The organism is Candidatus Lernaella stagnicola, from assembly GCA_030765525.1.
Taxonomy (GTDB): domain Bacteria; phylum Lernaellota; class Lernaellaia; order Lernaellales; family Lernaellaceae; genus Lernaella; species Lernaella stagnicola.
In genome coordinates this window covers 1-57,671 of record JAVCCK010000015.1, presented here as the reverse complement: position 1 = coordinate 57,671, position 57,671 = coordinate 1, and the positions used below count along the sequence as shown (strand labels likewise).

Annotated in this window: 44 protein-coding genes (1 of these 44 running past the window's edge); 27 read left to right on the top strand and 17 right to left on the bottom strand. The window is 60.3% G+C overall.

All coding sequences use genetic code 11. The features are described 5' to 3' along the window. Positions 1-666 carry the 3' portion of an ion transporter gene (locus P9L99_07235; GenBank protein MDP8223135.1) on the top strand. 201 nt of this gene lie to the left of the window's left edge, so only the last 666 of its 867 coding nucleotides appear in the window; its start codon lies off the left edge, out of view; the stop codon is at positions 664-666. Here P9L99_07235 and P9L99_07230 read toward each other — a convergent pair. From P9L99_07230 to P9L99_07215, 4 genes are read right to left on the bottom strand one after another with little or no spacing between them, the layout of a single operon-like run. Beyond that, entirely contained in the window at positions 636-2,324 is a 1,689-nt protein-coding gene (locus P9L99_07230; protein ID MDP8223134.1) for a hypothetical protein, read from the bottom strand. The two genes, P9L99_07235 and P9L99_07230, sit on opposite strands and share 31 nt — an antisense overlap. Positions 2,325-2,375: 51 nt before the next feature. Further along, entirely contained in the window at positions 2,376-3,431 is a 1,056-nt protein-coding gene (locus P9L99_07225) for a 3-oxoacyl-[acyl-carrier-protein] synthase III C-terminal domain-containing protein (protein MDP8223133.1), read from the bottom strand. A gap of 51 nt (positions 3,432-3,482) precedes the next feature. Then, positions 3,483-5,039, bottom strand: coding sequence for a sulfatase-like hydrolase/transferase (locus P9L99_07220; GenBank protein MDP8223132.1), 1,557 nt, complete (start codon positions 5,037-5,039; stop codon positions 3,483-3,485). Between the two features lie 10 nt (positions 5,040-5,049). Then, positions 5,050-6,630, bottom strand: a complete 1,581-nt coding sequence (locus tag P9L99_07215) for an aryl-sulfate sulfotransferase (protein MDP8223131.1) — start codon at positions 6,628-6,630, stop codon at positions 5,050-5,052. Between the two features lie 172 nt (positions 6,631-6,802). On the opposite strand from P9L99_07215, the gene P9L99_07210 reads away from it, so the two are divergent. Then, on the top strand, positions 6,803-7,555 hold the full coding sequence (locus P9L99_07210; GenBank protein ID MDP8223130.1) for a DUF169 domain-containing protein: 753 nt from the start codon (positions 6,803-6,805) through the stop codon (positions 7,553-7,555). On the opposite strand, the gene argH is transcribed toward P9L99_07210, so the two are convergent. The 3 genes from argH to P9L99_07195 are packed head-to-tail and all read right to left on the bottom strand — an operon-like array spanning position 7,552 to position 10,677. Continuing rightward, positions 7,552-8,937 (bottom strand): argininosuccinate lyase, encoded by a 1,386-nt coding sequence (gene argH, locus P9L99_07205; protein MDP8223129.1) that lies wholly within the window; start codon positions 8,935-8,937, stop codon positions 7,552-7,554. The two genes, P9L99_07210 and argH, sit on opposite strands and share 4 nt — an antisense overlap. Before the next feature lies 1 nt (position 8,938). Further along, positions 8,939-10,210, bottom strand: coding sequence for an argininosuccinate synthase (locus tag P9L99_07200; GenBank protein MDP8223128.1), 1,272 nt, complete (start codon positions 10,208-10,210; stop codon positions 8,939-8,941). 11 nt (positions 10,211-10,221) lie between these two features. Then, complete coding sequence (locus tag P9L99_07195) at positions 10,222-10,677, bottom strand: hypothetical protein (GenBank protein ID MDP8223127.1); 456 nt, start codon at positions 10,675-10,677, stop codon at positions 10,222-10,224. A gap of 286 nt (positions 10,678-10,963) precedes the next feature. On the opposite strand from P9L99_07195, the gene P9L99_07190 reads away from it, so the two are divergent. From P9L99_07190 to P9L99_07155, 8 genes are all read left to right on the top strand, one after another. Next, positions 10,964-14,170 (top strand): hypothetical protein, encoded by a 3,207-nt coding sequence (locus P9L99_07190; GenBank protein MDP8223126.1) that lies wholly within the window; start codon positions 10,964-10,966, stop codon positions 14,168-14,170. Positions 14,171-14,234: 64 nt separating this feature from the next. Beyond that, positions 14,235-15,176: a hypothetical protein gene (locus P9L99_07185; GenBank protein MDP8223125.1), complete on the top strand. Its 942-nt coding sequence runs from the start codon at positions 14,235-14,237 to the stop codon at positions 15,174-15,176. Continuing rightward, positions 15,163-16,059: a hypothetical protein gene (locus P9L99_07180; GenBank protein ID MDP8223124.1), complete on the top strand. Its 897-nt coding sequence runs from the start codon at positions 15,163-15,165 to the stop codon at positions 16,057-16,059. The genes P9L99_07185 and P9L99_07180 overlap by 14 nt, the downstream gene beginning before the upstream one ends. 21 nt (positions 16,060-16,080) lie before the next feature. Then, complete coding sequence (locus P9L99_07175) at positions 16,081-17,052, top strand: hypothetical protein (GenBank protein ID MDP8223123.1); 972 nt, start codon at positions 16,081-16,083, stop codon at positions 17,050-17,052. Between the two features lie 40 nt (positions 17,053-17,092). Then, positions 17,093-18,532, top strand: coding sequence for a hypothetical protein (locus P9L99_07170; GenBank protein MDP8223122.1), 1,440 nt, complete (start codon positions 17,093-17,095; stop codon positions 18,530-18,532). Positions 18,533-18,542: 10 nt separating this feature from the next. Then, on the top strand, positions 18,543-19,544 hold the full coding sequence (locus P9L99_07165; protein ID MDP8223121.1) for a hypothetical protein: 1,002 nt from the start codon (positions 18,543-18,545) through the stop codon (positions 19,542-19,544). Between the two features lie 23 nt (positions 19,545-19,567). Further along, positions 19,568-20,347, top strand: a complete 780-nt coding sequence (locus tag P9L99_07160; GenBank protein MDP8223120.1) for a MotA/TolQ/ExbB proton channel family protein — start codon at positions 19,568-19,570, stop codon at positions 20,345-20,347. 20 nt (positions 20,348-20,367) lie between these two features. After that, a complete protein-coding gene (locus tag P9L99_07155; GenBank protein MDP8223119.1) occupies positions 20,368-20,955 on the top strand; it encodes a biopolymer transporter ExbD in 588 nt (195 codons plus the stop codon). Positions 20,956-20,989: 34 nt separating this feature from the next. On the opposite strand, the gene P9L99_07150 is transcribed toward P9L99_07155, so the two are convergent. Beyond that, complete coding sequence (locus tag P9L99_07150; GenBank protein MDP8223118.1) at positions 20,990-21,982, bottom strand: WYL domain-containing protein; 993 nt, start codon at positions 21,980-21,982, stop codon at positions 20,990-20,992. Positions 21,983-22,085: 103 nt separating this feature from the next. Between P9L99_07150 and P9L99_07145 the strand changes: the two genes are divergently transcribed. Then, complete coding sequence (locus tag P9L99_07145; GenBank protein MDP8223117.1) at positions 22,086-22,640, top strand: hypothetical protein; 555 nt, start codon at positions 22,086-22,088, stop codon at positions 22,638-22,640. Here the strand turns inward: P9L99_07145 and P9L99_07140 are convergent. Beyond that, the gene (locus tag P9L99_07140; protein MDP8223116.1) at positions 22,637-24,409 is read right to left on the bottom strand and encodes a long-chain fatty acid--CoA ligase; all 1,773 of its coding nucleotides are present in this window, start codon (positions 24,407-24,409) and stop codon (positions 22,637-22,639) included. The two genes, P9L99_07145 and P9L99_07140, sit on opposite strands and share 4 nt — an antisense overlap. Before the next feature lie 118 nt (positions 24,410-24,527). On the opposite strand from P9L99_07140, the gene P9L99_07135 reads away from it, so the two are divergent. The 3 genes from P9L99_07135 (at position 24,528) to P9L99_07125 (ending at position 27,339) form a co-directional block, all read left to right on the top strand. After that, positions 24,528-25,424, top strand: a complete 897-nt coding sequence (locus P9L99_07135) for an alpha/beta fold hydrolase (GenBank protein MDP8223115.1) — start codon at positions 24,528-24,530, stop codon at positions 25,422-25,424. A gap of 219 nt (positions 25,425-25,643) precedes the next feature. Continuing rightward, positions 25,644-25,847, top strand: a complete 204-nt coding sequence (locus P9L99_07130) for a dodecin family protein (protein MDP8223114.1) — start codon at positions 25,644-25,646, stop codon at positions 25,845-25,847. 79 nt (positions 25,848-25,926) lie between these two features. Next, positions 25,927-27,339: a hypothetical protein gene (locus tag P9L99_07125; protein MDP8223113.1), complete on the top strand. Its 1,413-nt coding sequence runs from the start codon at positions 25,927-25,929 to the stop codon at positions 27,337-27,339. Between the two features lie 176 nt (positions 27,340-27,515). On the opposite strand, the gene serC is transcribed toward P9L99_07125, so the two are convergent. The 3 genes from serC to asnA form a co-directional block, all read right to left on the bottom strand. Next, the gene (gene serC, locus P9L99_07120) at positions 27,516-28,595 is read right to left on the bottom strand and encodes a 3-phosphoserine/phosphohydroxythreonine transaminase (protein ID MDP8223112.1); all 1,080 of its coding nucleotides are present in this window, start codon (positions 28,593-28,595) and stop codon (positions 27,516-27,518) included. A gap of 424 nt (positions 28,596-29,019) precedes the next feature. Beyond that, entirely contained in the window at positions 29,020-30,081 is a 1,062-nt protein-coding gene (locus P9L99_07115) for a hypothetical protein (GenBank protein ID MDP8223111.1), read from the bottom strand. Positions 30,082-30,241: 160 nt separating this feature from the next. Then, positions 30,242-31,372, bottom strand: coding sequence for an aspartate--ammonia ligase (gene asnA / locus P9L99_07110; GenBank protein MDP8223110.1), 1,131 nt, complete (start codon positions 31,370-31,372; stop codon positions 30,242-30,244). 251 nt (positions 31,373-31,623) lie between these two features. On the opposite strand from asnA, the gene P9L99_07105 reads away from it, so the two are divergent. Beyond that, positions 31,624-32,454, top strand: a complete 831-nt coding sequence (locus tag P9L99_07105) for an SDR family NAD(P)-dependent oxidoreductase (GenBank protein ID MDP8223109.1) — start codon at positions 31,624-31,626, stop codon at positions 32,452-32,454. A 120-nt stretch (positions 32,455-32,574) separates the two neighbouring features. Continuing rightward, the gene (locus P9L99_07100) at positions 32,575-34,761 is read left to right on the top strand and encodes a hypothetical protein (GenBank protein ID MDP8223108.1); all 2,187 of its coding nucleotides are present in this window, start codon (positions 32,575-32,577) and stop codon (positions 34,759-34,761) included. 15 nt (positions 34,762-34,776) lie between these two features. On the opposite strand, the gene P9L99_07095 is transcribed toward P9L99_07100, so the two are convergent. After that, positions 34,777-35,679, bottom strand: a complete 903-nt coding sequence (locus tag P9L99_07095; GenBank protein ID MDP8223107.1) for a formylglycine-generating enzyme family protein — start codon at positions 35,677-35,679, stop codon at positions 34,777-34,779. A 338-nt stretch (positions 35,680-36,017) separates the two neighbouring features. On the opposite strand from P9L99_07095, the gene P9L99_07090 reads away from it, so the two are divergent. The 7 genes from P9L99_07090 to P9L99_07060 all read left to right on the top strand — a co-directional run bounded on the left by P9L99_07090 (position 36,018) and on the right by P9L99_07060 (position 45,202). Further along, positions 36,018-36,266, top strand: a complete 249-nt coding sequence (locus tag P9L99_07090) for an Os1348 family NHLP clan protein (protein MDP8223106.1) — start codon at positions 36,018-36,020, stop codon at positions 36,264-36,266. Between the two features lie 93 nt (positions 36,267-36,359). Further along, the gene (locus P9L99_07085) at positions 36,360-37,451 is read left to right on the top strand and encodes a radical SAM protein (protein ID MDP8223105.1); all 1,092 of its coding nucleotides are present in this window, start codon (positions 36,360-36,362) and stop codon (positions 37,449-37,451) included. Further along, positions 37,448-39,274 (top strand): radical SAM protein, encoded by a 1,827-nt coding sequence (locus tag P9L99_07080; GenBank protein MDP8223104.1) that lies wholly within the window; start codon positions 37,448-37,450, stop codon positions 39,272-39,274. Before P9L99_07085 ends, P9L99_07080 begins: the two co-directional genes overlap by 4 nt. A 91-nt stretch (positions 39,275-39,365) precedes the next feature. Further along, positions 39,366-40,001, top strand: coding sequence for a transcriptional repressor LexA (gene lexA, locus P9L99_07075; GenBank protein MDP8223103.1), 636 nt, complete (start codon positions 39,366-39,368; stop codon positions 39,999-40,001). Then, the gene (locus P9L99_07070) at positions 39,998-40,645 is read left to right on the top strand and encodes a hypothetical protein (protein MDP8223102.1); all 648 of its coding nucleotides are present in this window, start codon (positions 39,998-40,000) and stop codon (positions 40,643-40,645) included. Before lexA ends, P9L99_07070 begins: the two co-directional genes overlap by 4 nt. Then, entirely contained in the window at positions 40,608-42,107 is a 1,500-nt protein-coding gene (locus P9L99_07065; protein MDP8223101.1) for a DNA polymerase Y family protein, read from the top strand. The genes P9L99_07070 and P9L99_07065 overlap by 38 nt, the downstream gene beginning before the upstream one ends. Next, positions 42,104-45,202 carry an error-prone DNA polymerase gene (locus tag P9L99_07060; GenBank protein ID MDP8223100.1) on the top strand — a complete coding sequence of 1,033 codons (3,099 nt, stop codon included), beginning with the start codon at positions 42,104-42,106 and terminating at the stop codon, positions 45,200-45,202. Before P9L99_07065 ends, P9L99_07060 begins: the two co-directional genes overlap by 4 nt. 100 nt (positions 45,203-45,302) lie before the next feature. Here the strand turns inward: P9L99_07060 and P9L99_07055 are convergent, their stop codons facing one another. Together P9L99_07055 and P9L99_07050 are read right to left on the bottom strand one after the other, a co-directional pair. After that, complete coding sequence (locus P9L99_07055) at positions 45,303-46,943, bottom strand: M14 family metallopeptidase (GenBank protein MDP8223099.1); 1,641 nt, start codon at positions 46,941-46,943, stop codon at positions 45,303-45,305. A gap of 144 nt (positions 46,944-47,087) precedes the next feature. Next, the gene (locus P9L99_07050) at positions 47,088-48,839 is read right to left on the bottom strand and encodes a M14 family metallopeptidase (protein ID MDP8223098.1); all 1,752 of its coding nucleotides are present in this window, start codon (positions 48,837-48,839) and stop codon (positions 47,088-47,090) included. A gap of 441 nt (positions 48,840-49,280) precedes the next feature. Between P9L99_07050 and P9L99_07045 the strand changes: the two genes are divergently transcribed. After that, a complete protein-coding gene (locus P9L99_07045; protein MDP8223097.1) occupies positions 49,281-50,471 on the top strand; it encodes a glycosyltransferase family 9 protein in 1,191 nt (396 codons plus the stop codon). Continuing rightward, entirely contained in the window at positions 50,468-51,337 is an 870-nt protein-coding gene (locus P9L99_07040) for a class I SAM-dependent methyltransferase (GenBank protein MDP8223096.1), read from the top strand. The genes P9L99_07045 and P9L99_07040 overlap by 4 nt, the downstream gene beginning before the upstream one ends. On the opposite strand, the gene P9L99_07035 is transcribed toward P9L99_07040, so the two are convergent. Together P9L99_07035 and P9L99_07030 are read right to left on the bottom strand one after the other, a co-directional pair. Next, positions 51,334-53,145 (bottom strand): hypothetical protein, encoded by a 1,812-nt coding sequence (locus tag P9L99_07035; GenBank protein MDP8223095.1) that lies wholly within the window; start codon positions 53,143-53,145, stop codon positions 51,334-51,336. The two genes, P9L99_07040 and P9L99_07035, sit on opposite strands and share 4 nt — an antisense overlap. Before the next feature lie 40 nt (positions 53,146-53,185). Continuing rightward, positions 53,186-53,905 carry an SDR family NAD(P)-dependent oxidoreductase gene (locus P9L99_07030; protein ID MDP8223094.1) on the bottom strand — a complete coding sequence of 240 codons (720 nt, stop codon included), beginning with the start codon at positions 53,903-53,905 and terminating at the stop codon, positions 53,186-53,188. 286 nt (positions 53,906-54,191) lie between these two features. Between P9L99_07030 and P9L99_07025 the strand changes: the two genes are divergently transcribed. Further along, positions 54,192-54,809, top strand: a complete 618-nt coding sequence (locus tag P9L99_07025) for a YbhB/YbcL family Raf kinase inhibitor-like protein (GenBank protein ID MDP8223093.1) — start codon at positions 54,192-54,194, stop codon at positions 54,807-54,809. Positions 54,810-54,947: 138 nt separating this feature from the next. Further along, on the top strand, positions 54,948-57,671 hold a 2,724-nt coding region (locus P9L99_07020), incomplete at its 3' end, for a S8 family serine peptidase (protein ID MDP8223092.1).

Here is a 57,671-nt window from a genome sequence, read left to right as displayed (position 1 = left end):
CTGCGGGCCGATTACGGCCGCATTCTCTACCTGATTGAATGGGCATTTACGATCCTGTTCACGATCGAATTCATCTTGCGGTTGATTTGCGTCCGGCGACCGTCGGCCTACGCGACGAGTTTTTTCGGCGTCGTCGACCTTCTCGCGGTGCTGCCGACCTACCTGAGCCTCGTGATCGCCGGTACCCAGACCTTGTTGATTATCAGGGTATTGCGCCTCCTGCGTGTCTTTCGCGTCTTCAAGCTGACACGATATCTTGGCGAGGCGCGTCTGCTGACCACGGCGCTCAAAGCCAGTCGCCACAAGATCGTCGTCTTTTTATGGACCGTATTGACGGCCGTGATCATCATGGGCTCGCTGATGTACCTTGTCGAAGGCGAGGCGAGCGGCTTCACCAGCATTCCGCGCGGCGTGTATTGGGCGGTCGTCACGATGACCACGGTCGGCTACGGCGACATCGCGCCCCAAACCATCCTCGGGCAAACCATCGCGGCGTTCATCATGATCTTGGGTTATGCGATCATCGCCGTGCCCACGGGCATCGTATCGGCCGAGTTGATCCAACACGTCAAAACCCAGACCAATACCCAGGCCTGCCCCAACTGCAGTGCCGAAGGCCACGACGACGACGCCGACTACTGCAAATTCTGCGGCTCTAAATTGTGACCAACCGGCACGAACCGCGCCGCCAACTCGCGCCCGCGCCCGATCGCCGCTTGCTGCCACGCGGGACCTCTCGGCCATAACTCACCACTATCCTTTAGACGCGTAGCCGGTACCGAAACGCTCGCCGCTCCAACACCGACGATAAACGCCTCCGCGGCTTCCCGCTCGCGTTCTCGGCCTTGCGCGAGGTACCACTCGACCTCGTACTCACCCGACCAGTGGGCAACACCGATACAGAAACCTTCCAGAAAGTCCGGCCGGCGGTCGCCGTACGCCTCTTGGGCAGTCTCCGCATACTTGTCGAAGTCCAGATCGAATTGGTAATGGTGGCCGAGTACTTCGTGAAAGTAGCGGTAATCGTAGCCGGGAGTGTCGGTGGCGAAGCCGTGTTTCGAGGATTGGTAAACGCCGAGTTGCCCGCCAAGGCCGCCCAACGCAAAAAGCCCGAGAACGATTCCGGCCGCCCATCTTCTTTTTGCCTGCCAGAGCAAGTGGACGCCCGCGGCGATCAACAGAAAAATGATTGGATACAAAGAAAACAAGTATCGGCGGGGCGGAATCGGCAAGTAACTCGGGTGCAGCGCGTACACGATCAAATAGGCGGGCACGAACGCCGCGAGCACCGCCCCGAATAGCTGCCATGACCATTCTACCGGAACTCCGCGCAGCCTCGCAGCCAGCTTGCGCCACGCGCCCCGGGTAGACCAAGCCACGATGATCCAAGCGGCGGCGAAACCGGCATAAGTAAGAATATTGAAAAATACAACCGGAATCGCCACTCCCTGATGGAGAAACAGATCCCGGTCGCCGAATAGCTGCAGGAAATGGACGGTGACCGCCTTGAGGAAAAGTGTTGCGTCGTTGTAGGAACCGATTTCCACGCTCGGCCCGCCGCCGAGACCCGAGAAAAAGCCCGCCATGTACTTGATGAAACTACGACCGCCATGAAAGGAATACCAAGGCTGTAAACCGACGCGAAGACCCGCTAGCAGGGCAAGGGCTTCCACGATAATGGTTTTCCGTGACGGCGCGGTCACGATCGCTAAAAAGCCCATGGCCGCAAATGCCGCCAGGAATTCGTATTCGAACCAGACCGCAAATCCCAAAACGGCACCGATTCCAAAAACGAAACCAACATGCCGCACGGATACCGGCGACTTACGCAAAGGTGAACGAAACCAGCGGTCCAACAACCAAAAACCCGCGACGATGAAAAAGCCGATCGCCATATGGTTGCCTAACGCCGCCAGCGACCACTTCACATGCACCGCTGGGGCCGCGACGAGCGCCACGGCCATGGCGACGGCGGCAGGTCGTCCGAAAAGTCGCCACGCCAACGCCAACAAAAAGGCGGCCGTAACGATCGAGAGCAACCAGGCAGATAATTGCAGCGCCAAATAGTTGGGGCCCAGCCACGCAAAGAACGGCGCCGCCAGCACGCCGACGACCAGACTACCGCCTGCGTAAATATCGAATTGGTACGCCCCGAGCGGCATCACCAGGCCGTGCTGTAAATGGAAAGGCAGCACCCCATGGACGATTTCTTCCGCGCCCCACTTGGGTTCAGGCAGCAACCACAAATGAAAGACACGCGCCACGACGTACACGGAAAGGAGTGCCAAGAAGAGGATCATGGCGCGGCGTCTGGATGCCCTCATTGATGCGGATGCCTCCCCATTGGTTGTCACCGCGTCACTAACTCGTCAGGGCTAGTAAACGAAGAGTAACACTCCCGCCTGCACGCCCGCCGCCGGGCAAACGTACACGGCCAGGTTGCCGCGTTGGATGCGTCCTTCGCGTATTGCGGAGTCCAACGCCACCGGCAAACTCGTCGAGGCGATATTGCCCAGGTCCGGGAAATACGAGCGGTAGGTTTCGGGAACGTGTACGCCCGCCTCGCGCAAGAACGGCAGCACGGTTGTTTCGATGATCTTGCCGATGTCGTGAACAAACAGGGTGTCGTACTGAAAGCCCGCGAATTCCGGCTGCTGCAGAACCTCGGACACGAGTTGCATCACCAACCCCAAACCGGCGCGCACCAGCCGCGATGAATGCGAATGCAAGCGATAGCGTTCGCCGAACTTGTGATTCAACCCGATGTGGCAAGTGCCGTATTGGCCGTCGGCCAACTTATGAAAGCTGCGCATGTGGTATGGGTTTCCAGCATATACCGGCTCCGAAGTACGCCCGAGCACCATCGCCCCCGCCGCGTCGCCGATCGTCAGTGCGCCGAACTTCCATGCCAGCTCGTCCACCGTCTTGCACGTAAAATCCGCCCAGTCAAAAGTACGTTCACCGGCGGCCACCAACACGGTCTCGGCCTTGCCGGTGCGGATCATGCTGTCGGCCAGATCCATGGACTTCATGAAACTCGTGCAAGCGTCCTGCGTATCGATCACGTTGGCGTTGCGCGCGCCGATCTCATGCCGCAGCACGTGCGCCGTCGCGGGCTCCACGAAAGCTTTGGACATGCCGGTATAAATGATCAGATCGATATCCGCCGCGTCGACCCCGGCGTCGTTCAACGCTTTTTCGGAAGCGAGGCGGGCAATGTCGGTGCTGTACTGATCTTCTTCACACCAGTGCCGCGTCACGCTGCCCGCTTTCTCCATTTTCGCGGCCGCCTTGGCGGTCAACGTCTTGAGGTCGGCGCTTTCAAGGTAGGCGCGGCTGGCGTTTTCGAGCATGGCCAGCGCGTCGTCGTTGCTGATGATCCGCTCCGGGATATAGGAACCGACGCCCAAAATCTTCGTTGTTGTTTTCATCGCTGCCGCTCCGCTGTGTAGTTTCATGTTTCCGGTCGGCCGGCTAATTGATTACATGTATCCGAGGGACTTGAGTTTGGCGATCATTTTTTCCTGTTCCTCGGCCGAAAGCTGTTTGCCTTCGCCGCCGGCGGCAAAGGTTTGCGACATCGTCTCCGCTTCTTCCCGCAAGCGAGCGACGACGTCGGGGTCCTTTTCTGCCAGATTTCTTACTTCGTTTCCATCCTCGGTGAGTCGATACAACTCCACCGGGGCCGATTCTTCGTTGGGCGCGTACGCCACTTTATAGCCCGCCGAGCGCACGCCGCGAATGTAGAACGCGTACACGGCCTGCGTACCGCCGCGCGTCTCCATATACAACGGCCGCGATTCAACCACGCCGTTTCGCATCGCCTCCACGAAGCTCGCGCCGTGCCACGGCACCGACGGCACATCGAGGTTCAACGCGTCGCAGAGCGTCGGAAAGATATCGATATTGCGCACCTCGGAAACGGCCGTTTTGTCCGCCGGCAACGCCTCCGGATACCGGATCGCAAACGGCACGCGGGAAAGGTAATCGTAAATGTGATAGCCGTGCTGGTTGATGATATGCCGCATGGTGTCGCGCATCATGTACCGCTGCGCCGCGTGACTGTCGCCCCGAAACACGGCCCAACCAACGAGAAAATCCTTCCACTTCATGCTCAAGAACTCGACGAAACCCGCCCAGCCGGGTTTGCGTTTCTGCATCAGCGTTCGCGTCATGCCGATCTTGAGCAGGTTCCCGATCAGCTTGAAGCGCGTACCGATCGGCAACCGGCTTTCCGCCATCGCCGTGCGAGCCATCAGGCTTTGCATGACCGTCTGCAACTCCGCGCCGCGCTTGCCGAGCAGATCGATATCCTCGCCGACCCGCGTATCGTCCTCGCCGGACAACTCCGACAATCCCAGCTTGTCGAGAAAATACGGCAGCAAGGTATCCGCCGCCGATTTCTCATCGACCCTCTCGCCGTGGTCGCCGGTAAAGACGATGACCGTGTCTTCGCCGGCCGCCGCGACCAGTCGCCCGATATACTCGTCCAAGCACGAGAGGGCGCGATCATAGCGCGAGGCGCCGAATTCCTCCGTGTCGAATTCGGCCGGCACCTGCCGCGGTTCGTGCAGTTCCCAGAGGTGGACCATCATGAACCACGGTTCGGGCAGACCCCCTCCCGCCAAGCGGTTGACGAGTTTTCCGCCCCACGGTTTGAAGAAGTATTCCTGCTGCTCGCGGTAGTTGAATTCGTCGAAGCCCTGATCGATCCCCAGCATCGGCAGCAAGGGCCCCGTCGCCTCGGCGATGGTGTAGTACCCGTTGGCCATAAAGGCGTCGGCGAGCGTGAACATCTCGTCGTTCATTTTCACGCCGAGCAAACCCGTCACGCCGTGCGCCAGGCTGTAGCAGCCGGTAAAAATCGTGGTGAACGCTGGGGCGGTGATCGAATTTTCGACAAACATATTCGGCACGCGGGTGCTGCGGGCCATCAAGGCGTCGAGTTGCGGCGTGCGACACGTGCGATGCTCGCCGAACACGCGGTCGGACCGCAGGCAGTCGACAACGATCATCAGCACGTTGGGTTTGTCGGCCATCTTCTCCCCGTCACTTCACCGGCGGCTCGGCGTCGTAATCCCACAGCGCGGGATACGAGCGCAAGTCGAAAGTCTTCTGCACGGCGCTGAACGCTCCGTACATGACCTCCTGGTGATCGTGCGTCACTTCCCAAAACTGCCCTTGCCAACCGTTGTAAATCAACGTGTTGCCATTGGCCAAGCGTTGCACGTTACCCTGCGCGTGCGAGAAATCAACCCGATGCTCCCACACCTGCGTGACGGTCATCGCGTCCTCGTCGATCTCGATTTCCAGTGCCCGCGTCCACGGCCCATCCAGGCAGTTGAAGTTGTAACGACAGTTGCCGTTATCGAGAATGAGCAGCCGCGTTGGCGTCACGTAAACCGGGTCGTGCTGCATGCGAAACCAGCGATCCATCTCCGGTTCGTCGCCGAGCCACGTAAAATCGAGATCGGGGCCCATCTGCCAGATCACATCGCCGGTCAGCACGTCCACCTTGACCAGTTGCAGCACGTTGCGAAGCGAAATCAGCACCGCGGTTTCACCCGGCACGGGAATGACGCCGTTGCCGTGCGTCCAGTCGTACTTGCCCGGACCGAAGTGGAAGTTGTAGCAAACAAACGGGTTCATCATGTCCGGCCGAATGACGTCCGCGTGATCGAATACCGACCAACGCCATATCTCTTCGCCTTCGCGACCCACAAACACCACGCCGTCGCCCACGGCCTCGTCGGTCGGCGTCGTCAGGTCGCACTGCACGCCCGGTCCGAGGTCGTTGTAGAGCACCATCGCCATCTCAGCCTCGCGATCCGCGACGTAAAATTGATGGTGGGCGGGCCGGAAATATCCTTCCTGGAGCGCCAGGTTGAACAACCGGTACGCCTTGCCGTTCTTCTTAACGCCCACCAGGTTCGTCGTCGTCGACACCCCGATGTCCCCGTTGCTGAACACGACCTGCGATTGCAGAGGATGGAACTCTCCCGCCAGCGGCATCTCGTGCACGAAACGCGGTCGCGCCTGACGGTCGAACACGATCAACACCCGCGTCGGGAAAACGCTTTCGCCGGGCGTGTTGTTGACAGCGCTGATCCAGTAACCCGGGTCGGCGTCCTCCGCGACGCGATAGTCCTGCAATTGCGGCAACCAGCCGGGCAGCGTCGGCGTCGTGAAAGAGGCGTGAGCCAGCGCCGTGGTCTCGCCCGCCTCGTGCACGATCAGGTCGTACGTCGTGTCTTCCAGCAAACCGTAAAACCAAATGAAATGCGTCAAACCGGTTTCTGAGATCGGCGGGTCGGAGAATCCCACACCCTCTTCGCCCGGCGTGGTTACGAAGCCGGAAATCGCCGCCCGCTCGTTGCACGTGACCACGACCTTCCGCGACAGCGGGTTGTCCGAGTTGACCGGTTCCACCTCCGCTTCGCACGCCAGCGGCGGGGTAACGTCGTCGTTGTCGTCGTCGTCACTCGCCGGTCCAGAGGTGTCGTCGTCGTTGTCGTCATCATCATCGGATGCGGATTGGTCGTCGTCGTCGTCGTCATCGCCGCAGGCCGCGGCAAAGGAAAGGACAAGGAAGAACACCAATGCGAAAAATAAAAAACGTTTACTATCCATCATTTCTCTCCAATATAAATAACTACATCCCTGGAGTGTGAATTACCAAATGCCGCCGCCGCATGCAAGGCGACGCGCCTCGCGGTCCTTGCCCAGCTTTCCAACAATCGCTGTTTCGGCTATCTATATTCCCTGCCGAACCAACAGGCACAACAAGAAGAAGGAACCAACGATGAACGCCGATTTTCAACAGCACTTTCTCGCTCAATGGGAAAAATACTTTCCGCAAAGCGAACTGCCGATCGCCTACTTCTACAGTGACAATCCCGACCCGGAGATCATTGCCAAACCGGTCGAAGGCTGGCGTTGCCTGATCGCCGACCTCGCCCGCGTTCGCAAAGGCCGACCGACCGCCGTTAACCTCGACTCCATTGGCTGCCGCGGCGGCAAGTACTACGCCGGATTCTCCGACGAACTGGCACCACAGTTCCCCTATTTTCTTTCGTACGGCATTCCCGGCAAACTGGAGGGCGAACGCTACAAAAAGTCCCCGGAAATCGTCGAAGAAATCATGAAGGGCCAACCCCGGCAACCCGCTGCCGGCAAATACCTCGTCTTCAAGCGGTGGGACCAACTGGCCGACGCCGACGAGCCTCGAGCCGTCGTCTTTTTCGCCGCGCCGGACGTTCTTTCCGGTCTGTTCACGCTCGCGCAATTTGATGAAACCATTTCGGACCCGGTGATCATCCCCTTCAGTTCCGGGTGCAGTTCCATCATCAGCCATCCCCTGGCCGAGGTGGACAAACCGGTTCCGCGCGCCGTCGTCGGCCTGCTGGACGTGTCCGCCCGCCCTTACGTGGCGCCAAACGTGATGACCTTTGCCATTCCAATGGCGAAATTCGAGCGCATGGTTGCCAATATGGATGAGTCGTTCCTGATCACCGAATCGTGGGGCAAAATGCGCGAACGGCTACTGCAACCTTAGTCCGCGCGTCGTCGCGGAGGCACCGAGATATCCGATAGGGCTTCGCGCAAGCGTGCGATTTGTTCCCGCACGGCAGCGGGTGCCGTGCCGCCGCGCACCGTCCGCCGCGCTACAGCCTCATCATAGGAAAGCGGCACGGCTTTCCCGCCGAATTCGGGAAACGCAGCGGCTATCTCTTTTTCGGAAAGTGAATCAAGCTCCCGCCCCGCCGCCTCCAACTCGGAGACGACCCGCGCCACCCGCTCGTGCGTGAGGCGAAAAGGCACGCCCGTCATCGTCAACGCGTCAGCCAGATCGGTGGCCAGCAAGTCGGCGCTCAGCGCCGCGCGCATGCGGTCTTTATCGAAGGTCGCCGATGCCGACGCCTGATGAAAGACCGCCACGCAAAGCAGCGCCGTATCCATGGCGTCAAACAACGCCGCCTTGTCCTCCTGCAGGTCCTTCGCGTAGGAAAGCGGCACTCCCTTGGTAAGCGAAAGCAGCGTCATCGCGTGCCCGATGCCACGAGCCGCCTTGCCGCGCACCAATTCCATGGCGTCGGGGTTTCGCTTCTGCGGCATCATCGATGAGCCGGTGGACCACGCGTCGGCAAAGCGTAGGTATCCGAAAGCGGGCCCGGCCCACAAGACAAACTGCTCCGCGTAACGTGACAGGTGACCGGTCAACACCGCTGCGGCCGCGGCCGCTTCCTGAGCAAAATCCCGATCGCTGACCGCGTCCATCGCGTTCTCACACACGCCCTCGAAGCCTAGCTCCTTCGCCAGGCGTTCACGATCCACGGCAAAGCCCGACCCCGCCAGCGCCCCCGCGCCAAGTGGGCAATGATTCGTTCGGTCGAACGCATCGCGCAGGCGCCGGGCGTCGCGCATCAGCGCAAACGCCAACGACATCAGAAAATGCCCCAGCGAAATCGGTTGCGCCGGTTGCATGTGAGTCATGCCGGGCAGCAGCGTGTCCACGTGACTCTCCGCGGCGTCGGCCAGCCACGCGGCCAGTTCGCACACGGCATCCAAAAGCGAGGTCAGCGCGTCACAAAGATACAGACGCAGGTCGCACGCCACCTGATCGTTGCGGCTGCGGCCGGTGTGGATTTTTCCGCCCGCCGCGCCGACCTTTTCCGTCACCAGGCGCTCGACGAGAGTGTGCACGTCCTCGTCCGCCGGCATGGTCGAGAAGGTCATCCCCGCAATTTCGTCCAGCGCCGCCAGGATCTCCCGCTCTTCGGCGGCGCTGAGTATCTCCAGCCGAGCCAACCCCCGCGTCCAGGCGCGGTTGGTCAAAACATCATAGGGCAGCAAGCGGATATCGACCGGCAGCGACCGGTTGATGGCGTCCATCAATCCACTGGTGTCGGCGTCGATCCGCCCGCGATAGAGCGTCATATCAATCCCTTTTGAACTTGGAATAGTTCGGCGCTTTGTATCCCGCCATCGCCTCGCCGCCCTCCATCTCGATCAAGGTCCGGACTTTGATCGGCAGGCCGTAGAGGTTGATGAAACCTTCCGCGTCGCTTTGGTCGTAAACATCGTCCTGACCGAAGGTGGCGAAATCCTCCCGGTACAGCGAATAGGGCGAACGGCGCCCGCGCACCATGACGTTACCTTTGTACAGCAACAACCTTACTTCGCCGGTGACGTTGTGTTGCGTCTCCCGCACGAAGGCGTCCAAGGCTTCGCGCAGCGGCGTAAAGTAAAGACCGTTGTAGATCAGTTCGGCATATTTCGGCGCGAGTTGGTTTTTGAAATGCATCGTGTCCGCGTCGAGCACCAGGCTTTCGATTTCATGGTGTCCGACATACAAGATCGTCCCGCCCGGCGTCTCGTACACGCCCCGCGACTTCATGCCCACAAGGCGATTCTCGACAATATCCACCCGGCCGACCCCGTGCACCCGGCCCAGGTCGTTCAGCCGCGTGATCAGCGTGGCGGCCGACATCTCTTCACCATTAACACTCACGGGCACGCCGCTGACGAATCCAATGATGATTTCCTCGCCCTTGTCCGGCGCCTGTCGTAGGTCGTCGGTAATCTCGAACACGCTGTCCGGCGCGCTTTCCCACGGGTCTTCCAACTCGCCGCCCTCACTGGACAAGTGCCAGAGGTTGCGGTCGTGGCTGTAGATCTTCTTTTCGTCGATGTTGACCAACGCGATGCCGCGTTCCTTGGCGTAGTTGATGGCGTCTTCGCGCGAACGGATATCCCAAAAACGCCACGGCGCGATGACGGGGATCTTCGGATTGAACGCTTTAAACGTGAGTTCAAAGCGCACTTGGTCGTTTCCTTTGCCCGTACAGCCGTGCGCTACCGCATCCGCGCCTTCGGCTTCGGCCACCTCCATCAGGTGCTTGGCGATGACCGGCCGCGCAATGCTCGTTCCCAGCAGGTAGCGTCGCTCGTAGATCGCCCCGGCCTGCATCATCGGGAATATATATTCAGAGCAGAACTCTTCCCGCAGATCCTCGACGATGGCCTTGTCGGCCCCCGTTTCCAAAGCGCGCTCTTCCAGACCCGCCAGTTCGCCTTCACCTTGCCCCACGTCCCCGGCGTAGGCGATGACGCGACACCCGTAGTTCTCTTTCAGCCACGGAATGATGATGGATGTATCCAGCCCGCCGGAGTAGGCGAGCACAATCGTTTTGATTTCGTCGTGCGACATTCAGTGCTCCTTCAACCCGGCAACACAACATCCGGCAGATGCTTGCCGAGGATAGTCAAAATTTCCCGCTGCGCCGCTTTGCCGTCGCAAGCGACCATGATCGTGTCATCACCGGCGATCGTCCCGGCAACGACTGATAGTTGCGCCCCGTCGAGGGTCAGCGCCACGATGGCCGCCTCACCGGGATCGGTGCGCAACACCAACAGGTTGTCGCCGGCGCGCCGCACTTCGTGGACACGACCGCCTAGGCCGCGAGCCAGGTCCACACGGCCGACCGCTTTGGCCGGCGGCGCATAAGCCCCTTGGACCTTGATCAAGCCCAGCGCGTGAATATCGCGCGAAACCGAAGCCTGCGTGGAATTCACACCCCGCTCGGCCAACATTTCCACAAGCTGGATTTGGGTCGTAACGCGGTGGCGTGTTACCAATTCGCGGATCACGCGACGTCGTTTCTCCGTATCGCTCATCGATTTCCCCTTTTGAATAATAATGCACTATATCGCATAAAACATTATTTACATGCAAGCGCTCATTAGCTTCGGAAAGCAAAGCTCCAACCGGCCCGACGCGACCACTCCCAGCCGCTTGGCATGCGCGCGGGAATTGCGTGTTCACCACCCAAATGGTATAGTGCGCCGTCTGATAACCAAGTCGTGCGAATGACCACGGTTTTTCGGGTTTGGGGATCGAATCTGCCACCATTTCATCGCACGACGAAAAAGCGGTACCACGTTACCCGATCGAGCAAAAGCCATGACAAAATCCGTCGGAACCTTTGCGTTTACGATTTTGCTGCCGGCCCTTGCCCTCCTGACCATCCTCGGTCCTTACTTCGCCGGCGATTTTATTCACCCCGCCGCAGCCGAACCTGATACCGACGCCATCGCGTCCGAAAACCCCGTTACTACCGCTAAGAAAATCACGCAGGGCGTCCTCGTCAACAATCAGGCCGCGTTTTGGCTCAACCTGTTCGCCAAAAACCGCGTTACCTATCAAGGTACCGGCCCTTGCGAAAACTGGGGCTTTTCCATTGTGACCCAGTATCTGGGTCGCGGCGACGATCTGCAATCGGTCGAAACGCCGCTGGTGTTTGATTACCACTGCGCCCCTGCCGATGTCGAGCCTCCGCTTTGCACCGTTGTGTACGATCGAGGCGCGTTGACCGAACGCTTCCTATCCCACGAGGCGGGCGTCGAACACCATTTGACGATTCGCCACGCGCCGGTCGGGTGGGACCCGCTGGAAGTGATTCTGCCGCTGCACGACGCCTCGCGCGCGAGTTTAACCGAAACACCGGCGGGCCTGGAACTCAGCTTTGCCAACCGTCCGATCTTGTCGATGCAGGGCCTGGTCGCCATCGACGCAAAGGGGCGCGAGTTGCCCGCCGCCCTCGCCGCGGTGGACAACGAGGTGCACGTGGTCGTCGAGGACGCCGGGGCCGCGTATCCCCTGGAGCTTTCGTATACGTTGACTTCCGACAAAGAACGTCTGCTCGACTTGGGGGATGGGGACGATCCCGCGTGCAACGCGCCCACGGCGAAAAATGACTGCGGTTCGGCGATAGAAATCCCGACGATCCCGACGCTTTTCAACGGCGGGCTCGATCTTTCCGACGACAACGATTACGGCGGCTCTTGCGGCGGCGGCGGTTTGTTCGGCGGTCCGGATATCGTCTACTACTATGAGGGCTTCGCGGGATCCAGTTACATGATCGACCTTAATGGCGACGACTTCCCCGAGCCCGACACAGTCCTGTACGTTCGTTGGGGCACCTGCGGTGATCCCGACGCCGAAGTGGCGTGCAGCGACAGTTACGACGATATGAACCACAGCCGCGTGGTCTTTGTCGCCGAAGATAACGGCACCTACTACGTGTTCGTCGACAGCGACGTCTGGCTCGACGGCTACGTCTTTACCCTGGAAATTCAGACCTGCGAAAACGGCGGTTGCCTCATCGATGGCGAATGCTATCCCAACGGCAGCATCAATCCGGACAACCAGTGCCAGGTCTGCAACGTCTCCCAAGCGTTTGACGAATGGACCAACGCCGACGGCCGCGCCTGCGAAGACAACGTGTATTGCAACGGCGAAGACACCTGCCTCGACGCGCTTTGCCAAGAGCACACCGGCGACCCGTGCGGCGACGACGGCTTGTACTGCAACGGCGCTGAAAGCTGTAACGAAACGCTCGAGCAGTGCGATCATTCCGGCAATCCGTGCGGCGACAACGGCTTGTTCTGCGACGGCAACGAGTTCTGCGACGAAGACAAGGACGAGTGCACGAGTTCCGGCAATCCCTGTCCCGACGACGGACTCTTCTGCAACGGCAACGAGAGTTGCGACGAACTCGAAAACGCCTGCCTGCACAGCGGCAACCCCTGCCCCGACGACGACCTATTCTGCAACGGCGCCGAATTCTGCGACGACAACCAGGACATCTGCACCAGCTCCGGCAATCCGTGTCCCGACGACGAACTCTTCTGTAACGGCAGCGAGGAATGCGACGAGGGCAGCGACGTCTGCACGCACACGGGCACACCTTGTCCCGACGACGGGCAATTCTGCAACGGCTCGGAGTTCTGCAGCGAACTGGATGACGAGTGCGGCACAACCGGCAACCCCTGCCCCGACGACGGCGTGTTCTGTAACGGCGATGAAAGCTGCAACGAGTTCCAGGACGTCTGCGTCAATTCCGGCAACCCCTGCACGGACGACGGGCAATTCTGCAACGGCGACGAATTTTGCGACGAGGGCACCGCCGCCTGCGTCAACACCGGCAACCCGTGCCCGGACGACGGCGTGTTCTGCAACGGCAACGAATCCTGCAACGAAGTGCAAAACACTTGCCAACAGACCGGGAATCCCTGCACCGACGACGGCCAATTCTGTAACGGTCTCGAATATTGCGACGAGGCGAACCAAACCTGCGCCCGGACCGGTAGCCCGTGCCCCGACGATCTCGTCTTCTGCGACGGCACCGAATTTTGCAACGAAAATGACGACTCCTGCGGTCACACCGGCGACCCCTGCCCGAACGACAACCTCTTTTGCAACGGCAATGAATTTTGCGACGAGGGCTCCGAGTCCTGCGGCACGACGGGCAACCCCTGCCTGGATGACGGTCTGTTCTGCACCGGCGCGGAGGTTTGCGACGACACCGACGACACCTGCCTGCATACCGGCAACCCCTGCCCGGACGACAGCGTGTTCTGCAACGGGCAGGAACTGTGCAACGAGTCCTCTAACGAATGCACGCGCTCCGGCAACCCCTGCCTCGACGACGGCCTGTTCTGCTCCGGCGTCGAATGGTGCGACGAGTCATCCGAACAATGCCGGCAGTCGGGCAATCCGTGTCCCGACGACAACGTCTTCTGTAACGGCGAGGAACTGTGCGACGAGCAGGACGACCAATGCTCGCGCGGTGAACCGCCCTGCGTCGACGACAGCCTGTTCTGCAACGGCGACGAATCCTGCGACGAGCAGCAGGATATCTGCCTGCACATCGGCGACCCCTGCGAAGACGACGGCCTGTTCTGCAACGGCGACGAGATTTGCAACGAACAAATCGACGCGTGTGATCAAACCGGCGAACCCTGCCCCAACGACGGGCTTTTCTGCAACGGCGAAGAATTCTGCGACGAAGAAACGCTGCAGTGCCTCAACACCGGCGAACCATGCTTTGACGACGGCCTGTTCTGCAACGGTGAAGAAACCTGCAACGAGCAACTTGACGAGTGCCGCTCTCAAGGCGACCCTTGCGCCGAAGATGAAATCTGTGACGAGACCGCCGACGAATGTTTCGCTGCCGGCGACGACGATACCGCCCCTCCGCCGGGCGGCTTCAATGACGACGACGACGACACGGACACCGGCGAGCCGGCCGACGACGACGACCAAGGCGACGAAGACGAAGGTGATGGTGATCTAGTTGGCGGTGGCTGCGGATCGTCGTTACGATGACTGTTCCCGAAGTGAAGATACGCTGTCGAACCACAAACAAATTGCACGCTCAGGAGATAGCCGTTTGACTGCTCGGCGACTTGTTTTGACCATCGCGCTCGTTTTGGCTTTCGGCCAAAGTGCGCAAGCCCAAAATCTGCTGGAAAAGAACGTCCATTACTTCCTGCCCGTCGTGGATGACAGCGGCATCATCTGGACCTACGGCTCGGCCCCGCTCGGCATGGGGCGCATGCACTACGGGCTGTACGCCGACGACGCCGTCGCCCCGGTGGCGCGGTTGCGCGATAACGGCGAAATCCAACACGTCGTCCAAAACCAGGTCGGCGCCCAACTCCTCTATTCCGTGGGGCTGTTCCACATCGCCAACTTGGGATTCGCCGCGCCGCTGATCCCCTACCGGCAGATCAACGGGCAATTCGAAGACGATTTCAAATTGGACCAGGGGCTCGAAACCTTCGCGATGGAAGATCTGCGCTTCGATTCCAAATTCACGATCCTCAACCGCCGGCAAAAGTGCCTCGGCGTCGCCGCGCTGTTCCGCGTCGGCGTGCCCATCTCCGGCCAGGAGAACTCCTTCGCCTCCGACGCGGGCGTCACGCTGCACCCGGCGCTCATTGTCGACCTCGGCCGCCGCTGGTGGACGGTCACGACCAACCTTGGCTACAAATACTACGTCAATCCCGGCGATTCGGAACTCTTCAACCTGACGGTCGGCGACGAGATATCCTTCAACCTCGGCTCGGTGTTCCGCGTCAGCCGCTCGCAGCAAGTGTTGCTCGATTCCGCCACACGAACACAGGTCGCCACGCCCTTCGGCGAGCCTGATCTCGATTACTCGGAAATTCTGGTCGCGTACCGCAAGTACTGGCAGCGACTGAATTTCACCGCGCTCACGGTGGGCGTCGGTGCCGGCCTGCTCTCGGGCGTCGGCGATCCGACGGTGCGCTTTTTCATCGGCGTCACGCGCGACGAAAGGAGAACCAGTCCTGGTGATGTGGTTTACTAACAAAACAACGTGGATCGTCGTCCTTTGTTTGGCGATGTTGCTCGCCCTGGGCGCGTGCGCGAAGAAGAACGTCAATACCGATCCCGCGGCGCCGACTGAGGTCTCCGACCCCTCCGTCCAGCCGCCCGGCAACGACCCGGAAGCGACGCGCCGGTATGTCTCCGAACTTAAAGGACCGCCGACCTACGACCTGTTCGCCAAATCTCTCGACTATGCCGAGAAGCAGCGCGGTATCGAATTCCGGAAAAACGAAAACGGGAAATACGTCCTCTACAGCGCGTATGCCTGGAACCACGTTTCCCTTCCCGATGCCGACAACAACTGCCTCTACGACGTGAAATTCAACCGCCTGACCAGCTTCCAAGGAATCGGCAGAGGCTATTCGACCATCCTCGATCTCGAAATCACCCCCGGCCCCTGCGGCATCTCCGCCGCCGACCTGCGCGTCGAAGCCCTCGACCGCCTGCAAAATCTCGAGGGCGCGATCATCTCCCAAAAGGTTCTGGAGAACATGCGCAAGGGGACGAATTTCATTTCCGACCGCAAGTTCCTGCAAGACACGCTGCAGGTGCCGTGGAAAGTGGATTCATCGGTCCACGGGCTCGAGCCGTACCTGGCCCAAAACCTCGAACGCATCGAAGCCCCCCTGGAAGTCACCTTCGGCGACATCCTCGTTTTCAGTGAATACATCGGCGAAACGACGGTGGGCATTTACGTCGGCTACGGGGTGATCGTCTGCAATTGCTGCTTCCGGACGCAGGTTCACCGGCTGCGGTCCGATCTTGAATACAGGGTGTATCGTCTTTACAGTGGCTTTTCGCTGGCCGGGTACAAGATTCATCAGGATTCGGTTTTGCAGCAATTTCTGGCCAACCCGCAGTGATCGGAGGAAAACAGGCCGCTTATGATTGAAAAGAAATTCCTCGATCAACTCGACAAAAGTTTGTCGCCCCTCGAAATCGAACAAGTTACGATTCACTTCGATTTCGATTTGGACGCCAACAACTCCTTGTTCGAAATCATGGTGGACGACGGCCCGGTCGATCCGCGGGAGATCATTCCGCACCTGCCGCCCGAGCGAAACAAACCCGGCTACGGCACGATGCTCAAAGATTGGCTCTCCGAAACGGCCAGAAAAAAGGAAACGTACGTCTACTTGGCGGTCTTTGCGCTGTTTGTCGGCGTCTTCGGCCGCATCACCACCGCGGTGATCGACGAAGAGTTGCTGGCCATGGTGGAAATGCCCGAAATGATGACGCCGCCGCCCGAACGCACGCCGCCGCCGCCACCACCGGAAGCGACGCCCGAACCGACGCCGCCGCCGGAAGACGAGCCCATGCCCACGCCCAAACCGATGGATCAGATGGAGCAGAAGCTCGAAGACCTCGACAACCAGCAGGAACTGAAGGAACTGCAAATCGACCAGCCGAAAACCGATCTGGCTCGCGATCTGCAGAACTCGCAACTCAACGCCGTGAAAGACAGCGACAATTCCGCCGGCGTCATCAGTCGGCGCTTCGCCAATACCACCGGCAAAGCGACGGACAACTCGTCGGTCAATCTGTCCAACGTCGGCCGTAAACCGGTGCGGCAAGACAGTCAGGGAACCTCGAAGCTCAAGCGAATCGGTTCGACACCCAAGGCCAAAGACACCGGTGCCGGGTCCAAAGCGCTGGGAGACCTGGGCGGAAAAAAGAAGTCGAACACCGACAGCGGCTCCGGCGGCACCATCAATTGGATCAAGCTGCCCTCGACCGGGCCGGTCGCGCATCTGCAGTACCGCTGCCAGGGCAAAACCGGCTATGTCGTCGCAGGTAATTATCGCTTGCTGTGCGGCAGCGACAAAATTCAATCCGCGTGGATTCGCGGCAATTAGATTGGTTTGATGAATCGCGAAACGGAGTGAAACAAAACTCATGCAACGACGCGTTCTAATTGGAAGTCTGGTTCTCCTGCTCCTGCTCACCGGCCTCGCGGCCGCCGAATGGGAGTCGTACAAAGCTCTGTACTCGGCCGGCGAGTACCAACAGCTCGCCACGATGTGCCAAGGTCAAGAAGACGCCATCGATGCCGACGCGGGCGCTCACATCATCTATAAGTACTGTGGCATGGCACACCTGCGGCAATACGAAAAGACGAAACAGGGCGTGGATCTGACCTACGCGGTCAAATACCTGGAGAACTCCATCGCCTTCAGCTATTCCGAGGAAGCCTCGTTCAACCTCGGCGTGGCGCGTATGCAGGCCCTGGATCATTTGAGCGACGGCGCGGACATGGCGCAACGCGAGTACGACGCGCTCAACGAAATGTGGGAAGCGATGCGCAACCTGCACGCCCAAGAGAATTTCGCGCGTGAGACGCTCTCGGACAATCTGTTGATTTGGTCGCGTGATTTCCGCGACGAAGTGATCGAGCGCGTGCTGAAAAGCGAGGACGCCCCCGGGCGCGCCCGGCTCTTGGCCGCGTACCTGCGCATGCTGGCCGATCGTTTCGAACTCGTGGACCCGACTAAGGCCGACAGCGAAGTGCGCCAGAGTAACCTGAAGTTGTTCAAAGATTGGATGACCGAACTGCACGAACTGAGCTACTTCGACAACAACCCCGTCGTGGGAATGTACAAATACAAAGCCAATCGGCACCGCGAAAAATACGATCAAAGCGAAAAGACCGAAGCCGATTTCACCAAGGCGCTGCACTTCTATAACGAAGCGCTCAAACGCGTTCGCACCAACAAGGCGCGCGCCGTGCTCAATGCCGACGTGGCCTACCTGTGCAGCCTCTACAACAGCAAAGACAACGAGAAGCTGGTCTCGTATTACAAAATCGGCTTCACCAACGCCTACGAGGGGCTCAACGTCATGGCCAAAATCAACCAGGCCAAGGCCGACAGCCGCCGCGAGGAATATCCCTACGAAATGGACAGCAGCGAGTTGATCGCGCAATTGCAGAAAAGCTACGGCTCGAACCTCACGGGGCTCGAGTACTTCCACCATCTGCGCAAGGATCACCGCAGTGTCGTGTCGCTGAAAGAGTTCGTCTTCAACTCCGGCTTTAATTGGGAGGGCAAGGAGACGACCTTCCTGCTGATCGCCGACGCCGCCGACAAGCTGGCCTCCAACGCCCGCCGCAACCGACGCGCCTTCGACAATTACAAGGAAATCTGCCTTTTCGCCTCGACCCGCGCCTTCAAAGCCACGCTCCAGAAACACGGCGGACGCGCCCCGGTCAACGACGCGGAGTTCTGCCGCGTCTACCAAAACCACGTCAACTACTTGCGCCGCTTCGGCGAGGCAATTGAAGCCCGCGAACTGACGCTGCGCTACGACCCGGTCTGTCAGGCCGCGGCGGCGGAATAGGGGTGGCGACATGAACAAGCACACGATTCGCATTCTGACTATCGGCCTGGCCCTGCTGCTCGTTATCGCGTCCATCGGCTTGGCGCAGGATGACGGCGGCGATGCCGACGACGCCCCGCCCGCACCGGTAACCGATGCCGCGCCCGACGTCGCGCCCCCGGCTCCCATGCTGCTTAATCTCAACCTCGAATGGGTTAACAGCGACATCTGCCGGCTCATCGAAGAACTGCGCCGCACGCGCGATCCATGGCAAAAGCGGGAGATGGTCGAGCAGATCGAATACATGATTTACAAACACGTCGAGCATCCGCTGATGTTCAAGCAAGCCGAACGTTCCGCGCGCCTCGACCTGGACCGCATCGGCACGTCATCCGACATCGTCGACGCCGGCTCCGCGCATCCGCTCGCGCCGCTGGTTGGTGAAGCCTTCGCGCTCTACGCGGTCGCCAAGGGATACGAGGGGTTCGCGGCCGCCGCCAACGATTGGATCAAACGAGCCAAGGCCGTCTACCCGACCGTCGAGGCCGTGACGGTAAAGATCGATACGTATCAGGACCGCCGCCCGATTCGCTTCTGGCTCACCGAGAGCCTGGGCAACTGGGCGCGTACCGATACGGTCCGCGTGACGATCGAAGGCAAGAACATTTCGCAGGCCTCGGTGGCCAAGGTGATGGAACAGAAAGTTCGCTTCGCGTCGCAGAAAGGCACCGCGAGCGACTACTACCTCGCCGTGGCGCAGGCGGATTTCTTGCGCGGCCTGAAGCGTTACATCGTCACGACCGAGAAGCTGACCGAGCAGCGGCCCAATCGTTTCGAGATTTATTTGCCGCCCGGCAAGTACACGATGGATACGGGCAGTTCGGGCGCGCTGCCGATCGAGTTCAAAATCGTTTCAGACCCGAGCGAAAATCGTTTCGTCGTGGAAACGCTTAGCGACTCGGTAACGCTTTACGCCAAGCCGGAAGTCGGCGAAGCGAAGAAATCAGGCGGCGAAAAGCCGAAAGACAAATAACAAAACCATCGGTGGAGGAATCGATGTCACAGTCCGATACGAGTCTCTCGAAGCGAATAAAACAACCGAACGTGATCGTGATCGCCGCGCTGATTGTCGTGCTGCTGGTCATCGCGCTGATGAGCCCGGCGATTCTTGAAAGCAAAGTGTTGGCCGCCAAGTTCAAGCCAATGGTCGGCGCCGCCGGTCGAGTCTGCGTGTTCCTCCTGTACGCCATGACGATCATCCTTTTGGTCAACTACGTGTACTACGGCGTCTTTCTACTTAACCGACGAAACTTTTACAGCGAATCCCAACGGCGGGGTTTGGTAAAAGTGCTTGCCAATCCCGAGGCTCGCGCCGACATCCAGGTGTTTCGCAATAAATCGGATCCACTCACCGTGGAGAGCAATATTCTCACGGAGATTGTGGCGGCGATGCTGCCCAATGCGCTCAAGCAGCAATTCATGCTCGAGCAATACTTCAAGGCCAAGATCGAAAACTACATGAACCGCTTTGCCGGACCGATCAACACGATCACCACGCTCTCGGGCCTCGGGCCGATCGTCGGTTTTCTCGGCACCCTGCTGGGGCTGATCCTGGCCTTCGCCGTTTCCGCCGAGGCGATTCAAACCGAGGGGCAAATGAGTCCCGACACCTTCAGCGAACTGCAGTACTCGATCATGATCGCCATCATGACCTCGGTCTTCGGCGTGGTAATCAAGATTTTGGGTTCCATCCTGCGACAGGCGTTGCTGGCCAAGGTTGATAAGATCAACGACGAAATTTCCACGATTCCCATCGAATCCATGTACAGCAACTAGGCACCGCGAAGGAAGCGGATATGAAACGAATTATCGAAGACGAAGAGCTCAACCTGCAGGACCTGATTTTCATCCTGCTGTTCTTCTTCATCATCGCCCAGACCTTGATCGTATTTAAGGTCCAGAAAGACCTGATCGTCCCGCCGAAGGTCGATACGGAAACTGAAATCGAGGTCGAGGACGACAAGCAGGTCGTCACCTTGATCATCGACCGCGAATCCAACATCGCCGCCCTGGTCGAAAGCCGCGAAGATCTCCTGGCCGGCTTTGCCGACGAAGAGCAGTGGGAGGAATACTGCAAACCCATCCTGGGTCGCGAAATGTATTTGGCTTCCGAGCGGGAGGACGCCCACAAGAAAATCGACAAGCGACTACGCGAACTCATCAGCGAGGCCGGCTTCAAGGAACCCATCGTCGGGTTGATCGCCGACCACCGCGCCCGCTATGGCACCATCTTCCAGGTCAACCTCGCGGTGCAGCAATTGATCAAGGACAAGATGATCGACCCGTCGATCAAGTGGAAAGTTTTGATCTCGAAAAAGGGCCAGACCCTCGAGGAAGAAGTCGAAAAAATGCAGCAGCAATTGCTGCAAAACGGTGACAAATGAATGTCTTCGGACATAATCGACGACCATTCAGTCGCTAGTCCGTCGCCGATTGGTCTCCCAATGTGTCTGATTCTACGTCTTCAGACCGTACTTTTATGACGGCGTCACCTAAATATCGTATCCACGCCTCCACCTCGTACGCCCCCGACGCGGTGAATTCGAGCAAGATCGAGCCGTCCTCCCGCGTCGTGATTTCCTGCGACGAGTGCCACGTCCGCTCGGCAATGTAACGCGCCAGGCGCTTCGCAATGTGGATGCGGTAATGCTTGAGCACGCCGTCGTCCACCAGTCCAAACGCTCGCTCGCGCATCTGAGAAATTCTTGTCGAAGCCTTCCGCAGATCGTTTTCGGTGTAGCGGTCCTCAAGTTTGTGGATGCTGCGAATTCGGTCGACCGCGCACACGAAGGGCTTTTCCGCCTCGCCGGGCCGACACACGTAGACGTACAAACTGCCTCGGAATTGCACCATTTTCATGGGCCACACGTCGTATTCCTTCGCGTCGCCCCGGATGTTCGCATAAACAAAGTGCAAGGCGTGACGGGTGTAGATCGACTCGGTTAGGGTCATCACCTTCGACTCATCGGCCGGGAGCAGATAGCTTTTGAACTGCGTTTCCAAGGGCTCGAAGGCATAGTGCAATTCCCGCGCGATTTTTGCGACTCGCGGCGGCGTTTGGGCGAGAATCTTGTCCAAAACGGACTCCAAATCAGCCCCAAATGGCGAAATTTGCAGCGTTTGCATCTTTTTCAACGAAAAAATCAGTGCCGCGATTTCCCGAATATTGAATTTCGTGTCGATCCGCATATCGCCTTCGATGCGGTAGACCGTCTCGCCATCGTCGCGCTTGATGACCTCCACCCACAGACCGGCCACCTCCAACTCGGCGAGATCACGACGAATTGTGCGTGCATGAACGTGGACGCCCTCCTCGACCAGGTATTCCTGGATGTCCACCAGGCTCTTCCCGAAGCGGGAGGTGAGGTACATCATTTCCTTGAGCAAACGAATTGCTTTATCGCCGCGCATGCGCCGACCTCCCGTTTTTGGAAAAAGGCGTGACCTATCCTGTCACTACCGAGGCTCATTATAGGTGGCATAAACGGGAAGCAAAACCACGGGAGGAAGGAAAATGAGTACTCAAACCGCTTTTTTGTTCGTAGGTGGCCTGGACCGCTACCAGCCCGGAATCAACGCCGACTTGCTGCTGACGCTGCACGAAGGCGCCCGGCCCGCTTGGACGGCTAAGTCAATGATTCCGGAGCTTTACGAAACCCAGGAGTTGCCCGGAGGGCCGTTGGTGGCCGAGTCTGACGACTCCCCACACCTGGTGACAGACGCTATTTTCCGGTTCTGCCCGGAGATTTCGACCAACGCCGCCGCGTTGCTGAAGTTGCGCGATCGCCTGATGGCCGCCGCGCCGCACAAGCTGCGCAAGGATCATTGGGACCTGCCGGCGCTGGGCGAGCACGACGAAATCGCGCGGCGTGTTTTGCAGGAAGCGCGGGACTTGATCGAATCCGGCACGTTGCACGCCAAGCTCGTTTTGGTCACGCTGACCGGCGGTTTGGAAGAAGCGCTAACGATGAATCTGGCGCGCCTGAATGCGAAGCACGAAATCTGCCGCTCGGCCGGTGTATTCGAACGCGGCGCGACCGCAGTACGGCGCATTCACACGGCAGCTTAATCGTCGTACATTCCGTCGATGAGGTCGCAGTACCGTTTGTTCACGACGCGGCGCTTGACCTTCAAGGTCGGCGTCAGCTCGCCGCCTTCGACGGCGAACTCGTCGGGAACGATCCGGAAGCGCTTGATCGTTTCGAAGCGAGCGAGGCGTTGGTTGACGGCGTCGATTTCCGCTTGGAGCAGCGATCGAACCGCGTCGTGGCGGCACAATGCGGGCCAGTCGTCGGCGGTCAAATGATGCGCGGCGGCCCACGGGCGCAAGGCGTCGGCGTCCAGCGTGACTAGGGCCGTCAAGAAGTTTCGCTTATCTCCGCACACCATGGCCTGGCTGATATAGGGGCTTTGCTTCAGCGCGTTTTCGATGTTCTGCGGCGCGATGTTCTTGCCGCCGGAGGTGACGATGATGTCCTTTTTGCGGTCGGTGATTTTCAGGAAGCCTTCCTCATCCAACTCGCCGATATCGCCCGTGGCGTACCACCCCTCGGGGCTCAAAGCCGCTTTCGTTTTCTCCGCATCCCGGAAATAGCCGATAAAGACCAGGGAGCCGCGCACCAGGATTTCACCGTCTTGGGCCAACTTGATTTCCTGACCGGGAAAGGGCTTGCCGACGGTGCCGAATTTGTAGGCGCCTTCCACGTTGAAGGTGAGAGCCGCGGTGGTTTCCGTGGCTCCGTAGCCCTCCAGCGTGAGAAGGTCCGCCGCGTGGAAAAATTCGAGGACCGGCGCGGCCACCGGCGCACCCGCACAAAACACCACCCGCACCCTGCCCCCAAAAACCTTTTTGACCCGGTTGAACACGAGGGTTCGTGCGAGAAAATATTGCGCGCGTAACAAGGGCGGTGCGACCTTCTTTTCTTGGCGCAAGCGACTGATGCGACGCCCCACGCCGACGCTCCATTGGAAGATACGCCGCCGCGCTGCCCCGCCGGAGTCGGCCCGTTGGGTGATGGCCGCGTGGGCCTTTTCGTAAATTCGCGGTACGCCGTAGAAAATCGTCGGGCGCACTTCCGCCAGGTTATCGATTAGTTTTTCGACGCTTTCGGCATAGGCAGTGATAAGACCGCTCCACAGCGCCGCGTTCGAGCACACTCGCTGAAACACATGCGCCAGAGGCAGCCAGGATATGCCGGTGTCCGAATCGCGCACCTGCAGATTCTCGCTTAGCAATTGCGCTTCGGAAAGCAAATTGCCGTGCGTTAAAACGGCACCCTTGGGCGGGCCGGTCGTGCCGGAAGTGTAGACGTAGGTGGCAGGATCCTCGTTTTCGAGCGCGGCGGAAAGTTCGTCCAATGCTGCGCCCCAGGTTTGCTCGCGGGCTTCGTGCGGCGCGGTCAGATCGGCAAAACGCAGCAACGAAGCGTCGGCTTCATCGGAGTCCATCACGATCACGTGCGGAATGTTCAACGAGGCGAGCTTCTCGGCCTGTGCTTGGTTTTCCACGACGGCGGCTTTGGCTTCGCAGTGCTCGGCCACGTACTGGGCCTGGTCGGCCGGCAGAGTTTGGTAAATCCCGACGGTAATGCCGCCGAAGGACGTAACCGCGCGGTCGGCGATATCCCACTCACGCCTCGTATTGGCCATGATGCAAACTTTGTCGCCGCGTTTCAGACCCAAATCGAGAAACGCCAAGGCCAGGTGACGGATTTCAGCCTGCGCTTGCCGCCATGTCACCGAGATCCAGTGCCCGTCTTTTTTGTAGCGATAGGATTCCTCGTCCGGCCGGACGCCGCAACGAACCGCGAGCATAGACGGCAGCGAAGAAAACTTCACGAGTTCCTCCCGGCGAAAATTTTTGCTGATGCCGAAACCTAACCACGCCCCACCGCGGTTGCAGTTGACGTAATTGACATTTCCCCTCACTCTAGAATTTCAGGGAGAATGCGGTGACATGAAATTCAACGACCCCGCTTGGCAGCACGAATTTTTCACGGCCAACGCCATCCGTTTTCATGCCGTGACCGAAGGCGCCGGTCCGCTCGCGTTGTTGCTGCACGGCTTTCCGGAAAACTGGTTTTCCTGGCGATACCAACTTCGCGCCTTAGCCCGCGCCGGTTACCGCGCCGTAGCCGTCGACATGCGGGGTTTCAACGAGAGCGAGAAGCCCAACGGTGTGGCGGCCTATCACGCCGACCATTTGCGTCGCGACGTGGTGGGCATCATCAAAGCGCTGGGCGGCGAGCCGGCACACCTGATCGCTCACGACTGGGGCGGTGCGGTGGCCTGGGACGTGGCCGCGCACCATCCGGACATACTGCGTTCGCTCTCGATTCTCAACGCGCCGCATCCGCGCATTTTCATGCGTCGTCTTTTTCGTAGTCCGCGCCAGTTACGACGGTCGTGGTACATGTTTTTCTTCCAGATCCCCTGGCTGCCCGAGCGGCTGATGCGCGCGGACATCGATACGCAATTCGCGCGGGCGTTCCGCGGGTGGGCGATTCGTAAAGAGATGTTTCCCGACGAAGTAATCGCCGCCTTCGCCGAGCCCATGAAGCGACCGGGAGCGCTTACGGCCGGCCTCAATTATTACCGCGCGGCTTTTCGCAATTTCCGGTCCGGACGCAAGGCGGAAAGGTCGCCCAACATCGCCGTTCCGACGCAGGTGATCTGGGGAGAAGACGATCGCGCCTTGGGCAAGGAGTTGACGGAGGGGATGGAACACTACGTGGACGCTCCGTACGAGATTCACTTCCTCCCCGCCTGTTCGCATTGGGTGCAACAAGAATATCCCGAGGAAACGAACGCTTTGCTGATCGATTTTCTCACACGGAATACGCCAAGCGATTAGCCATTCCGGTTTCCCCTGTTTCGGCGACGACCGATTGCATCCTTTTTTCCCTCCGGAGACTAGGTTCGGCCCGCCGCGTTGTTATATTTGATGTATTAACAAGCCGTCGGGATTTGGGGAACACACCATGCATTGCATCCATTGAATTCGTCATCCTTGCGCCGCCGCCCCCGTCAGCGATCATCCGTGGTCCACGCCGGACGCGGAAAGGAGAAATTCATGAGCACGTATAAAATCGTCGAACTTGTCGGCTCTTCTGTGACTTCGTGGGAGGAAGCGGCCCGCACCGCCGTGGAGAAGGCCGGGGAGTCGCTTCGCGATTTGCGCATCGCGGAGGTTAGCGCCATGGACATGAAGGTCGAAGAAAACAAGGTTGTCGCGTTTCGTGTCCGGGTGAAGATCTCGTTCAAATACGAAGACTGATCCGTACGTCGCCTTGTGATAATCGGCCGGGTTTGGCCGGCGCCGGTTTTTGTGTATCCTGAATTCCAGGAGTTCAGGAATGGCAAGATTCGGCACGATCGTCATAAGTATTCTCGCTCTGTTCCTTGTAGGTATGACCGCCTGCAGCGGCGGATATTCGGGATGTGGCACTTCGACCAAATGGGGTTACCAAACACTGCCGGGAGACTGGGCTTTTACCAATTCCTTCGGCTGCGCGGTTCTCGTCGACGCGAACGGCCGTCCCGTCCTCGACCCTGCCGCGGTGGAAACGCTTCCGTTCGGCCAAGCCTCGAGCGGCGCCCCGGCTAATGCGATTTTCTACCGCGATGTTCCGGACGATGCCGAACCGATTGCCGCTTGGTTGCGCGCCAACCGGCAGGCAATCGTTTGCGTGCATTTGAATCTCGCGCAGTTGGGTGAGCCGGCGATTGTGGAAGCGTTAGCCGAACTCCCCTCTCCGTCGTTGAGTATCCGGCTCGACCGGCCGCCGACCGCGAGTCTCGACTTTGCGTCGCTGAAACATTTATCGAATCTCAACTCCTTAGGTGAAAAAAGCATCTTCGTCGACACGAACTCTAGTTACGCAAACTCTCTAATAGTCTCTCTTTCCCAAAACACGAATATCACCGGGCTGAGTATCGGTGCATTGGAATTCAACAAATCCTTAATTGACGAACTCGGGTCGGGAGCCGTGCGAGCGCTCGCCGGGATGAAGTCGCTGCGCTACTTGTACGTTTCAAATCTTTTCGTGGGCGAAGAGTTTTTGCGAGTCGTGGGAAGCCTGCCCGACCTGCACAGCCTAACGTTACCGTCCTATATCCCTTTTCCGGGCGAGGGGCTGCGTCACCTCCGGACAAGCGGCTCGCTGCGTTCGCTTACGGCCACGCATCTCCATCTTGGTCGCAGCGCAACGCGGGAGATCATGAAGCTTCCCTACCTGGAACAGCTCGACCTGACAGGAAACCGTGTCGATCCCGGGATGATGCAAGATATTGCCGGTTGCCCGCTCTTACGCTGTTTGGATTTAAGTCGTACAGAGTTGACTGATGAAAGCCTGGCGCTATTGGCTCCGCAAACCGAGCTGCGCCAGTTGTTTCTTTCCGGCAATCCCGTCACGAACGCGGGCATCGCGGCACTGGCGCCGCACTTGCGGAAACTTGAAACCTTGGACATCAGTGGAACGCGAATCACGAGCGCGGTTGTGCGAGCGCTCGAGCCGATGAAAGAACTGCGGGATTTGAACCTTTCGGTATCTGACGTTGACGACGAAGCCTTGGCCTATCTCGCGGCTAATGGTTCGCGCTTGGAGTCTTTGACCGTCAATAAAACGAAAATCACGCCCGCGGGCTTGGCGGCGCTGGCGCGCTTGAAGCATCTGAAGTCAGTGTCGGTGTTCAACACCGAGATCGGCGAAGGCGACGGCGCGGTATTGAAAGAAAAAGGCGTGCAAATCCTCGGTTCGTGGAATTAGGGCGAACTGCTGGATTTGTACAAACCCACCGATTCCAATCCGCTGAAGCGCTAGCCTTCGGGGTCCTAGTGCATCCACTTAACGTGTTGAAGCCTCGGAGCCCAGAGGTGGATGGCCGAACAACGAAAAAGGGCCCGCGACCCGCTGGACGCCGGCCCTGTGGATTTTGTTCACGCCTAGCCGTGAGTGCGTTGAAACTCTTTCATGAAATCGGCCAGCACCTGGACCGAATCAAGCGACACGGCGTTGTACATGGAGACGCGGCAACCGGGCCTCATCGGCAGATTCCGCAAGCCCATCATAGCGTGGGCCTCGGCCTGGGTAATGAACGTGTTTTCCAATTCAGGCGTCGGGAGATTGAACACGGCGTTCATGACGCTGCGGTCTTCCGGCTTAATGGGGCACCGGTAGAAGCCGCCGGATTCATCGACCGTTTCGTAGAGCAGTTTCGCCTTGGCGCGGTTTCGCCGTTCCATTTCCACGAGGCCGCCCTGCTCTTCGATCCATTGCAGGGTGTAGCGCACGAAGTAAATGGCAAACGTGACGGGCGTGTTGAACATGGAGTTGTATTTGACGTGGGTGTGATAGCTCAGCAGCGTCGGTAGATCGCGCCGGCAGCGCTCGAGGATATCGTCGCGAATCATCACGATCGTGACGCCGGCGGGCCCGAGGTTTTTGTGCGCGCCGCCGTAGACGATACCGAAGCGGCTCACGTCGAAAGGACGCCACATCAGATCCGAGGACATGTCGGCGACCAGCGGTACGTCACCGGTGTCGGGGTATTGGTGATACTGGGTTCCTTGGATCGTATTGTTCGCGGTGATGTGCACGTAAGCGGCATCGGGGTCCAGATCAAGTTGCTTGGGCACATAGTTGAAATTATCCGGGGCCGAGGAAGCCGCTTCGCGCGCCCGCCCGACAGTCGTCGCCTCGCGGATGGCGCGTTGGGACCACGTGCCGGTGGTCACATAGTCGGCACTCTTATCGCCGCCGAGCAGGTTCATCGGGACCATCGCGAACTGCATACTGCCACCGCCCTGCAGCCACAACACGCTGAAGTTTTCGGGCACATCAAGTAGCCGCCGTACCCGCGCTGAGGCGTCGTCGTGGACTTCCTGATACCGCGGAGACCGGTGAGACAATTCGAACAACGACATGCCGGTTCCGTTGAACTCGGGGATGTCGGCTTTCACTCTTTCAATAACTTGCTTCGGCAGGGCGCCGGGGCCCGGAAAAAAGTTGTGAATATGGGTCATTTTCGCATTCCTTCTCACAAGTGTCGCCGCCACGAGACACGACGGCGCGCACGCAGTTGTTACCGATTTAGTTTTGGGAATCGAAATTTGAGATTACTGGAACGGCTTGGAAGTCCTGAAATGACGGAGGGTTTCGGCCGGGACCTCCGAGGGGTCCTGCTGCGTTTCGTGACGGCCTTTACGCGGCGGCGCCAAGACGGCGCGACACGGCCGCATCAGATTACCAAGGAAGTTTTTTGCCTTCATCGCCCACGTTCCTCCACGTGCACTATGTCAACGCAAAGACAATCTCCCGCAAGGCTCATATTTGCCACCTTCAAGAAGACGTATCAACCCGAAAAACGTGTTTTTCCGCAGCCGAAATAAAATAACCGACCAAGTTACGAGTAACTCGGCCGGTCTCGGGTTTTGAATCGTGTCGGTGCTAGTTTTTCACCCAGCGCGGGCGCCGGAACTCGCCATCCTCGGTGATTTGCGTCACGTCGGAGGAAATCGTAATTCGATCGTCGCCGATCTCATATTCCAGCACGTAGATGTTCGGATTGACTTCCATTTCGCTGTACACGATGCGCGAAGAAGTCGGGTCGCAATCGAAGTTCTGCACGTGCCCGTTATTGAATGAAGACGTGATTTCCACGGCGCTGTCTTCGGTGTCGACGGGTGCGACGAAGATCTGCTTATCCTCGGACTCGTGGCCGACGCTGAACACGACCATCGTGCCGTCGTTGATGAAGCAGAGGTCGCTGATCGAGGGATCCTCGAGTTCGCGTCGCCAGAGGATCTCGCCGCAATCCTCGCTGTCGTCGCCGTCCTCGATGGCAATGACGGTAACGAACTGCGCGGTATCGGGCGCTTCGTTGTCCCAACAATGCCAGCCGGCGGCGGAGAAGTCCGGGCTTTCCCATTTGGTCGTGGCGCAATCGTAAATATCGACGGCTTTTCGAAACGACGCACCGCGATATTCGCTAGGCGAGCCGGCGCTTTCGATATCCATGGTCAGCACCACGGAGGTCGTACCAGCGGGCGTGCCGATAAACATGATGCCGTTGCCGTAGGGGATGATATCGCCGATGCCGGGCCGATCGATCGACGTGAGTTGCAACACGCCGTCACCGCTGAAGGCGTCGGCGGCATATATTTGCGGGTGGGCGGTCTCTGTCGTGTCGGAAGCGAAAACCGAGAAGTGCTGATCGGCCAGGCTGATGATCGTCGCGTCCAACACGCCGTTCATGTCTTCGACAAGCGGTTCGACGGTGAGCAGGTGTTCGTACGTCGTGCCGTCAAAGATGTTGTATCGATTGCCGTAGTCGCTCGTGATGATCAGGGTGTCGGCTTCGGCGGGATCGCGGTCGTCGTCGCCGGCGTCGTTGTCGTCGTCGCCGGCGTCGTTATCGTCTCCGCAAGCGGCAAACAGTGCCACGAACGTTACGAGTAAAAGGGCCAATCCGATCATCCACCACACATCGCGTTTCCTTATCGCTGACATTCGTGCCTCCAATAGGTTGGAGTCGCGTGCCGGGTGTGTGAATCGAGAAGCTGCGCGAGGTTACGGTTGCCGTATTTTTTTCGAATTCCCGATTCGAGATCAAGCGAAGATAAACCCGCCGGTTTTGTCCCGGCGGGCCTTTGTGTCTAAAGCGTGTTTGCTAGTAAAGCAGGTGGATATTGCGCTCGGCGCACATGTCGCGCAGCACTTGCGGCCACACGGTGACGCTCACTTCGCCCAGCGCGGCCTTGCGCAGCAAGTACATGTAGGTGCGCGACTGCCCGATACCGCCGCCGACGCTCAGCGGAATCTCGCCGTTGACGATGGCCCGATGGTACGGGTACTTGAGAAAATCGAGTTGCCCGGTGATTTCCAGTTGCCGCTTCAAGGTTTCGGCGTTCACGCGCACGCCCATCGAAGACAGTTCATGGCGGCGGCGCGTAATGGGGTTCCACACCAGGATATCGCCGTTGAGGCCGTGCATGGGGTCGCCGCTTGCCGACGTCGTGGGCGTGACCCAGTCGTCGTAGTCGGCGGCGCGCATTTCGTGCGGGTAACCGTCTTTAAGCGTCCAGCCGATGCCGATGATGAAGACCGCCGGGAACTCCTGGAGAATCGCCGTTTCTCGCTGTTTGCGCGGTAATTCAGGAAAGCGGTCGAGGATTTCCTCGGCGTGCAGGAAAACCAGTTCATCGGGGATTTCCGGATATTTGTCGGTTTTCAGTTTCGGGAAGTTCTCGAACAGGAACACTTCGGCGCCCTTGAGGACCTTCCAAATCTTCCGCACCGCGTCCTTGAGATAGTCGACGTTGCGGTCATCGGCGGTGATGGTCTTTTCCCAGTCCCACTGGTCCACGTACGCGCTGTGGTCGTGGTCGAGGAAGTAATCCTTGCGCACGGCTTTCATATCGGTGCACAAACCCTCGCCCGGCTCCATGCCGAACATCTTCAGAGCGACGCGTTTCCACTTCGTGGCCGCTTGCACGACCTGGGCATGAATCGGGTTCTTCTCATGGTCGTTGGAGATATAAAACTCAATGGGGCCGCGGGAGCCGTCGCGGTCGAGGTAATCGTTGACGCCGCTATCGCGATCGACGATCAGCGGCACCTGCACCATGCGCAAGCCAAGCTCTTTGCAGAGGCCCTCCTCGATATAGCGTTTGGCGGCGAAAAGGGCGTCCTGTGTTTCCTTAACGCCAAGCAGGGGTTCATAGTCGGTCGGGAGAACGGCTTCGATTTCTTCGTAAGTTCCGATACCCGGGCCGGCCAAATCCGCTTTTTTGTCAGCCATTGGGTTCACCTCTTGAACTGTTGGAGAAGGAAATGGATTCACTAGGACGGTTGTCGCCGGCGTTGGGGGGACGATAAGTCATTTTAACGCCTCTTGATTCACTTTTGAAGTTAGTAACCGAATATGCGATGTCAAACGGCAACGAACCGGATATCACCCGGCTTTCGGTTGCTTTCCCTCGACTTTTGCAGTAATCCCTGGATGGATTCGACACCAGGCGATTCGACTCACCAACCAACCGGGACGAAGCAATGATCGACTTCACGGGAAAAGCGGCATACATCAGTGGCGGCACCAGCGGTATCGGCCTGGCCATGGCCGAAGAAATCGCCCGCCGCGGCGGCCATTGTTTTCTATTTTCGGTGGATGACCAGGCCAAGCGCGACGAGGCGCTCGCGGCGGTGGAACGCGCGCAACGCTCTACCGATCAACGGCACGCGGCGATTCATCTCGACGTCACCGACCATCTGGCCGTGGACAGGGAACTACGCGCGGCGGTGGAGGATTTCGGCACGCCGTTTTTTCTGGCCAACTGCGCGGGTATCGGCGGCGCGGTGTATTTCGAGAAGTTGTCGTACGAACGTTTCGACAAAACGATCCAAACCAGCTTGTACGGCGCGCGAAACACCTGCGCGGTGCTGCTGCCCGCCATGAAGGAACACGGCGGTTTCGTGGTGAACGTTTCCTCGATGAGCGGGTTGGTGGGTTTGATCGGCTACGCGGCGTACAGCGCCGCCAAGTTCGGCATGGTCGGCATGTCCGACGCTTTGCGCAGCGAATACAAGCGCTACGGCATCCACGTCGCTTCGCTGTGTCCGCCCCAAGTCGATACGCCGCTTTGGCGCGAAGCGAACCTGACCAAGCCACCCGAAGTGGTGGCCGTCAACAGCAACTCCGGGCTGATGCAGGCCCACGAAATCGCCACGGCGATGATCCGCGGCTTGGAACGCCGCGAAGCTGTGATCGTTCCGGGGACACGGGCCAAATTCATCCACCTGATGCAGCGATTCCTGCCCGGTATTCGCGAGCGCATGACCGACCGTATGATCCGCAAGGCGCAGTCCGAGACGCCCAAAAGCTGATTTCTAGACCGCACATGACGAATCCCACGGAATCAGCCGTTCTTGCGCCGACGATGGCTTTCTGTTAAGGCTTCGTTAGGTCTTAATGAATGCTTGCCCGCGGCAAGAGGAGCCTATGCCATGCGTTTTCGAATTTTCTTTGTTGCCATGCTGTTTGCCTTGTTGCTTACGACTTTCCTTGCCGTTGGTTGCGCGTCGGACGATGACGACGACGATGACAACAACGACGATGCAACATCGGCCGACGACGATGATGACGACGATAACGACGACGACGTCGCGCCGTCCGGGCGGATTCCCACCACGCTGGACATGAACTACGTCCCGCTCCGCCAAGACGACCAGTGGGTTATGGCCGTCGGCCCCGGCGACGCGCGCATCACGCGGAACGATTTGGACGTGCCGCGTCCGACGCCGTACGGCAGCGGTCGGGAGCGCTTGTCGTTGGCGTATTTCATGACGATGAGCGATTTGCATGTCGCGGACGAAGAAGCGCCGACGCGTTTGGATTTCTTCGACTCGCGCGAAGTTCTATTTGGCGCCTTCACCGACGCGGCACGCCCGCAGTACGACTTGTCGCAGCAAGTGCTGATGACCATGACGCGCACCGCAAACCAAATTCAACGAGACTACGAGCGTGATTTCGATTTCGCGCTCTTTTTGGGCGACAGCAGCGACAGCTCCCAACTCAACGAGTTGGAGATGGTCGTGGATGTTCTCGACGGCGGCGGCATTCGAACCGAGAGCGGCTGGTGCCGTCCGGATTCCGGCGACCTGAATCTCGACCCGGGCAGCGGCCGTAATCTCGGCGAACGCAATTTTGGCGTGCAGGAGACAGGCCCCACCGGGAATTCCATTAATAGATACGAGCGCGAAGGCCTACCCAATTCCAACGCCGACTTCCCGTGCGCGGGATTGCTCCGCAGTTCAGGCGATCCGTTGCCGTGGTTTGCCTGCGTGGGCAATCACGATGTGATCAACATGGGCCTTCTGGATCCATTGACCCCGCTCACGTTCTACAAGCCGAATAACTACGAAGAGACACTTTCGCCCTTCGGCTACATATCGGGCCTCGCCTCGATGGTCGAGTACTGGAAGGAAAACCCAGACCAAGAGATTCGCATCGCGTACGGTATTCTCGGGCTTGATATCGACTGGCGCGTTGTGTTCGAAGTTTTCGACTTCCTCGGGCTGCTGGGCGATTACGAAACCGACATCGTCGACGATTTCGACCCGATGGTGTTGCTCCATGACACGCCGGCCGATCCTTCGGATGACGGCGTCGACATCACCGCCGATTTGAACCGCGCATATATGGACACGGCCGGCGTTATGCATCTGCTCAACGAGTCCGGACACGGCTTCGTGGACCGCAACGAGGACGGCGTTGTCACGCCCGACGACGGCGCGTTCTACCGCCTCGATGTGGGCGAGTTGCAGGGCAGCAACATTCCGCTGCGCATTCTGGCGATCGACAGCGCCGAACAACTGCTGTTCCCTGAGGGCGGTTTGACGGGGCCGCAACTGGGTTGGCTGCAACGCGAAATCAAGGACGCCGAAATCAACGACGCGCTGGTCATTGTGGCTTCGCACCACCATGAAGCCGCGATCGTCGCGGGCGGCTCGGAGCTTGAAGAGATACTGCACAGTTCGCCGAACGTTATCGCCCACTTGGTCGGACACGGCCACTATAACGAAATCGTGCCTCATCCCACTGCCGACAAAAATCCGTACCTCGGCTATTGGGAAATCCAAGTGCCGTCCGATATCGACTTCCCTCAGCAGGCCCGAATCGTCGAGATCGTCGACAATCGCGACGGCAGCGGTTCGATCTTCCTGACAAATTTCGACCACTTTAGTTTGGACGGCGACGATGCCGATACCCTGGCCGACTTCAGCCGCGAACTGGCCTTCAGCGAAGCCCTCGCCGACGGATACGACGGCGTCGGCCCCTTCGCGCGCTGTGGCACGCGTAGCGACCGCAACGTGGAATTGATCTTCCCCATCCCCACGGCCGTCGTGCAGGAACTGGCCGCGATCGAGGCGGACGGATCGATCACTTCGGTTGACTCCTTGGGACACGGCGCCGAATTGCCCTTCGTCGATTACCCGGTCACCAACGAGGGTCTCGACGACAACGGCTTTGCGCCGCGCGTCGGCGTGTCGAACTTCACGTCGCTGTGGACTCATATGGTCAATTGGGCGGAGCGGAATGATCCCGCCGGGCTCGGGCAAGAGTTGGATGAGTTGCGTCCGTTGTCTCCGGAAGAGCGCGCCCGTTTGCGCACGCTGGGATACTTGCAGTAGCCGGAGGGTTCGCTCTTAGTTCCGCACGCAGCGGAAGCCGACGTAGGGAAACGCGGTGCGGGGTTCCTGCAGGAAGCGGTCGGACACCGTCATGCGGGTGTCCGTATCGTAAATCCAACTGCCGCCGCGCAGCACGCGCGCCCAGCCATCGGTAGGTCCCGGCGGATCGTTGAGCGGCGTGTTGTCGTAATACTCGGTGCTGTACCAATCGTTGACCCACTCCCACACGTTGCCCATCACGTCGTATAGGCCCCACGGATTTTCGCCTTTGAGGCCGACGGTATGCGTTTGGTCGCCGGCGTTTTCCCAGAACCACGCGAAGTCGGCCAGACAATCCCATTGGTCGCCGCACACGTAATGGTTGTCGGTGCCGGCACGGGCGGCGTATTCCCATTCCGCTTCGCTGGGCAACCGGCCGCCGCAACTACGGCAAAAATTGCGGGCGTCGCGCCACGTCACCTGTTCGACAGGACAATCCGGGCAGTCGTCGTAACCGTTGGCGGCGGTGAACATGCTGGGATTCTCGCCCGTCACTTCCTCGTACTGCGCCTGGGTAATTTCGTGCGCGGTGATCTGAAACCCGGAGATGTTGACGGTGTGGCGCGGGCATTCATCCGGGTTGCACTCGGCGTCACCCGCCGTGCAGCCCATTTCATACGTGCCGGCGGGAATCGCGATCCAGGTTAGGTCGGGGTCGAAGGTGTCGTCATCGTTATCGTCATCGTCGTCATTGTCGTCGTCATTGTTATCGTCGTCGTCGTCGTCGTCATCTCCGGCGCTGTCGTCGTCGTCATCGACCGGCGGCGGCGTGGGGGTTTCGTCTTCGTCATCGTCGCTTGGAGCGGGTGCGTCGCCTCGTTCGTCGAGGTTTCCGCCGTCGCCTCCGTCGCTGCACGCACCGAAAAATGTTGAGGCCATTACGGCCAATCCGAGGACGGCGAGACACATCATGGAAAGCTGAAAAGTTTTCACGGCGACACCTTTGCTCAAAGGGAAAAGCCTTACGGCATCATAGAAACGCAGCGTCCAAATGGCAAGATTCCCGAAATCGCGCCTCTTACCGCCCAATGATGGATGATATTGGCTACTTCAATAACGATACGTTTATTGAGGTTAATTTACTTTTTATTTTTAATAGTTATTGACATACTTTTTAACCTGTGCTTTTCTTCCATTGTTGGGGGGGGGGTTCAACTATTTCATAACATCACCAACAGCACTTTTTTATGGACGAACTCAGCAAAAAGGAGGGCAAAATGCAAGAAACCGACCTGCAACAATTCATTTTCCGACTCATCATGGACAAGAATTTTCGGGCCGAGGTGAAGAAGAGCCCCGAGAGAGCATGTGTCGACAAGGGGATTCGCCTCAACGAGAAACAACTGGCGAACGTCCGCGCAATGAATATGGACGAGATCGGCAAGATCTCGATCAACGACGTCCACTCCAAACTGATTGAGCGGTTGGCGGCATCGCTGGAGACCGAACGAATCGTCATCTCATAAAACGATTCTGCATTAGTTGCCGGGACGACGCGGCCTTACGAGCGTCGTCCCGCCTTTTTGCCCGGCCACGTACGGCCGGCGCCGGTGGAGGCCATGGACGAACGTTTACGAAGCCGCGCCCGCGAATTGCTGCGCCGCAACAAACATGATTCCCGCCGCAGTTCCTCGGTGGGGATTCAAATCACGACCCGCTGCAACGTGAAATGCCGTCACTGCATCGGACCGTTTTTTTCGTCCGACCTTCCGCCGCTGACCCCGCGCCGCTTGCGGGACTGGCTGGAGCGGATTCGCGCGGAAAGTTCCGCCAACCAAGTTTGCTTCACAGGCGGCGAACCGTTTTTGGTTCCCGACGCGCTGGCCGCAGCCGCTGGGCACGCCACGAAACTCGGCTTCTATACGGTCGTGGTGAGCAACGGTTCCTGGGCCCGCAGCCCGCGGATCGCCATGGACCGCTTGTCGCCGCTCGCCGCCGCCGGTCTCAAGCACGTATCGCTGAGTTTCGACTCCTACCATCGCGAGTACGTCCCGACCGCGTTCATTCGCCACGCTTTCGACGCCTGCTCGCGCCTTGGCATCGAGACGGGCTTCAATTTGCTTCAAGATGATTTCGCCGATGACTCGCAAGTGGAGGACTTCCTGCTTGAGACGTTCGGGCAGCGCGTCGCGGATATCGCCACAGTCAGCATCGCTTCGGTGATTCGCCACGGACGCGCCGTCAACCTACCTCCCCTGGCCGGGGATCAGGACATCAAAGAGCACGGCACGTGCGGCGCCATGGGGATTCTCGTCCAGCAGAGCGGCCACGTTTCCGCCTGTTGCGGTCCGCCGCAATCGCCGCAAAGCGCCCTGACCGTGGGGCACATGGACACCGACGCTTTCGGCGATATCTACGGCCGCGCCCTCACCGCCCCTTTTCCGCTGCTGATTCAATCCGAGGGGATTCGTTTCGTGCAGCGGCTGGCCGGGCTGCCGTCGACCGAGCCTTTGTACGCCGCGCAGCGCTGCATGGCCTGCATGCGGCTGGCCAATGACGAACGCGTCCAAGAGGCGGTCAACGAAGGCTTCACGTCGTTGGATCGACGAATCAACCTCGCCGCGCAGATTCTGCTGGGCACCGGCGATGAATTGCCCCTGACGTTGTTGCTCGATGAAAAAAACCGCTTGCAGGAAGAGATGGCCGGATGAAAGTAACACTGCTGGCCATCCACCAGTTGTCGATCAAGTCATACGTACCGTTGCTGGACTGCCTCGGCGTCCTGGCCTTGGCGGCCGCCGTGCGTGAACGCGCCGACGGCGTAGAGTGCGACGTTCTCGACCTCGTCGAATACGGCGACATGTACCAGCGCGACTACCAGGACGACCTGGAGGCCATCGTCGATCGCGTCGTGCAGGAAAACACCGACGTGCTGGGGCTTTCGACGATGTCGAACAACTTGATCCTCGCGCTGGATATCTGCCGCCGCATCAAGGAGCGCGGGTTGAGTATCCACACGATGATCGGCGGCCCGGGCGTTTCGTTTTGCGCCCCGGCGGTCGTGGAGATCTTCGAGCAGGTTGACGCGGTGATTCGCGGCGAGGCCGATTTTGTTTTTCCGGAGTACCTCAGCGATTTAAAGCGCGGGCGGTGCGATATCCGTGTTCCGGGCCTGGTCGAGAAGCGCGGGCGGGTCACGATCGACACGGGTTGGCCGGATCCGATCGCCGATCTCGATGAACTGCCGATACCGCTTTACGATCCGCGATTCAATCATTGCTCGCCGGAAAACGAAATCGAGAAGCACACGAGTGTCTCGTTGGAAGCCGGGCGCGGGTGCCCCTTCCGGTGCGTGTTTTGCTCGACCTCGCATTACTTCCAGCGGCGGTTTCGCGTCAAATCGGTGCCGCGCATTCTGGAAGAGGTCCAGGTCATCCAAGACACCTACGGCAGCGAGAAAACCATCGTCTTCAATCACGACCTGCTCACGCTCAAGCAAGACTACATGGCGGATTTGTGCGCCGCGCTAAAGGCGCATACGCCCGCCGTCCATTGGGGATGCAGCGCGCGATTGGATTGCCTGGATGAAAGCCTGCTCGAACGCATGCGTGAATCGGGGTGCGAGCGCATTTTCATCGGCGTGGAAACGGCGACACCGAAAATGCAGACCGCGATCCGCAAAAACCTCGACCTCGAACGACTCACCCCGATGGTCGAGACCCTGCGACGCTTGGACTTCGGCTGCACGTTGTCGTTTATCGCCGGGTTTCCCAGTGAATCGAGCGATGACCTGCAGGCCCTCCTGGCAACCGTATTTCGCGAGAAAATCCTTGATTGGGAAAAGGTGCGGATACAGATTCACGCCCTGGCCCCGGAGCCGGGCAGCGACTTGCTCACGCAGACACCGGTGCGGGAACTCGCCTACGACGCCCAAGGCAGCCCCGGCACCTCGGATTTGCCGTTCGACTGGCGTGCCTTGCGCACGGTGATCCGCCGGCATCCCGCGATTTTTCCAACCTACTTTCACTTCCGGAATCCGCACGTCACGCGTGAAACGGTCCTGAAGATGTGCCTGCTGGCGAGCTTCATCGAACTCAAGATGACCTACAGCCTCCAACTGGCCTATAAACACCTGGGGGAACGCCTGCCCGTCGCGCTCTTCCAGGCCCTGGACCACATCGACTGCCCGGAACCCGATTACATCGACAACGGGCAGTTTCTTACGCTGATGGCCCAGGTGCATGAGATCGTGGCGGGACTCGAAAACGACATGCCGGACTACGCCAAACAGTTGGAGGCCATCGCCCGGTACGAAATGGCCGTGGGCCGCATCATGCAAAACCCCGAGCAGGCCCCGGAACTCCTTGAAGTCGAGTTCGAGCCCAACGAATTGATCGAACAACTGACCGAAAAGAAATCCGACCCCCTGACGCAACGACGCCGCCACCTGATGGTCTTTTGGGACGAAACGAAGAAGAAACCCCAGTACGTCTGCCTACCGCCGCAACTGGCCGCCCTCGCCGAAGCTTCCTGATTCCAGCCGCGGGATCTTCGAACTCACTTTTTCTTGCAAAGCAGTCATATGACTGCTATAGTATGGGGTGGAAGTCCGGAAGGAGCAGACGATGGCACACACGCCCCCTGGAAAAACCCGCGAAAAAGTTTTCCGCTTTGTGCGGGAGCGAATCTTAAATAGCCGCCCGCCCAGCGTGCGCGAAGTGCAAGAAGCGTTGGGGTTTGCGGCCTATGAATCGGCGCGCCGGCATTTGGAGAACCTCGTGGCCGAAGGGCGGCTGGCGAAGGAACCGGGGCAGTCGCGGCCGTACCGCCTGCCGGGCGACGACCGGCGCGAGGCGACGTTCCTGATCCCCCTGCTCGGGCAGGTGCAAGCCGGGGACTGGACCGCCGCCATCGAGCAGCCGGAGGGGTATCTGCCGCTGTCCTCCCGTGCGCCGCAAGACAGCCTCTTCGCCCTGCGGGTGCGGGGCGAAAGTATGAAAAACGCCGGCATCCTCGAAGGGGATATCGCGGTGGTGCGCCGCCAGCCCACGGCCGAGTCGGGCGAAATCGTGGTAGCGCTCGTGGCCGAGGACGCCACGGTCAAACGCCTGCGCCTACGACGGGGCCGCGTGGAACTGCATCCGGAAAACGAAGCGTTCCCCGTTATCGTGCCGAATCCGGAAGAACTGGCGATTTTGGGCAAGGTCATCGAGGTCCGCCGCTACCTGGAAGACGAGCCCTTGGTGGAGGTGAGCGCATGAGTCAAACCGCTCGCGATCTGCGCCGCCGTTTCGCCCGGCACCTGATTGCGGTGCCTTCCCTGCGCGAGCACGCCCGGCCCGCGGTGCAAACGCCCTTCAGCATCGCCGAGTTCACCGGGCGGCTGACGGAAATTTCCGGTCACGCCGACGGCGCCATGCTGACCTTCGCCTTCGCCCTGGTGCGCGAGGCGCAAAGCGCCGGCGAGGCGGTCGCGTGGCTGACTTTCCCCCACCGTCCTTTTTATCCACCCGACGCAGCCCGCAACGGCATCGACCTGCAATCGCTGGTCGTCGTGTTTTGTCCCGATCCCCGCTCGCTGACCGCCACTGCCGACCGGCTGGCCCGTTCCGGCGCATTCGGCTTGATCGCACTGGACCTCGGCGAGAACGCGAAGGTGCCGATGGCCGCCCTCTCCCGCCTGGCCGGGCTGGCCAAGAAGCACGACGCGGTGCTGCTGTGCCTCACCGACAAAACGGCATCCATGCCCTCGCTGGGCTCGTTGGTGACGGTGCACGTTCGGGCCGAAATCGCGTCTGCCCCCGACGGGCGTTTCCTCTGCCGCCTGCAGGCCGTCAAAGACAAGCGCCGCGGCCCCGGGTGGCGGCATGAGATCACTTGTGATGGACCGCCTGGCTTGTGTTAATTTGCCCGAACTGCCCCTCCAGCTTCTGTTGCGCGAGCATCCGGAATGGCGTGGGTTGCCCGCCGCCGTGGTGGCGCACGACCGCCCGCAGGGCGTGATCCGCTTTGTCAGCCGCGAGGCGCGGGCGCGCGGCATTCTGCCGGGTATGAGTTTCGCCCAAGGCCTGTCGCTGACGGTGGATTTGCGGGCGGCCGTGATGCCCGCGGAAAACGTGCGGGAGGGCGTCACGGATATCGCCCGACGCTTGCGCCGCTTCTCGCCGCTGGTGGAGGCTTCCGGCGACGACCCCGGTCTTTTTTGGTTGGACGCCGCTGGCTTGAACCCGTTGTATCGCTCGGCCTCGCAGTGGGGCCGCCTGCTGGCCGAGGCGGTCGCCGACGCCGGTTTCACGGCCACGGTGGTGATCGGCTACCGGCGCTTCGCCGCCTATGCGGTGGCCAAGGCCGCCGACGAGATGCTGGTGTTCAGGTCTGCCGCCGAAGAAGACGAAGCCATGCGCCGCGTGCCGCTGGATCGTCTGGCGTTGAGCCCCAAGCTGCGCGACACCCTGGCCCGGCTGGGCGTGCAAACGGTCGGCGATTTCGTGCGGCTGCCCGCGGCCGGGTTGCGCCGCCGTTTCGGTGGGGAAGCCAAGGAACTGCACGAACTGGCCACGGACGAAAGCTACGCGCCGCTCCGCGCCGAAACGCCCCGCGAGCCGGTGCGGCGTCTCGTGCAGTTCGAGCCGCCCGACGAGAACGCCATGCGCCTGCTGTTTGTCATCAAGCGGCACTTGCATCCGCTGCTGAACGAATTGGCCCGCCGCGGCCGGGCACTGGCGGAACTGGAGTTGCAATTCACCCTGGAGGACCGAGAGCCGCGCACCGACGTGATCCGCCCCGCCGAACCGACCTTGCGCGAAGCGTTGATCGCGGACCTCATCCGTCTGCGACTGGAGGGCGATCCCCTGGCCGCGCCGGTGAGCGATATTTTGCTGCTCGGGCGCGACGCCGTGGCCGATGAGAAACAACTGCGGATGTTTTTCGACGCCCCCAAGCGCGACCTAGACGCCGGCAACCGCGCCCTGGCCCGCGTGCGGGCCGCGTTGGGCGAGAAGGCGGTGGCGCGCGCCCGGTTGAACGCGGGGCATTTGCCTGAGGCGTGCTTTTCCTGGGAGCCGCTGGAGAAGCTGGAACAGCCGCGGGTCGACGAGGACGCCCCGTTCACCCTGATGCGCCGCATCCTGCAAAAGCCGGTATTGCTGCCGCCGCGCGGTCGCTGGGAGCCCGACGGTTGGGTGCTCAAGGACGCGGGCATGGGGCCGGTGGTGAACATGTGGGGGCCGTATGTTGTCTCGGGCGGCTGGTGGCGTCGCGAGGTTCATCGCCGCTATTACTTCGTGGAAACCCATCGGGGCGACCGCCTGTGGATTTACTACGACGCGAGTCGCCGCCGCTGGTACTGGCAGGGAATCGTGGAATGAGTTACGCGGCCCTGTGGTGCAAGAGCAATTACTCGTTTCTGGAAGGCGCCAGCCACCCGGAGGAGTTGGTCGAAGAGGCGTTGCGACTGGGGCTGAAAGCACTGGCGATCACCGACCGCGACGGCGTGTACGGCATCGTGCGGGCGCACGTGCGGGCGCGCGAACTGGGCATGCGGATCATCATCGGCGCCCAGGTAAGCCTCGAAGACGGCACGATGATCGTATTGCTGGCCGAAAATCGCGCGGGCTACGCCAACCTGTGCCGCCTGCTGACCAAGGGCCGCCTGCGGCATGCGAAGGGCGAGAGTTCGGTCACATGGCGCGAGGTCGCCGCGCACGCCGAAGGGCTGCTGGCGTTGTGGGGCGGCGAGCCGAGCCTGTTGACGGGCGAGGAGGACCCGACCGCCGTCGCCGTTTTGCTGCGCGAAGCGTTTGCCGACCGCTTGTACGCCCTGCACGCCCGTCACCTCTTGGCGGCGGGAAAACAGCGCGAAGCGTTGCTCAAGAGTCGTGCCGAACGTTTCGGAATGCCGCTGGTCGCCGCGCCCGAGGTGCTCTACCACATCACCTCGCGCCGGCCGCTGCAGGACGTGCTCACGTGCATCCGCCACGGCGTGACGCTGCACACCGTCGGCGACCTCACCCGCCCCAACGCCGAGTTCGCCCTGCGTTCGCCCTACATGTTCAACAAGCTCTACGAAGACGACCCCGACGCGGTGCGCCGCACGGAGCAGATCGCCGATCGCTGTACGTTCTCGCTCGACGAGATCCGTTACCGCTATCCCTCCGAGCGCCTGCCTTCCGGCCTGACCTCGACCCAGTGGCTGCGCCAGGTCACCTTCGAGGGCGCGCGCGAGCGCTACGGCTCCGCAACCCCGAAGAACGTCGTGCGTCAACTCGACAAGGAACTGCAGGTCATCGACGAGCTCGATTACGGCGGTTACTTCCTGACGATGTGGGAACTGGTGCGCTTCTGCCGCGAGCACGGCATCCTGTGCCAGGGGCGCGGGTCGGCCGCCAACTCGGCGGTGTGTTTTTGCCTGGGCATCACGGCGATCGACCCGGTGCGGATGAACCTGCTGTTCGAGCGTTTCATCTCCAAGGAGCGGGCCGAGCCGCCGGACATCGACCTGGACATCATGCACGAGCGCCGCGAGGAAGTGATCCAACACATGTACGAAAGGTACGGCCGCGACCACGCCGCCATGGTCGCCAACGTGATCCGCTACCGGGGGCGTTCGGCGGTGCGCGACGTGGGCAAGGCGCTGGGCCTGCCGGAGACCTCGCTGGATCGCCTGGCCAAACTGCAGCACCATTTCGGCGGCGTCGATCCCGAAACCTTTGCCCAGGCCGGCTTCGACATGAACGTGGTCGATCACCAGCACCTGCTGCAACTGACTGACGAAATCCAGAACTTCCCGCGGCACCTTTCGATTCATCCGGGCGGTTTTCTGCTGGGCCACCAGCCGGTGCCCACGTTGGTGCCCATCGAAAACGCCACGATGGAGGGGCGCACCGTCATCCAGTGGGACAAGGAGGACATCGAGGATCTGGGCCTGTTCAAGGTCGACCTGCTCGGCTTGGGCGCGCTGACGCATGTGGACAAGTGCCTGAAGATGCTGCACCGGCATCGGGGCGTGTCGCTGTCGCTGGCGACGATTCCGCCCGACGATCCGCACACCTTCGCCATGCTGCAAAGGGCCGACACGCTGGGCGTGTTTCAGATCGAAAGCCGCGCGCAGATGTCGATGCTGCCGCGCCTGCGGCCGCGCAACTTCTACGACATCGTCATTCAGATCAGCATCATCCGCCCGGGGCCGATCACCGGCGGCATGGTGCACCCCTACTTGCGGCGGCGGCGGGGTGAGGAGCCGGTCGATTATCCGCATGAGTCGCTGCGGCCGGTGTTGGAAAAGACGCTGGGGATTCCGCTTTTCCAGGAGCAGGTGATGAAGCTGGCGGTCGTCGCCGCCGACTACACGCCGGGCGAGGCCGACCAACTGCGCCGCGACATGGCGGCCTGGCGGCGTTCGGGTCGCATCAACCGTCACCGCGAGCGGCTGATTTCGCGCATGATCGCCAAGGGCATCGCGCGTGAATTCGCCGAACGGGTTTTCGAGCAGATCCAGGGCTTCGGCGAGTACGGCTTTCCCGAAAGCCATGCGGCGAGTTTTGCGATCATCAGCTACGCCACCGCCTGGCTGAAGTGCCATTACCCCGCCGAGTTCTACGGCAGCCTGCTCAACGCCCAGCCGATGGGCTTTTACATGCCCGCAACGATCATCGATGCCGCCAAACGCGCGGGTGTCGAGATGCGGCCGGTCGATATCCTGCAAAGCCGGTGGGATTGCACCCTCGAACCGGCGGCGCCGCGCGAGGGCAAGCAGCGTTTCGCCGTGCGCATCGGTTTGCGCTACGTCAAAGGCCTGGGCGCGGGACATTGGGAGAAAATCGACACGGCCCGTCGCGCCAAACCTTTCGCGTCGGTGAAGGATTTCGCCCAGCGCACGGGTCTGAACGAGAAGCATGTCGGCGATCTGGCCCAGGCCGGCGCGTTCGTCGCGTTCGGGGAAGACCGGCGGCAGGCCCTATGGGACGGGCTGGATGTGGCCCGCACGCCGCCGACGCCGCTGCCGACTCTCTCGGCGGAGTCGCCACAACGCTTTGCGCGCCTGAGCGAGTTGGAAGTCGTCGACTGGGATTATCGCCTCACCGGGCACAGCACGCGGCGTCATCCGCTGGCGCTGGTGCGCGACTCGCTGACGCACCTGAAGCTGCCGACCGCGCGGGAACTCAACGCGCGCCCGCACGACACGCCGGCGCGCTTCGCCGGGTTCATCATCTGCCGCCAGCGCCCCTCGACGGCCAAGGGCACGACGTTTTTGACCATGGAAGACGAGACCGGATTCGTGAACGTGATTGTCTGGCCCAAGGTTTTCGAGCGCTATTCTCTGCTGCTGAAAACACGCACCTTCCTGGGCGTCGCGGGTCGCCTGCAGTCGGAGGAAGGCGTGGTGCACCTGGTGGCCCAGGCGGTGTTCGTACCCCACCTCCGCGTTGACGAGCCCGGCGTCCGCAGCCGCGATTTTCACTGAGCGCCGCTCGGCACACGAGGCGCGCTGAGTCCCGCCGCCGGCTCGCGGTAAAAAAAAGGGCGCCGATCGGCGCCCGGTTGGTCAGTTTGTTAACAGGGGATCAGCAGCCGCAGCCACCGTCATCGTCGTCGTCATCGTCATCATCGGCGTCGGCGTCGTCATTGCCGGCGGCATCGTCGTCACCGGCGGTGTCGTCATCGGCGGCCGTATCGTCGTCGATTGCGTCGTCGTCACTCACATCGTCATCGGTGGAGCCGGGAATCGTGACCGCAATCGGGTCGAATTCCACGTCGTTATTGTTCGTGCCCTTGAAGGTCAGCAGGTATTCGTAGGACGCGCCGGGTTCCACGTTTTCATCCACGAACAGGTAGTCGCCCTTGTCGGTTTGGATGAGGCCGTCATGCAGGGGTTCGAAATTGCCGCTGCCCTCGTCGGCGCGCAGCAGTTTGTATCCCTTGGCGTTGGTTTCCACGAGCGTCGCCCATTCCACAGTCACGGCGTCTTCGGTGGCCTCGGCGGTCAACTTCCAAGGATCAGTCGCCAAGATGAGGCTCGGTTCGCGGGTGTAGTTGAGCATGATGCGCAGCGCGTTCCAGCCGCGCGGGAGTTCGGTTTCCATGATGCTCGGCGGCGGATAGAAGCCGGTGATGTCGTACTGGCTCGGCGCCATTTCCCACGTGAATGACACGATGCCCAGTTCGCCGTAGGACCAATCGGTGGTGTCGCCGGTGGTCCGATACAGGCTGGACGCCTGGCCCGGCGAGTATTTGAGGATGCTCGCCATGTATTCGGCCATCGTCTTGTGCGTCAGGAAGTCGATTTGGTCGTCGATGTGTTGGCTCTGGTTTCCCCACGGATACAGCACGAGCTTCGCGTGGGTGTGCAGCGTCAGCAAAGTGCGAACGTTCTCGTGAGCGCGGGTGAAATCCCGCAAGGCGCGGCTTTCCGGCTCGGAAAAGGCTTCGGCGCCTCGGTAGGTGTCGGCGCACGGCGACGCGGAAGAGCCCACTCCACCCCAGAGGTAACCGTAGTTGCGATTCAGGTCAACGCCCCGGCACGACGAACCTTCGTTGACGCGGCGGTTCTTCCGCCACATGCGAAAATTGCCGGTGGCATGGTCGTATTCGCCGCCGTCCGGATTAAGTGTCGGTATGACAAAAATCTCGCGATTCTCAACGTAGTACGTGATCTCTTCGTCTACGCCGTAGCCCTCCACAAGCTGTTGGGCGGCGTAGAGCGCCATCTCGGGAGTCAGGATTTCCCGCGCGTGGTGCAGGGCCACAACGATAATCGCCGATTCATCCAGTTCGTCTTGCAGCGGATTGTCGCTGATCTTGAGACACCAAAGATCCTGACCTCCGATGCTCTGGCCGATGGTGTAAAGGTCGGTGATTTCCGGATACGTGGCCGCCATTTCCTGGACGGCCTCCACCTGCTCCTGGTAGTCGTGATACGGGCCGTAGTTGGGCGGCATCGTATCTTTGCTTTCCAAGGGCTCGACGATAATGCCGAGGCGTTCGATTTGCGGGATTTGCTTTTTCGGCACCCAGGCGGCGACCCACCCGGCCTCGAGGTTCACGTAATCGATGGCAAAGCCCATGTCGGCGACGATGTCGCGTTCGGTCACGTCACGGGTGTTGATGCGCACGAATTCACGTTCCGCGAAGAAGTCCTGGGCAGTCGCAACCGTCGTCCCGAGCAAAAGCAGCGAGAGGGTAAGCAATACAATAGCGCGTTTCACGGTAGCACTCCTTTGTTAAACAGCAGTCGGCCGCCGATTCCTAGCGAAAGGGCAGCCGACCCGAAAGCATCCAAAATTTCTCACAAAGAGCCCGTACATGCAAGCCGCCGGTCATCACCGGTGCACCTCATATGGCGGGCCGTATTAAGAACAGCCGCCGCTGTCGTTATCGTCATCATCGTCACCGGCAGTGGTGTCGTCATCGTCGGCGGTGTCATCGTCATCGTTATTGTCGTCGTCGTTATCATCATCGTCGTCGTCGTCATCGTCGTCATCACCGGCGGTATCGTCATCGCCGGCGGTGTCATCGTCGGTGGTCGTATCGTCGTCGGTTGTCGTGTCGTCATCGCCAACAGTGTCATTGTCATCGTTATTGTCGTCGTTATTGTCGTCGTCGTCATCGTCGCCGAAAGGCGGCGTGGTAACCATCAAGGGTCCGAAATCCAGATCGTTGGCGCCCAGCCCCTCGAAGTGAACGACGTAGTAGTAATCGGTTTCCGGTTCGATCGCGTCGTCGAGATACGAGTATTGCTCTTGGTTCGGCGTAATGAAGGTCGGCGTGATCGCGTCGAAGGGTCCGGTCTCGGACAATCCGCGCAGCACCTTCCAGCCGCGGGGTTGGTTCTCGCGCACGCTGGCCCATTCGAGCAGCACGGTGTCTTCGTCCACCGTGGCGCGCAGGCGCCAGAGGTCGGTGGCCATGACTTTCGGCGGGTCTGCGGTGAAGCCCAGCAAGATTTTGAAGGCTTCGAAATTGTCGACATTCGCCGGTTCGATGAAGCTCTCCGGCGGATAGAAATCATACCAGCCATAGGAGCCGGGCGAGAGCTCGAAGGTGAAGCTGATGATGCCCAGATCGCCGTAGGCCCAGTCAGTAGTGTCGCCGTTGGTGGGATACAACTGGGCGGCTTGTTGGGGCGTATAGCCGTTTTCGGCCGCCATCAATTGCGCCAGCTTCACGTGCGCCTGTTGATCGATTTCGTTGCCGATCGGCGAGTACGTGTAGCCCCAGGGGTAGAGAATCAACTCGCTATAAGTGTGCAGGGTGATCAGCGTGTTGATGTTCGCGTGGGCCTGTACGAAATCGCGGAAAGCCTGTGTTTCGGGTTCCGAGAACGCCGCCGCGCCCCGGTAGGTATCGTCACAGGGGTACGGCGAAGCGCCACTGCCGCCCCATTCGTAGCCATAGTTCCGATTTAGGTCGACGCCCCGGCACTCCGAGCCCTCGTTGACGCGACGATTCTTGCGCCAGTAGTGGAAATCGTCGTCCCGCTGATCCCATTCCGTGCCGTCCGGATTCACGTTCGGGCAAAGGAATATTTCGCGGTTGTCGATCCAGAAGGTCAACTGCTCGTCCACGCCGTAGCCTTCGACAAGCTGCTGCGCCGCATACAGCAGCGGCTCACCCGAAAGAATCTCCCGCGCGTGATGATTCGCCACGATCACCATTGCCGCCTCATCCATTTCGTCGACCAGCGGGTTATCGCTGATCTTCAGGCACCACAGGAAGCGCTCTTCCAAGGACGAGCCGATGGTGTAGAAATCGGTGATTTCGGGCGCGCCGTTGGCCAGTTGCTGCAGGAAATCAATCTGCTCGGCGTAGTCGTGGTAATCCTCGTAACCCGAAGGCATGGCCTCGGCGAGTTCGAGGCGGTCAAACGCGAAGCCCATTTCTGTCAGGCGCGCGATTTTTTTCTGCGGCAACCAAGCGCGAACCCAGCCGGCCTCGAGGTCGACGGTGTCAATTGCCACGCCCAACTGCGACACGGCCGCGCGGTCGTATACATCGTGGGTGTAGATTTGCAGAAATTCCTCGTCGCCTTGAAAATCGGCCGCCCAGGCGACGGCACCGACCAAAACAAAGGTAACGACCAACAAAGCCGTATGCTTTTTCACTCTTGATGCTCCTTTCGGACGCTCGCGGCACCGAACCTTTCCGGTCTACGCCGCGCCCGGCGAACGGGTGAGGATCGCACAAAACCCTCTTTACCGCAATGTATGGTAAGGGCTTGCCCGACATGTGCAAGCCAATTGATACCGCCTATCAGTAACCATTCCCACTGTTTTTTAATGTAAGGCCCGACGCTGCGCCGCGACCAATCAATAGGGAACAGACGGAGGCCAATTAACGGTAACAAACGTTGCCTCCCTTTCAACCTCCCATCCGAGGAGACCTCCCTCTCCTCAACTAGGCCTCATCCTATCCTCACCTGACGCGGGTTCCCTCTTGGGAACCCGCACTGCTTTTAAAGGCCCGCCGCGAAATCCTCGTCTACGTTGACTTCCGATCCGGTTGCCGTATTCTGGCGTTTCACCCCTTTCGACAAGGCATGATGGATGGCGTCGTCCTACGCAACCGTCAAGAAGATCGATCACCTCGTGGGCCTGCCGTTGTGCGTGCTGCTGTCGTTTCTTTACGGCCTGCGCAACCTGATATTCGGCCGTCCCCGACCGCCGCGCCCGCCGCGACGCGTGTTGCTGATCAAGTTTTTCGGCATGGGCAGCATCGGCTATTCGACGGTGATCGCGCGGGATCTCAAACGTGAGTTCCCAGAGGTTCACCTGACGCTGTTGACCTTTGCGGAGAACCAATCATTCGCCCGTTTTCTCGGCGTGTTCGACGCAGTGGAAGGCATCGATCGCAACCGCCCCCTGTCGTTTGTGATCCAGACGCTCGGCACGTTTTTGCGGCACCTGCGCCGGCCCTATGACGTGGTGATCGACCTGGAGTTCTTTTCGAAATACACGACGATTCACACCGCGTTGACACGCGCCCCCCAGCGCATCGGCTTTTACGGGTACGGTTTCTGGCGGCGGCACATCTATACCGATCACAGCTTCTTCAATATCGCCAAGCACGTGCGGGGAATCTACGGCCTGGTCGCCAAAGTCGCCGGCGCGGAGTCATCGGAGGAAATGCCGGTTTCCGTCAAGCCGACCGATGAGCATTTGGCCGCCGTCGACCAAAAACTGCGAGACTTCGGTTGGGACGGCAAGCGGACGCTGGTTGGCGTCAACGTCAACGCCAGCGACCTCGCCCTCGGACGACGCTGGCCGGTGGAGCGCTTCGCGGAACTGGTCGACGATTTGGCCGCCGACGGCTGTTTCGTGTGCCTGACCGGCGCGCCCGGCGAGCGCGATTTCGTCGCCGAATGCTTCGATCGCCTGCAGCCCGCATCGCAACGAGCCGTCGTCAATGCCGCCGGTGAATTATCGTTGTTCGAATTCATCGCGCTGCTGTGCCGGCTGCGGCTTTTTATCACGAACGATTCCGGGCCGATGATCCTGGCCGTGCTCGCCGATTGTCCCAGTGTCTCGCTCTGGGGGCCGGGCGATCCCTTGATGTTCGGCGGCGCGGCGCCTCGTCACACGTACTTGTATTCCGGGTATCCGTGCAGCCCGTGCATGTACGTGCCGATGACCGACGCCGGGTATTTCTGCAACCACGAATTCCCCTGTGTCCCGACCATCACGCTGGATCAAGTGCGCGACGAAGTGCGCCGCCGGTTGGCGGAGGCCGACGCATGAGCCCAGCCTGCCCGGTGTGCGGCGACCGTCGCCTCGAGCACCGCTGGCATGTCGCCCGCGTGCCTTTTCGCGGCTGCCGTCGTTGCGGCGCCGTATTCGCGGCGGGCGATTTCGACGCCGATTTCTGGACCGCGTACTACAACGACGACTACCACCGCGAACGGGGCCACGGCGAGGAAGACCCGGGCATCGCGGTGGCCAAGCGCCGATCTTTTGCGCGATTCCTTTCCCACCTGCCCGCACCGGCGACACGCGGCGCGTCGCGGTTGCTGGAAGTGGGTTGCGGCACCGGCGACGCCGTGGGTGCGGCGCTGGATCTCGGATTCGATGCGACCGGTGTGGATGTATCGGCGCAGGCCGTGGATCGTGCGCGCCGGCGTTTTCCCGATGGGGACTTTCGCGCCGCTCGTCTCGAAGAAGTGGATTTGCCGCCCGGTTCCTTTGACGCCGCCTGCCTATTCGACATGATCGAGCATGTGCCCGAGCCGCATCCGTTCGCGGCGCGTCTGGCGGACCTACTCGTTCCCGGCGGGCGCTTGCTCGTCGTCACGCCGAACGTGGCGTCGCTTTCGGCGCGCTGCCTGGGCCCGCACTGGTTCCACACCTTTCCGGAACACGTGCTGCTGCACACACCGCTATCCCTGGCGATTCTTTTCGAAACGCACAGCTTGCGCGTGATTCGGCGGCGTTTTGCGTGGAAACACGTCACGCCGGAGATGCTGATGCGGCACGCCGAACTGTTCGGCCACATTTTCGGCGGCGGGCTCATCAGCGGATTGCGCAAACTCCTGCCGCCGGGGCTGCGCGGCCTCGCCTTCCCCTTCAACGTGGGCGAAATGCTCGTCTTGTTCGAAAAAAAGGGTTAGTTCAACACAAGGTAGTCGATGCGGAATTCCGCGTCCTCGGCGCGTTCGATCTCCAGTTCGAACAACCGCGCCGCCACGGGGTAGGCGAATTGCAACGAGTACACGCCGCCCTTGATCGGGCCGTCCGCATGGGCCAGCAGCTGTTGTTTCGTTCGTGTTTCCTCGTCGACCTGCAACAGGCTCAATTGCGGCGGCGGTCCCTTGCGCGCGGTGAGTTTCACGTACGCGCCTTTCAGGAGCGTCGATTCGGCGAATGCGAGACGAATGTGCTGCTGCGTGGCGCGACAAGCCGCGTTATCGGGCGCGCATTTCACGGTGCGGCAGGTGTAGCGCGGCGGTCGCTTGCCGTGCGCTAACCCGGGAAGCGAGCAGCTCATGCCCGGGCTGTTCCAGACATGCCATAGGTTCGGGGTTTGGTCGGCGACAGCTTCCGCGGGCTGATAATAAGCGAGTTCCTGCTCTAAGCCGACGTACGCCCGCAGGTATCCCACGTGCCCGTGCCACATCCAACCGGCGAGCACGGCAAGCGCCAACAGATACACGCCGGGGCGTTTTCCGGCCAGCGCCGTTTGGGCCACGCCGCGCAACACGGCGTAGGTCACGACGGTCATCGACATCGCCATGAGGAAATACAGCACGCGGCCCATCAACCGGAATTGCATATAGGAAATCTGGCGCATCACCAGGAACCACGCCAAACTGCCGATCACCAGGCAGGCGAACCACGGCAAGACGCCGCGCGGCCGTTTTCGCCAGAGCGCCAGCGTCGCCGCAGCCGCGACCACCGGCAGGGCGAACGCGCCGCCGAGGTAGCCGCGGTACCGCCCGTAGGCTTCAATCAGGTAGGTCAGGTATCCCATCTGCGGAAGCTCGCCCGCCTTGCCGCCGGTATTGGCCATGCGATACGCCGCCGCGCCGAATAGGTCGTTCAAAGCGTCGGTCAACGAACCGAAGTGCCACACGTTTTGGGCGAAGTGCAGCACGAACGCCAACGGTCCGGCGGCCGCCACGAGCAAGAACCAAGGCCACGCGCTGCGTCGTTCGTGTAGGAAATAGAATCCGGCGATGACGCCCAGGGTCAGCAGTTGGTATTCGAACGCGTAGGTCCCTTGCCAGAACGCCGCCGCGAACGCGATCACCGCGCCGAGGCGTTCGCGCCCGCGCACTATCATGGCCAGCCCCAACCACAACAAGGCTTGCTGCGGCACGTGAAAGCCGAACTCGTGCAAGCCGTCGGCACCGTCCCAGAACAGCGGATGCAGAATCAGGCACGCGACGCCGACGATGGCGAATAGTTCGCCGTAAAGCATGCGAAGCGCCCAGGCGAAGGCAAACAAACCCAACACGGCGAGCAGGATCGGAAAGAGCCGCAATCCGTGTACGGTTTGCACGCCGAGGCGTCCGAGCAGCGCATAGGTCAGTTCGCAAAGCGGCGGATAATGCGTGTAAGTAAACGGCTTGAAGAACAGGTCCCGCGCCTCGGACGATTGATTTGTGTGCCAGCGGTACATCGGCAGGAATCCGGACGAGACGATGCCGGGGCCGCGATCCCACTCGGCAGCAGCGATGAAGACGTTACGCTCGGAAAAGCCGTCGCCACGCAGCAAGAGCGCGTTGTTGGTGTACGGCAAGGTGTTGCGAACAAGCAGCAGCGCGCCCGCCACGAGCGCCAACAAGGCCGTGACGGCTAGGAAGATCGTCCGCCGACGCTTCTCCAGCGCCGCCGCGATCCGCCCTGCCGCCTCGTCGGATCGGCGGTCTTGTTCGGTGTGCTCGGTGTTCATGTGTTGCGGGCGATTGTATGCCATGGGCTAAACCGCTGTCACCCGGTCTGCGTAACGCCCCAGTTTATTTGATGAGCCGGCGGTATAGGCCGGGCGGCACGAGTTGCGCCACAGTCATCGCCAGCCGAATGGGAAGAGGAAAATTGATCGTCAGCTTGCCCTGGTGAACGCCGTCGAGAATCTCGCGCGCCGCGTGGTCGGTCTCCAAAATGAACGGCAGCTTGTCCTTCGCCCCTTTGTTCATCGGCGTGGCCACAAAGCCCGGGTGCACGAGGACGAACTCGACGCCCTTCTTTCCGTAGGTCAAACGCATCGACTCAATGGCCGAGGTCAGCGCCGCCTTGCTCGCCCCGTAAACGCCGGCCCGCGGCAAGGCGCGAAACGCTCCCAGGCTCGAAATGACCACGAGTTTCCCGTGTCCCCGCGCGGCCATGGCTTTGAACAAGGGCTCGACGAAGTTCAACACGCCGAAGTAATTCGTGTCGAATATTCGCCGATGCTGTTCGGTCGAGGGCCCGTCCGGGGCGTCAAACTCGCCGATTCCGGCGTTGAGGATGGCAATATCGGGCAGGTTCGGCAGTTGTTCGCATATTTCGCGCGCGCGCGCCGCATCGCATACGTCACCCGGGAAGGCGCGAAAGTAATCGGGAAACATTTCGGAAAACGCGGCGAGTTTCTCGGCTCGCCGAGCGACGCCGTACACCGTGTGCTTCGCTTGGCACAACTTCCGCGCCATCGACTCGCCGAGACCCGAAGTCGTACCGGTGATCAAATAAGTGCTCATATTGAATTCCTCTACGCGTCTTGCGATTGTGCCGACCCTGGGGGCCCGGATTTTTTATCGTGTGCGTGGAACCTTGCCGCAACCGCAGCAGAATGGCAACACCACCATCGCGCACAACTATTTTCCATGACGATTGCTCTATTTATATCGACTACTTGTATATTATTATATCAAGTAAATTATCATGGTTTTGATTCTTCGTTTTCCCCTTGAGACCGGTGGCCAAATGGTTATCCTTGGGACATACATCAAGCCTGTGTTCCATTTGTGTCGAAGGGGGATGGACATGAGACGCCCAAGTCGCAGTTCCTATTGGGGACTAACGTTAGCCCTGTTACTCGTTTCCGTTTTGGCCTTCATGGCTTGTTCCTCGGGCGATGATGACGATGACGCAGCCGACGACGACGATGACAACGACAATGACGACGTGCCCAACGCCTTTGCGCTGACTTCCACCGCGTTTGGCGACGACGGAGATATTCCCGTCAAGCACGTTTGCACGAACCAAGACGGGGAAAACCTCTCGCCGGCGTTCTCATGGTCGAATGCGCCTGAAGAAACGGCCGCTTTCGCCATCACATGCCGCGATTTGGACGGTCCGGAGGGTATCGTCGTGCACTGGGGGTTGGTCAATTTTCCGGCCGATACGACATCGCTGGATGAGGGCGTGACCAACGCCAACAAGCCGGCGGGCTCATGGCATACGGCGAGTTACTGCGGCAACCCGCGTTACGACGGCCCCTGCCCGCCGAGTCGGCATCGCTATGAATTTACGCTGCATGCGCTTAGCGAAACGATGCCCGATCCCGGCAATACGCCGGAACTGGCGGAAATCGAGGACGAAATCTCCGCCAACACGTTGGCGACGGCGAAAATCCTCGGGTATTTCCCCGCCGCGGACTAGTTCGCCGGCCCTTCTTTCGGCCGCAATCGACAAATTGCGCCGCCGGGACAATTCAGCTATATTTGTTCGTCGGTTTTGAGGTCTCTTGAGGTCCTGTGCACTTTCGCTGCGGGACTTGGAGGAAGTGAGAGGAATACCATGTACCGTTTCATTATCGTTCTAAGCACAACGTTGGTGCTGCTCCTGGCCGGCGTGGCGCAAGCCGCGTGGGTCGACCCGGGACTCGAGCAAGAGATTGCCGAGGTCGGGCAACAAGAGTGGGTGAACGTCTACGTTACGTTGAAAGATCAGGTGAATCTGCGAGCTCTTGACGCCGAGATGGACGCCATCGGCGCCGGACGGGCGTTACGGCACTATGAAGTGATTACCCGCTTGCAAGATTTAGCGGCCGAAAGCCAGGAAATGTTCCTGGCCGAACTTCGCACCGCTAAACAGCAGCGCGTGATTAACCACATCAAGCCCTTCTGGATTTCCAATTCCGTGGCGCTGACGATCAAACCGTCCTACTTGCCGCAACTGGCTAAGCATCCGGACGTGTTGTCGGTGTACCTTGATTACCCGATCGGACTGATCGAGCCGGTCGCCACCGGCGACCCGCAACCGGCCACCACCGGCAAGGGCATCGAAAACGGCGTCGTCAACACACGCGCCCCCGAATTGTGGGCCCTGGGCATCGACGGTACCGGCGCCCTGGCCTGCGACCAAGATACGGGCGCTGACGGATCGCACCCGGCCTTCGCGGACCGGTGGCGGGGCTTGGACCCGGGCGTCGACCCCGGCCACGCTTGGTTTGATCCGCTCGAACATGAAACTTTCCCGACGGAGTCGGGTTGGAATACGCACGGCACGCACACCTTGGGCACGATGATCGGTGATGACGGCGGCGACAACCAGATTGGTGTCGCGCCGGGCGCCAAGTGGATCGGCGCGAAAACGATTGATACCGGCGGCGACATTTTCTCCGACGCCGTGGCCGGGTTCCAATGGATGGCCGATCCCGACGGCAACCCCGGAACCATCGAAGACGTTCCCGACGTCGTCAACAATTCCTGGGGCCTGCACCCCGGGTACTACGGTTCCTGTCTTGACGACTTCAACGCCTCGATCGACGCCGCCGAAGCCGCGGGGGTCGTGGTCGTGTTCGCCGCGGGCAACGAAGGCCCCGGCAGCCAGTCGCTGCGTTCGCCCGGCAACCGGATCGCGTCGGATTACAACGTGTTTTCCATTGCCGCGCTGAACCAAGACGGTGTGAGCGCCGCGAGCTTCTCCAGTCGCGGTCCCTCCGATTGCGACGGCTCGACGATCAAACCGGAAGTTTCCGCCGTGGGCGTCGACGTACGCAGCTCGCAGCCGGGCAACACGTACGCCACGATGAGCGGCACCTCGATGGCCACGCCGCACGTGGCGGGCACGGTGTTGCTGCTTCGCCAAGCCTTCCCCGACGCGACGCCGGATCAGATCAAGGAAGCGCTGTACATGACGGCGGTCGACTTGGGCGATCCGGGTGAGGACAACACGTTCGGCATGGGCCGGATCGACGTGGTCGAGGCGCACGCGTACCTGATGGTCACGATGGTCAATTCGGATGGTAAAGTCCGCATCACGCCGGAGCGCGATTACAGTTGCAGTGACGAAATCGTCATTCGCGTACTCGATGAAGACCTGGTGGACCCCAGCATTTCGATTAATGTTGCCAGCACGAGTTCACCGAGCGGCATGCCGTTCACGCTGGACCTTACCGATAGCGCGGGCGTGTACGAAGGTACCCTCCCGACGGCCACGATCAACACACCGGGCTACCTCTACGTGCATCACGGCGACACGGTGACAGCCACGTACATTGACGCCGACGACGGCAACGGCAATTTCAATGTCGTGAAGACGGCGGAAGTCGTCACCGATTGTCAGCCGCCGGTGTTCGCAGGTCTGACCGGCGCCACCGCCGGCGACTACCAAGTCGAACTGACCTGGGATCCGGCGACCGACGACAACGCGATCGTTTACAACGTGTACCGCGCCGAGACTTCCGGCGGCTATAACTGGAGCGTGCCGCACGTGGTAGCCAGCGCGTCGCCCTTCATCGATGAAGGCGCGCAAAACAACAACACGTATTACTACGTCGTACGCGCCGTCGATGTGCTGGGCAACGAGGAAGACAACCTGGTCGAGCTTTCCGCGACGCCTTTTGGCCCCAACCGTCTCCTGTCGGAAGATTGGGAAGCCGGTGATGTGTTCGCCGATTGGGAAATCATCAACGAGGGTTGCTCGGGCACGTGGCGCATCGAGACGGCGGGATTCAGCCCCTACTTCGACAATCAATACATTATCGCCGATTGCTCCGACTGCATGTTCGGCAGCATGAACGAGTTCCTCATTTCGCCGGTGATCGACACGCGGCACTACATGGACCTGGAATTGCGCTACTCCCACGACTTCGACATGGACAGCCTGCCGATGTGGGAGAAGGCCGAAGTCCATTACACGATCGACGGCGGCGCGTCGTGGGTCCAGCTCGTACGCTACTGGGAAGATGCAAGCGGCGACGAAGTGCTGGTCATGCCGGCTGAAACCGAAAACGTCGGTGATCTGCAGATACGTTTCCACTACGACGCGAACGTGTTGTTCGGCGACTCCTGGGGCATCGACGACATCGAGATCGTTGCCTGGCCCGACGGGACCGGCGACGATGACGATGATGACGACGATAACGATGACACGACCGACGACGACACCACCGACGACGACACCACCGACGACGACACCACCGACGACGACACCACCGACGACGACACCACCGACGACGACACCACCGATGACGACACCATCGACGATGACACGGTGGAGCGGAACGACGATGAGGAA

What these genes read in the sequence shown, in the direction of transcription:
- P9L99_07025 (MDP8223093.1), top strand. Translation starts at nt 54,192, where the DNA reads ATGAGACGCCCAAGTCGCAGTTCCTATTGGGGACTAACGTTAGCCCTG.
- P9L99_07125 (MDP8223113.1), top strand. Translation starts at nt 25,927, where the DNA reads ATGGCAAGATTCGGCACGATCGTCATAAGTATTCTCGCTCTGTTCCTT.
- P9L99_07080 (MDP8223104.1), top strand. Translation starts at nt 37,448, where the DNA reads ATGAAAGTAACACTGCTGGCCATCCACCAGTTGTCGATCAAGTCATAC.
- P9L99_07175 (MDP8223123.1), top strand. Translation starts at nt 16,081, where the DNA reads ATGATTGAAAAGAAATTCCTCGATCAACTCGACAAAAGTTTGTCGCCC.
- lexA (MDP8223103.1), top strand. Translation starts at nt 39,366, where the DNA reads ATGGCACACACGCCCCCTGGAAAAACCCGCGAAAAAGTTTTCCGCTTT.
- P9L99_07170 (MDP8223122.1), top strand. Translation starts at nt 17,093, where the DNA reads ATGCAACGACGCGTTCTAATTGGAAGTCTGGTTCTCCTGCTCCTGCTC.
- P9L99_07155 (MDP8223119.1), top strand. Translation starts at nt 20,368, where the DNA reads ATGAAACGAATTATCGAAGACGAAGAGCTCAACCTGCAGGACCTGATT.
- P9L99_07190 (MDP8223126.1), top strand. Translation starts at nt 10,964, where the DNA reads ATGACAAAATCCGTCGGAACCTTTGCGTTTACGATTTTGCTGCCGGCC.
- P9L99_07135 (MDP8223115.1), top strand. Translation starts at nt 24,528, where the DNA reads ATGAAATTCAACGACCCCGCTTGGCAGCACGAATTTTTCACGGCCAAC.
- P9L99_07180 (MDP8223124.1), top strand. Translation starts at nt 15,163, where the DNA reads ATGTGGTTTACTAACAAAACAACGTGGATCGTCGTCCTTTGTTTGGCG.
- P9L99_07165 (MDP8223121.1), top strand. Translation starts at nt 18,543, where the DNA reads ATGAACAAGCACACGATTCGCATTCTGACTATCGGCCTGGCCCTGCTG.
- P9L99_07225 (MDP8223133.1), bottom strand. Translation starts at nt 3,431, where the DNA reads ATGAAAACAACAACGAAGATTTTGGGCGTCGGTTCCTATATCCCGGAG.
- P9L99_07230 (MDP8223134.1), bottom strand. Translation starts at nt 2,324, where the DNA reads ATGAGGGCATCCAGACGCCGCGCCATGATCCTCTTCTTGGCACTCCTT.
- P9L99_07145 (MDP8223117.1), top strand. Translation starts at nt 22,086, where the DNA reads ATGAGTACTCAAACCGCTTTTTTGTTCGTAGGTGGCCTGGACCGCTAC.
- P9L99_07210 (MDP8223130.1), top strand. Translation starts at nt 6,803, where the DNA reads ATGAACGCCGATTTTCAACAGCACTTTCTCGCTCAATGGGAAAAATAC.
- P9L99_07060 (MDP8223100.1), top strand. Translation starts at nt 42,104, where the DNA reads ATGAGTTACGCGGCCCTGTGGTGCAAGAGCAATTACTCGTTTCTGGAA.
- P9L99_07130 (MDP8223114.1), top strand. Translation starts at nt 25,644, where the DNA reads ATGAGCACGTATAAAATCGTCGAACTTGTCGGCTCTTCTGTGACTTCG.
- P9L99_07095 (MDP8223107.1), bottom strand. Translation starts at nt 35,679, where the DNA reads ATGGCCTCAACATTTTTCGGTGCGTGCAGCGACGGAGGCGACGGCGGA.
- P9L99_07215 (MDP8223131.1), bottom strand. Translation starts at nt 6,630, where the DNA reads ATGGATAGTAAACGTTTTTTATTTTTCGCATTGGTGTTCTTCCTTGTC.
- P9L99_07085 (MDP8223105.1), top strand. Translation starts at nt 36,360, where the DNA reads ATGGACGAACGTTTACGAAGCCGCGCCCGCGAATTGCTGCGCCGCAAC.
- P9L99_07160 (MDP8223120.1), top strand. Translation starts at nt 19,568, where the DNA reads ATGTCACAGTCCGATACGAGTCTCTCGAAGCGAATAAAACAACCGAAC.
- P9L99_07220 (MDP8223132.1), bottom strand. Translation starts at nt 5,039, where the DNA reads ATGGCCGACAAACCCAACGTGCTGATGATCGTTGTCGACTGCCTGCGG.
- P9L99_07030 (MDP8223094.1), bottom strand. Translation starts at nt 53,905, where the DNA reads ATGAGCACTTATTTGATCACCGGTACGACTTCGGGTCTCGGCGAGTCG.
- P9L99_07115 (MDP8223111.1), bottom strand. Translation starts at nt 30,081, where the DNA reads ATGTCAGCGATAAGGAAACGCGATGTGTGGTGGATGATCGGATTGGCC.
- P9L99_07045 (MDP8223097.1), top strand. Translation starts at nt 49,281, where the DNA reads ATGGCGTCGTCCTACGCAACCGTCAAGAAGATCGATCACCTCGTGGGC.
- serC (MDP8223112.1), bottom strand. Translation starts at nt 28,595, where the DNA reads ATGACCCATATTCACAACTTTTTTCCGGGCCCCGGCGCCCTGCCGAAG.
- P9L99_07195 (MDP8223127.1), bottom strand. Translation starts at nt 10,677, where the DNA reads ATGAGCGATACGGAGAAACGACGTCGCGTGATCCGCGAATTGGTAACA.
- P9L99_07100 (MDP8223108.1), top strand. Translation starts at nt 32,575, where the DNA reads ATGCGTTTTCGAATTTTCTTTGTTGCCATGCTGTTTGCCTTGTTGCTT.
- P9L99_07200 (MDP8223128.1), bottom strand. Translation starts at nt 10,210, where the DNA reads ATGTCGCACGACGAAATCAAAACGATTGTGCTCGCCTACTCCGGCGGG.
- argH (MDP8223129.1), bottom strand. Translation starts at nt 8,937, where the DNA reads ATGACGCTCTATCGCGGGCGGATCGACGCCGACACCAGTGGATTGATG.
- P9L99_07105 (MDP8223109.1), top strand. Translation starts at nt 31,624, where the DNA reads ATGATCGACTTCACGGGAAAAGCGGCATACATCAGTGGCGGCACCAGC.
- P9L99_07070 (MDP8223102.1), top strand. Translation starts at nt 39,998, where the DNA reads ATGAGTCAAACCGCTCGCGATCTGCGCCGCCGTTTCGCCCGGCACCTG.
- P9L99_07065 (MDP8223101.1), top strand. Translation starts at nt 40,608, where the DNA reads ATGAGATCACTTGTGATGGACCGCCTGGCTTGTGTTAATTTGCCCGAA.
- P9L99_07090 (MDP8223106.1), top strand. Translation starts at nt 36,018, where the DNA reads ATGCAAGAAACCGACCTGCAACAATTCATTTTCCGACTCATCATGGAC.
- P9L99_07035 (MDP8223095.1), bottom strand. Translation starts at nt 53,145, where the DNA reads ATGGCATACAATCGCCCGCAACACATGAACACCGAGCACACCGAACAA.
- P9L99_07040 (MDP8223096.1), top strand. Translation starts at nt 50,468, where the DNA reads ATGAGCCCAGCCTGCCCGGTGTGCGGCGACCGTCGCCTCGAGCACCGC.
- asnA (MDP8223110.1), bottom strand. Translation starts at nt 31,372, where the DNA reads ATGGCTGACAAAAAAGCGGATTTGGCCGGCCCGGGTATCGGAACTTAC.
- P9L99_07150 (MDP8223118.1), bottom strand. Translation starts at nt 21,982, where the DNA reads ATGCGCGGCGATAAAGCAATTCGTTTGCTCAAGGAAATGATGTACCTC.